At 68.2% G+C, this 55,908-nt stretch carries 57 protein-coding genes and 2 pseudogenes (2 of these 59 cut by a window edge); 27 read left to right on the top strand and 32 right to left on the bottom strand.

The window, feature by feature from the left end:
* The 5 genes in view from ACQR3U_RS04360 to ACQR3U_RS04340 are tightly spaced (at most 37 nt apart) and all read right to left on the bottom strand, a layout consistent with a single transcriptional unit that may run on beyond the window.
* On the bottom strand, positions 1-74 hold the start of the coding sequence (locus tag ACQR3U_RS04360; RefSeq protein ID WP_064852821.1) for a type I polyketide synthase. It extends 2,923 nt beyond the left edge of the window; only the first 74 of its 2,997 coding nucleotides appear in the window; its start codon is at positions 72-74; its stop codon lies beyond the left edge, outside the window.
* A 5-nt stretch (positions 75-79) separates the two neighbouring features.
* Positions 80-343, bottom strand: a complete 264-nt coding sequence (locus ACQR3U_RS04355) for an acyl carrier protein (RefSeq protein ID WP_064852731.1) — start codon at positions 341-343, stop codon at positions 80-82.
* 37 nt (positions 344-380) lie between these two features.
* Positions 381-2,006: an acyl-CoA dehydrogenase gene (locus ACQR3U_RS04350; protein ID WP_197483266.1), complete on the bottom strand. Its 1,626-nt coding sequence runs from the start codon at positions 2,004-2,006 to the stop codon at positions 381-383.
* Complete coding sequence (locus tag ACQR3U_RS04345) at positions 2,003-3,775, bottom strand: acyl-CoA dehydrogenase family protein (protein WP_083543555.1); 1,773 nt, start codon at positions 3,773-3,775, stop codon at positions 2,003-2,005. Before ACQR3U_RS04345 ends, ACQR3U_RS04350 begins: the two co-directional genes overlap by 4 nt.
* Entirely contained in the window at positions 3,772-5,523 is a 1,752-nt protein-coding gene (locus ACQR3U_RS04340; protein WP_064852732.1) for a fatty acyl-AMP ligase, read from the bottom strand. The genes ACQR3U_RS04345 and ACQR3U_RS04340 overlap by 4 nt, the downstream gene beginning before the upstream one ends.
* A 349-nt stretch (positions 5,524-5,872) precedes the next feature.
* On the opposite strand from ACQR3U_RS04340, the gene ACQR3U_RS04335 reads away from it, so the two are divergent.
* Positions 5,873-6,409: an SRPBCC domain-containing protein gene (locus tag ACQR3U_RS04335; RefSeq protein WP_071936310.1), complete on the top strand. Its 537-nt coding sequence runs from the start codon at positions 5,873-5,875 to the stop codon at positions 6,407-6,409.
* Positions 6,410-6,473: 64 nt separating this feature from the next.
* Here the strand turns inward: ACQR3U_RS04335 and ACQR3U_RS04330 are convergent, their stop codons facing one another.
* Together ACQR3U_RS04330 and ACQR3U_RS04325 are read right to left on the bottom strand one after the other, a co-directional pair.
* A complete protein-coding gene (locus tag ACQR3U_RS04330; protein ID WP_064852734.1) occupies positions 6,474-7,472 on the bottom strand; it encodes a ketoacyl-ACP synthase III family protein in 999 nt (332 codons plus the stop codon).
* Positions 7,469-8,785 (bottom strand): cytochrome P450, encoded by a 1,317-nt coding sequence (locus ACQR3U_RS04325; RefSeq protein WP_230809775.1) that lies wholly within the window; start codon positions 8,783-8,785, stop codon positions 7,469-7,471. Before ACQR3U_RS04325 ends, ACQR3U_RS04330 begins: the two co-directional genes overlap by 4 nt.
* Before the next feature lie 199 nt (positions 8,786-8,984).
* Between ACQR3U_RS04325 and ACQR3U_RS04320 the strand changes: the two genes are divergently transcribed.
* Positions 8,985-10,262: an FAD-dependent monooxygenase gene (locus ACQR3U_RS04320; RefSeq protein ID WP_064852735.1), complete on the top strand. Its 1,278-nt coding sequence runs from the start codon at positions 8,985-8,987 to the stop codon at positions 10,260-10,262.
* Between the two features lie 53 nt (positions 10,263-10,315).
* On the opposite strand, the gene ACQR3U_RS04315 is transcribed toward ACQR3U_RS04320, so the two are convergent.
* The 3 genes from ACQR3U_RS04315 to ACQR3U_RS04305 are packed head-to-tail and all read right to left on the bottom strand — an operon-like array spanning position 10,316 to position 12,115.
* A complete protein-coding gene (locus ACQR3U_RS04315; protein WP_064852736.1) occupies positions 10,316-10,996 on the bottom strand; it encodes a DUF2332 family protein in 681 nt (226 codons plus the stop codon).
* A 6-nt stretch (positions 10,997-11,002) separates the two neighbouring features.
* On the bottom strand, positions 11,003-11,212 hold the full coding sequence (locus ACQR3U_RS04310; RefSeq protein WP_060652022.1) for a hypothetical protein: 210 nt from the start codon (positions 11,210-11,212) through the stop codon (positions 11,003-11,005).
* Between the two features lie 12 nt (positions 11,213-11,224).
* Positions 11,225-12,115 (bottom strand): SPFH domain-containing protein, encoded by an 891-nt coding sequence (locus tag ACQR3U_RS04305; RefSeq protein ID WP_230809774.1) that lies wholly within the window; start codon positions 12,113-12,115, stop codon positions 11,225-11,227.
* 131 nt (positions 12,116-12,246) lie between these two features.
* On the opposite strand from ACQR3U_RS04305, the gene ACQR3U_RS04300 reads away from it, so the two are divergent.
* The 10 genes and pseudogenes from ACQR3U_RS04300 (at position 12,247) to ACQR3U_RS04255 (ending at position 21,445) form a co-directional block, all read left to right on the top strand.
* Positions 12,247-13,377, top strand: a complete 1,131-nt coding sequence (locus ACQR3U_RS04300) for an NAD(P)-binding domain-containing protein (RefSeq protein ID WP_230809822.1) — start codon at positions 12,247-12,249, stop codon at positions 13,375-13,377.
* Positions 13,374-14,447 carry a S1C family serine protease gene (locus ACQR3U_RS04295; protein WP_230809773.1) on the top strand — a complete coding sequence of 358 codons (1,074 nt, stop codon included), beginning with the start codon at positions 13,374-13,376 and terminating at the stop codon, positions 14,445-14,447. The genes ACQR3U_RS04300 and ACQR3U_RS04295 overlap by 4 nt, the downstream gene beginning before the upstream one ends.
* Before the next feature lie 42 nt (positions 14,448-14,489).
* Positions 14,490-14,780, top strand: a pseudogene (locus ACQR3U_RS04290) (MFS transporter); the annotation flags it as partial.
* A 68-nt stretch (positions 14,781-14,848) separates the two neighbouring features.
* The gene (locus ACQR3U_RS04285; RefSeq protein ID WP_230809772.1) at positions 14,849-16,486 is read left to right on the top strand and encodes an ABC-F family ATP-binding cassette domain-containing protein; all 1,638 of its coding nucleotides are present in this window, start codon (positions 14,849-14,851) and stop codon (positions 16,484-16,486) included.
* Positions 16,487-16,864, top strand: a complete 378-nt coding sequence (locus ACQR3U_RS04280) for an RNA-binding S4 domain-containing protein (RefSeq protein WP_006551630.1) — start codon at positions 16,487-16,489, stop codon at positions 16,862-16,864.
* Positions 16,865-16,933: 69 nt separating this feature from the next.
* Positions 16,934-17,206 carry a helix-turn-helix transcriptional regulator gene (locus tag ACQR3U_RS04275; RefSeq protein WP_033096769.1) on the top strand — a complete coding sequence of 91 codons (273 nt, stop codon included), beginning with the start codon at positions 16,934-16,936 and terminating at the stop codon, positions 17,204-17,206.
* A 1-nt stretch (position 17,207) separates the two neighbouring features.
* The gene (locus ACQR3U_RS04270) at positions 17,208-17,744 is read left to right on the top strand and encodes a hypothetical protein (RefSeq protein ID WP_006551632.1); all 537 of its coding nucleotides are present in this window, start codon (positions 17,208-17,210) and stop codon (positions 17,742-17,744) included.
* Positions 17,741-18,631, top strand: a complete 891-nt coding sequence (locus ACQR3U_RS04265) for an ABC transporter ATP-binding protein (RefSeq protein WP_006551633.1) — start codon at positions 17,741-17,743, stop codon at positions 18,629-18,631. The genes ACQR3U_RS04270 and ACQR3U_RS04265 overlap by 4 nt, the downstream gene beginning before the upstream one ends.
* Entirely contained in the window at positions 18,628-19,821 is a 1,194-nt protein-coding gene (locus ACQR3U_RS04260) for an ABC transporter permease (RefSeq protein WP_033096772.1), read from the top strand. Before ACQR3U_RS04265 ends, ACQR3U_RS04260 begins: the two co-directional genes overlap by 4 nt.
* A gap of 118 nt (positions 19,822-19,939) precedes the next feature.
* A complete protein-coding gene (locus tag ACQR3U_RS04255; RefSeq protein WP_230809771.1) occupies positions 19,940-21,445 on the top strand; it encodes an acetyl-CoA carboxylase carboxyltransferase subunit alpha/beta in 1,506 nt (501 codons plus the stop codon).
* A gap of 16 nt (positions 21,446-21,461) precedes the next feature.
* Here ACQR3U_RS04255 and ACQR3U_RS04250 read toward each other — a convergent pair whose 3' ends face one another.
* Positions 21,462-22,136: a GOLPH3/VPS74 family protein gene (locus ACQR3U_RS04250; RefSeq protein ID WP_230809770.1), complete on the bottom strand. Its 675-nt coding sequence runs from the start codon at positions 22,134-22,136 to the stop codon at positions 21,462-21,464.
* A gap of 130 nt (positions 22,137-22,266) precedes the next feature.
* On the opposite strand from ACQR3U_RS04250, the gene ACQR3U_RS04245 reads away from it, so the two are divergent.
* The gene (locus tag ACQR3U_RS04245) at positions 22,267-24,159 is read left to right on the top strand and encodes a propionyl-CoA synthetase (RefSeq protein WP_230809769.1); all 1,893 of its coding nucleotides are present in this window, start codon (positions 22,267-22,269) and stop codon (positions 24,157-24,159) included.
* Between the two features lie 85 nt (positions 24,160-24,244).
* Here the strand turns inward: ACQR3U_RS04245 and ACQR3U_RS04240 are convergent, their stop codons facing one another.
* The 3 genes from ACQR3U_RS04240 to ACQR3U_RS04230 are packed head-to-tail and all read right to left on the bottom strand — an operon-like array spanning position 24,245 to position 26,024.
* A complete protein-coding gene (locus ACQR3U_RS04240) occupies positions 24,245-24,487 on the bottom strand; it encodes a DUF3618 domain-containing protein (RefSeq protein WP_006551638.1) in 243 nt (80 codons plus the stop codon).
* Entirely contained in the window at positions 24,484-24,906 is a 423-nt protein-coding gene (locus tag ACQR3U_RS04235; protein ID WP_006551639.1) for a phage holin family protein, read from the bottom strand. Before ACQR3U_RS04235 ends, ACQR3U_RS04240 begins: the two co-directional genes overlap by 4 nt.
* Positions 24,903-26,024 carry a YihY/virulence factor BrkB family protein gene (locus tag ACQR3U_RS04230; protein ID WP_230809768.1) on the bottom strand — a complete coding sequence of 374 codons (1,122 nt, stop codon included), beginning with the start codon at positions 26,022-26,024 and terminating at the stop codon, positions 24,903-24,905. The genes ACQR3U_RS04235 and ACQR3U_RS04230 overlap by 4 nt, the downstream gene beginning before the upstream one ends.
* 98 nt (positions 26,025-26,122) lie before the next feature.
* Here ACQR3U_RS04230 and ACQR3U_RS04225 point away from each other — a divergent pair, with 98 nt between their 5' ends.
* From ACQR3U_RS04225 to ACQR3U_RS04210, 4 genes are read left to right on the top strand one after another with little or no spacing between them, the layout of a single operon-like run.
* A complete protein-coding gene (locus ACQR3U_RS04225) occupies positions 26,123-26,632 on the top strand; it encodes a flavin reductase family protein (RefSeq protein WP_230809767.1) in 510 nt (169 codons plus the stop codon).
* A 37-nt stretch (positions 26,633-26,669) separates the two neighbouring features.
* Entirely contained in the window at positions 26,670-27,446 is a 777-nt protein-coding gene (locus ACQR3U_RS04220) for a pyrimidine reductase family protein (protein WP_230809766.1), read from the top strand.
* A complete protein-coding gene (locus tag ACQR3U_RS04215) occupies positions 27,436-27,927 on the top strand; it encodes a CinA family protein (protein ID WP_006551643.1) in 492 nt (163 codons plus the stop codon). Before ACQR3U_RS04220 ends, ACQR3U_RS04215 begins: the two co-directional genes overlap by 11 nt.
* A 44-nt stretch (positions 27,928-27,971) precedes the next feature.
* On the top strand, positions 27,972-28,484 hold the full coding sequence (locus ACQR3U_RS04210) for a hypothetical protein (RefSeq protein WP_064060212.1): 513 nt from the start codon (positions 27,972-27,974) through the stop codon (positions 28,482-28,484).
* On the opposite strand, the gene ACQR3U_RS04205 is transcribed toward ACQR3U_RS04210, so the two are convergent.
* A complete protein-coding gene (locus ACQR3U_RS04205) occupies positions 28,467-30,266 on the bottom strand; it encodes an acyl-CoA dehydrogenase (protein ID WP_230809765.1) in 1,800 nt (599 codons plus the stop codon). The two genes, ACQR3U_RS04210 and ACQR3U_RS04205, sit on opposite strands and share 18 nt — an antisense overlap.
* A 153-nt stretch (positions 30,267-30,419) precedes the next feature.
* Here ACQR3U_RS04205 and ACQR3U_RS04200 point away from each other — a divergent pair, with 153 nt between their 5' ends.
* The gene (locus tag ACQR3U_RS04200; RefSeq protein WP_041803982.1) at positions 30,420-31,052 is read left to right on the top strand and encodes a TetR/AcrR family transcriptional regulator; all 633 of its coding nucleotides are present in this window, start codon (positions 30,420-30,422) and stop codon (positions 31,050-31,052) included.
* A gap of 70 nt (positions 31,053-31,122) precedes the next feature.
* Here ACQR3U_RS04200 and ACQR3U_RS04195 read toward each other — a convergent pair whose 3' ends face one another.
* The 4 genes and pseudogenes from ACQR3U_RS04195 to bla all read right to left on the bottom strand — a co-directional run bounded on the left by ACQR3U_RS04195 (position 31,123) and on the right by bla (position 34,443).
* Positions 31,123-31,488, bottom strand: a complete 366-nt coding sequence (locus tag ACQR3U_RS04195; protein ID WP_039958015.1) for an FKBP-type peptidyl-prolyl cis-trans isomerase — start codon at positions 31,486-31,488, stop codon at positions 31,123-31,125.
* Positions 31,489-31,494: 6 nt separating this feature from the next.
* Positions 31,495-31,845, bottom strand: a pseudogene (locus tag ACQR3U_RS04190) (FKBP-type peptidyl-prolyl cis-trans isomerase); the annotation flags it as partial.
* 50 nt (positions 31,846-31,895) lie between these two features.
* Positions 31,896-33,194 carry a citrate synthase gene (locus tag ACQR3U_RS04185; RefSeq protein WP_006551650.1) on the bottom strand — a complete coding sequence of 433 codons (1,299 nt, stop codon included), beginning with the start codon at positions 33,192-33,194 and terminating at the stop codon, positions 31,896-31,898.
* 271 nt (positions 33,195-33,465) lie between these two features.
* Entirely contained in the window at positions 33,466-34,443 is a 978-nt protein-coding gene (gene bla, locus ACQR3U_RS04180; RefSeq protein WP_230809764.1) for a class A beta-lactamase, read from the bottom strand.
* Between the two features lie 167 nt (positions 34,444-34,610).
* On the opposite strand from bla, the gene ACQR3U_RS04175 reads away from it, so the two are divergent.
* On the top strand, positions 34,611-35,486 hold the full coding sequence (locus ACQR3U_RS04175) for a LysR family transcriptional regulator (RefSeq protein WP_039587545.1): 876 nt from the start codon (positions 34,611-34,613) through the stop codon (positions 35,484-35,486).
* Positions 35,483-36,430 carry a serine hydrolase gene (locus tag ACQR3U_RS04170; RefSeq protein WP_019289918.1) on the top strand — a complete coding sequence of 316 codons (948 nt, stop codon included), beginning with the start codon at positions 35,483-35,485 and terminating at the stop codon, positions 36,428-36,430. Before ACQR3U_RS04175 ends, ACQR3U_RS04170 begins: the two co-directional genes overlap by 4 nt.
* Here ACQR3U_RS04170 and ACQR3U_RS04165 read toward each other — a convergent pair.
* Both ACQR3U_RS04165 and pdxH read right to left on the bottom strand, forming a co-directional pair.
* The gene (locus ACQR3U_RS04165) at positions 36,413-37,681 is read right to left on the bottom strand and encodes an MFS transporter (protein ID WP_006551656.1); all 1,269 of its coding nucleotides are present in this window, start codon (positions 37,679-37,681) and stop codon (positions 36,413-36,415) included. The genes ACQR3U_RS04170 and ACQR3U_RS04165 overlap by 18 nt on opposite strands.
* Positions 37,678-38,364: a pyridoxamine 5'-phosphate oxidase gene (pdxH, locus tag ACQR3U_RS04160; RefSeq protein ID WP_197481817.1), complete on the bottom strand. Its 687-nt coding sequence runs from the start codon at positions 38,362-38,364 to the stop codon at positions 37,678-37,680. The genes ACQR3U_RS04165 and pdxH overlap by 4 nt, the downstream gene beginning before the upstream one ends.
* 184 nt (positions 38,365-38,548) lie before the next feature.
* Here pdxH and ACQR3U_RS04155 point away from each other — a divergent pair, with 184 nt between their 5' ends.
* The 4 genes from ACQR3U_RS04155 (at position 38,549) to ACQR3U_RS04140 (ending at position 42,708) form a co-directional block, all read left to right on the top strand.
* Positions 38,549-39,676: a citrate synthase 2 gene (locus tag ACQR3U_RS04155; protein WP_019289920.1), complete on the top strand. Its 1,128-nt coding sequence runs from the start codon at positions 38,549-38,551 to the stop codon at positions 39,674-39,676.
* 104 nt (positions 39,677-39,780) lie between these two features.
* Complete coding sequence (gene serC / locus ACQR3U_RS04150) at positions 39,781-40,902, top strand: phosphoserine transaminase (protein WP_006551659.1); 1,122 nt, start codon at positions 39,781-39,783, stop codon at positions 40,900-40,902.
* A 220-nt stretch (positions 40,903-41,122) separates the two neighbouring features.
* The gene (sepH, locus tag ACQR3U_RS04145; RefSeq protein WP_197483268.1) at positions 41,123-41,992 is read left to right on the top strand and encodes a septation protein SepH; all 870 of its coding nucleotides are present in this window, start codon (positions 41,123-41,125) and stop codon (positions 41,990-41,992) included.
* Between the two features lie 14 nt (positions 41,993-42,006).
* Positions 42,007-42,708, top strand: a complete 702-nt coding sequence (locus ACQR3U_RS04140; protein ID WP_006551661.1) for a DUF6928 family protein — start codon at positions 42,007-42,009, stop codon at positions 42,706-42,708.
* On the opposite strand, the gene ACQR3U_RS04135 is transcribed toward ACQR3U_RS04140, so the two are convergent.
* From ACQR3U_RS04135 to ACQR3U_RS04100, 8 genes are all read right to left on the bottom strand, one after another.
* Positions 42,629-44,323 carry an alpha/beta hydrolase gene (locus ACQR3U_RS04135; protein ID WP_230809763.1) on the bottom strand — a complete coding sequence of 565 codons (1,695 nt, stop codon included), beginning with the start codon at positions 44,321-44,323 and terminating at the stop codon, positions 42,629-42,631. The two genes, ACQR3U_RS04140 and ACQR3U_RS04135, sit on opposite strands and share 80 nt — an antisense overlap.
* A gap of 127 nt (positions 44,324-44,450) precedes the next feature.
* Positions 44,451-44,876, bottom strand: a complete 426-nt coding sequence (locus ACQR3U_RS04130; RefSeq protein ID WP_019289924.1) for a DUF7144 family membrane protein — start codon at positions 44,874-44,876, stop codon at positions 44,451-44,453.
* A gap of 210 nt (positions 44,877-45,086) precedes the next feature.
* Entirely contained in the window at positions 45,087-45,503 is a 417-nt protein-coding gene (locus tag ACQR3U_RS04125; protein WP_019289925.1) for an SHOCT domain-containing protein, read from the bottom strand.
* Between the two features lie 312 nt (positions 45,504-45,815).
* Positions 45,816-46,241, bottom strand: a complete 426-nt coding sequence (locus tag ACQR3U_RS04120; protein WP_230809762.1) for a DUF7144 family membrane protein — start codon at positions 46,239-46,241, stop codon at positions 45,816-45,818.
* A gap of 100 nt (positions 46,242-46,341) precedes the next feature.
* On the bottom strand, positions 46,342-46,614 hold the full coding sequence (locus tag ACQR3U_RS04115) for a DUF2537 domain-containing protein (RefSeq protein WP_019289927.1): 273 nt from the start codon (positions 46,612-46,614) through the stop codon (positions 46,342-46,344).
* Complete coding sequence (locus ACQR3U_RS04110; protein ID WP_037217079.1) at positions 46,611-47,417, bottom strand: TrmH family RNA methyltransferase; 807 nt, start codon at positions 47,415-47,417, stop codon at positions 46,611-46,613. The genes ACQR3U_RS04115 and ACQR3U_RS04110 overlap by 4 nt, the downstream gene beginning before the upstream one ends.
* A 115-nt stretch (positions 47,418-47,532) precedes the next feature.
* Positions 47,533-47,964, bottom strand: coding sequence for a MarR family winged helix-turn-helix transcriptional regulator (locus ACQR3U_RS04105; RefSeq protein WP_230809761.1), 432 nt, complete (start codon positions 47,962-47,964; stop codon positions 47,533-47,535).
* Between the two features lie 44 nt (positions 47,965-48,008).
* The gene (locus ACQR3U_RS04100) at positions 48,009-49,478 is read right to left on the bottom strand and encodes an NCS2 family permease (RefSeq protein ID WP_033096781.1); all 1,470 of its coding nucleotides are present in this window, start codon (positions 49,476-49,478) and stop codon (positions 48,009-48,011) included.
* A gap of 80 nt (positions 49,479-49,558) precedes the next feature.
* Between ACQR3U_RS04100 and ACQR3U_RS04095 the strand changes: the two genes are divergently transcribed.
* The gene (locus ACQR3U_RS04095) at positions 49,559-49,810 is read left to right on the top strand and encodes a DUF2530 domain-containing protein (protein WP_230809760.1); all 252 of its coding nucleotides are present in this window, start codon (positions 49,559-49,561) and stop codon (positions 49,808-49,810) included.
* Between the two features lie 39 nt (positions 49,811-49,849).
* On the opposite strand, the gene ACQR3U_RS04090 is transcribed toward ACQR3U_RS04095, so the two are convergent.
* The 3 genes from ACQR3U_RS04090 to ACQR3U_RS04080 are packed head-to-tail and all read right to left on the bottom strand — an operon-like array spanning position 49,850 to position 54,145.
* Positions 49,850-50,389 carry a phosphatase PAP2 family protein gene (locus tag ACQR3U_RS04090; protein ID WP_019289931.1) on the bottom strand — a complete coding sequence of 180 codons (540 nt, stop codon included), beginning with the start codon at positions 50,387-50,389 and terminating at the stop codon, positions 49,850-49,852.
* Positions 50,386-53,196: a sacsin N-terminal ATP-binding-like domain-containing protein gene (locus tag ACQR3U_RS04085; RefSeq protein ID WP_039587557.1), complete on the bottom strand. Its 2,811-nt coding sequence runs from the start codon at positions 53,194-53,196 to the stop codon at positions 50,386-50,388. The genes ACQR3U_RS04090 and ACQR3U_RS04085 overlap by 4 nt, the downstream gene beginning before the upstream one ends.
* A gap of 1 nt (position 53,197) precedes the next feature.
* Entirely contained in the window at positions 53,198-54,145 is a 948-nt protein-coding gene (locus ACQR3U_RS04080) for a DUF3027 domain-containing protein (protein ID WP_230809759.1), read from the bottom strand.
* A gap of 135 nt (positions 54,146-54,280) precedes the next feature.
* On the opposite strand from ACQR3U_RS04080, the gene ACQR3U_RS04075 reads away from it, so the two are divergent.
* Positions 54,281-55,096, top strand: a complete 816-nt coding sequence (locus ACQR3U_RS04075; protein ID WP_006551674.1) for a glutaminyl-peptide cyclotransferase — start codon at positions 54,281-54,283, stop codon at positions 55,094-55,096.
* Positions 55,097-55,187: 91 nt separating this feature from the next.
* Positions 55,188-55,908, top strand: the beginning of a protein-coding gene (locus tag ACQR3U_RS04070) for an MFS transporter (RefSeq protein ID WP_006551675.1). 956 nt of this gene lie beyond the right edge of the window; 721 of the gene's 1,677 nt are visible here — the first part of the coding sequence; its start codon is at positions 55,188-55,190; its stop codon lies off the right edge, out of view.

The following is a 55,908-nucleotide window of genomic DNA, read 5'->3' as shown; positions in this document are numbered from 1 at the left end:
CGCCCGGAAGCCCCGGGGAATACACAGTCGATGCCGACCACACCGACCCGACGATGCCTCGAATGTGTGTCCATCGCGGTCACGATGCCGACGTCCGTGTGGTCTGTGTCTCGAGGAATCGGGCCATCGCGGCGATCGTCGGGTGGTCCCATGCCAGCGTCGGCTCGACCTCGATCTCGAAGGTGTCCTCGATCTCGCCGCAGAGGGTCAGCGCGTAGACGGAATCCAATCCGTACTCGGCCAGGGGTCGGTCGATGTCGATCGAATCGATGTGTCGGTCGAGGAATCCGGCCACCCGCGAGGAGAGCCAGTCGGCGATCTCGACGTGTCCGATGTTGTCCATTGTGTCCTCCGCTGATCGGTGGAGTCGGCTTCAGGTGTTACGGAAGGCGGCGAGCGACCGGCCTGGCGGCCAGGTCGAAAGCCCGGCCGTGTTCGGCACGTCCGAGGAGTTCGGTGAGCACGGTCCCGTCGTCCGGGGCCGGTATGCGCTGTCTGTACAGCCTGGCCACGAGGCGACGTTTCGCACGACGCGCCCACGCGTCCTTCCCGTCGGATGCGAGCGTCACCGCGCCCGCGGCGACGAGCAGCGCGTAGCGCTCGGTCAGGCGCAGAGCGGAAGGGGTGGTGGCGACTCCTGTCGCGGCAGGTCCCAGGGCCCGGGCGCCGTGAGAAAGCTCACCGAGCGCATGTGCGAGAGCTCGATCGATGTCGTCGACCGGATCGAGTCGTGCCCGCAAGCCGAGCAGCATCGGATCCGCCGATCGCCCGACGAGGGCCAACTCGTCGAACCTCACAGGGGGTAGGACATCTGCCGTGTCGGAATCAGGCAGATCCGCACCGTCCAATCTGGTGATCCGTGCCAGTTGTGAGAGGATCGTGAGTTGACAGCTGACGCCTCCGGCGTGTCCGATCGCCAGTGCGGGGATGTCACGGAAGTGCTTGCCGAACATCGCGTACGGTCCGCGGCGCAGATAGAAGCGTGCGCCGAGGAGCACCGACAGCGATCGCATGGTGTCCTCGAGCATGCGCGGGACGAGATACTTCGTCGCTGCGCACAGCGCTCCCGCCCCGGCAGGCGAAGTATGGAGGGCACGTGCCGTTTCGCGAACCATCGCCTCGGCGACGAGCAGATCGACGAAGGCGTCGCCCAGGACGGCGCGGGCATGTGGAAGTTCCACGAGCCGTCGGCCGTAGAGACACCGTTCCCGGGCGAACTTCAGTACGAGGAACAACGCTTCGTCGACGGGTCCCAGTGCAGCGCCCGCTGCGATGCATCGGCTCACCTGGAAGGAACGCAGTGCAATCTCGACCGCCGCCCCACGCGCACCGATGCGGTCGGTATCGAGGAGCGAGACTCCGCCGAAATCGACACCCCCGAGCCGGCAGCCCCTCAAGCCCAGCGTGCGGTAGCGCGTGGTCCGGTCGATCACCGGATCGTCCAGCGGCACGAGGAAGAGCGAGTGTGCACGCGGCCCCTCGACCCGATCGGTCCGAGCGAACACCACAGCGCTGTGTGCGCGCTCGATGTTGTTGATCAACTGCTTTCCACCTCGTAGGCGGAGGATGTCCTCGTCCTGGACGGCGGCGCATTCGTTGGACGTGAAGTCGTTGCCGTGATCGAGTTCGTGATATGCGACCGAAATCTTGTTCCCGGCGAGTACCGAATCAGCGATTTCTCTCTTCTGCCGCCCATCTCCGGCTGCGTAGACGTTGAGCGCCGCCATGAAGGTGGTGATTCCGTAGCCCAGTCCGAGAGCTGCGTCGCGCGCGAACACCGGCCGGAGCGTGTCGACGAGGGCCGGGACCGATTCGAACCTGCCACCCAGGTCCGCCGGAACGAAGTGTGCATCGAAACCGGCTCCGAGAAGAGCATTTTCGGCATCAACGAGTATCTCGTCCCGCTCGTCCGCTTCGACGATGCGGTGGGCACCGAGCGGATTGTCGATGTCGTAGGGATCGCCGAACAGCGATTCGATGTCGCTCGTGGGGTGGGCAATCGTCATGATGCCTCCGCATCCGTCGAGTTCGTGTTCACCCCGTGCCCCGACCCGCCGGGAAGCAGTGTGATCTTGTGTCCGAAGGCCGTCGCGTCCGCGAACACCATGACCGCCTCGTCGGTGAGGTGATCCGGCCTGTCCGTCGGCATGCCGAGTGCGTCCGCCACCGCATGCAGCGCGAGTCGCAACCACAACGCGTTCTGCCACAGCGGGTTGCCGTCCCCTGCCCGGGTATCGCAACCGTGCACCCATACCGCGACCGCTGCAGCGCCGGCGATGCACGCGGCAAGGCGTTCGGCCGCATCGAACGCCTCGACCGAGGTCTCCACCGAGGCGCGTGGCTGCGAATGCACCTGTGCGGTCAATCGGTCCAGCTCGGCGGCGAGTCCGGTGACACCGGTGCGCACTTCGTCGGCGACAGGGCCACTCAGCCCGCGGCCGGCAGAGCCGTCCGTTGCCACCCGGCGCAGGAATCGCAGCACCGACAGCCCGCGTTTCGGCAACAGGGACAGACGTTCCGGACGGAACTCGGGTAGCTCGGCGTTCGGATCGGCCGCGACCCGGAGGGCGTCGTCCTCGCCGGCACCGGCCTCACCTCTCCGCCCCAGCAGAACGGGGAACTGACTCACGAGAGTCGTGAGGTTGACGATGGTGTTGCCGTCGAACAACGAGACGATGCGGTGGTCACGTTCGATCTTCGAGAACGTCCCGTGGTCGGTGGAACCGACGACGAGCGATCGCGCCCCCACCAGACGGCGGACGGAAACCATCGAATTTTCGACGAGCGTCGGCACGAGGTACTTCGCGGCCGCGGCGATCGCGGAGTGCTCCTGCGGCAGCGCGTGGACACTGCGCGCAGCGAAGGTGGTGAAGGCCTCGGCCAGCACGTGGGCTGCCACTGCATCGGCGACGACCGCGCGGGCTGCGGGCAGCTCGAGGAGCGCACGTCCGTAGAGTTCCCTGCCCAGTACGAAACCACCCGCGATCGCCAGCGCATGGTCGGACGCCCCGAGTGAAAGATAGCAGCACATGGTGCGGGTGAGCTGCATGGCCGAGAGCACGATCTCGAGGCCGCGCCCCACACCGCCGACGATCGCGTCGGCGGGGACGGATGCCTGGTCGAAGCGGATCCCGCTGATGTCCGCGCCACGAATACCGTGAGTGAGTTCCTTCGGGAGGGTCTGCCAGCTGTCCGGGGTCAGCTCCGCCTTCTCGACCAGCACCAGGCTGTACGCTCTCGGCCCGGCATCGGACGACGTGCGTGCCAGGACGCAGAGTGCGGCGCCTCGCGTCGCATTGTTGATCAGCCATTTCTCCCCGGTGAGCCGGAAGCGGGTGACGGCGTCGACGTCCGTCGCTTCCGCGACGACCTCTCCGGCGAGGAGATCGCTGCCGTGGCCTCGCTCGGTCAGCGCCCAGGAGACCGCACCGCCCGCGCCCACGATCTCGGCCAGACGGGCCCGTTGGGCGGGAGAACCGGCGATCCACACACAGACCGCGCCGAGATAGGTCTTGCCGTGTGCCACCGCGAGGGTCACGTCGAACGACGCGACTTCGCGCATCAACCTGCCGGTGCGCTCGTAGTCGACGAGCTCACCGCCGTCGGCGACCGGAATGTAGTGGCGCTGCAGGCCGATCGCGTCGAACGCTGCGATGGTCCGCTCGGGGAAGGCATCCCGCGCGTCGAGAGTCTCGCATGCTGCCGGAGACAGTCCGTCGAGCACGGCGCGCAGCGCGACCTCGACGGGAACATCGTTCGACGACCGTGGACTCATGCGTTCACGCGCCCGAGTACCGATCCGATCGCGATCTCGTCGAATGCTCCGTCGAGGAATCGCGTCCGCATCTCTGCGCGGCGGATCTTGCCGCTCGTGGTGCGCGACACAGTTTTCCGTGGCGTCAGGATTATCGCGGCCACGGCGGCTCCGTGGTCGAGTCGAATCCGCTCGCGTATGCAGGACCGGACGTCGGCCCAGTTCGCGTCGCCGCCACCGTCTGCGACTTCCTGCACGACGACGATGCGACCGTCGTTCTCCCCCGTGCCGAACGCGGCTGCCAGTCCCCCGGCCAGGGCCGGGTGCGCTTCCCGCGACGAATGCTCGATGTCCTGGGGGTAGAGGTTGCGCCCGTTGACGATGATGACGTCCTTCGCGCGGCCCGTGACGTACAGCCGTCCGTCCACGAAGGCACCGAGATCACCTGTGCAGAGATAACCTCCCAGACCGTCCACGGTCCGCTCGAAGGTCTCGGCGGTGGCGGCAGCGTTGTTCCAGTATCCGGCAGCGACGCTTGCTCCTCTCACACGGATCTCCCCGATCCGGCCGTCGACCATTCGCGCCTCGGTCCGTGGATCGACGATCGCGACGTCGAGACCCTCCGCGCGGCCACAGCTCACGAGGCTTCTGAGACCATCTGCGACCGCTGGTACCACGCGGTTCTCCGCCAACGCATCCTCGTCCACCTCGAGGACATGGAACGGCTCCGGGTCGTCGGAGGTCACCATGAGCGTGCTCTCCGCCAACCCGTAACAGGGACACAGTGCTTCGACCGCGAGCCCGGCACCGGCGAAACGGTCCGCGAACGCGCGAAGCGTCTGGGCTCGGATCGGTTCCGACCCGTTGAGGACCGTCCGGATCTTGCTCAGATCGAGGTCGCGGATCTGCTCCTCGGTCACCCGCCGCACACACATGTCGAAAGCGAAATTCGGTGCGACCGTGCCGGCCGCACGGAAATCGCTGAGCATCTTCAACCACAGATGGGGACGCTTCAGGAAGGTCGCGGGTGACATGTGCACGCCGCGGTGACCGCCGAACAGCGGGTACAGGATCTGCCCGATCAGACCCATGTCGTGGAAGTGAGGCAGCCAGCCGGCCACCGTCGAGCTGTCGGGCAGACGGCTGGCCCGGTCGATCACGGCAAGGTTGTGGGCCAGGTTGCGACGGGTGACCATCACACCTTTGGGGTCGCTCGTGGAACCGGAGGTGTACTGGAGGAAGGCGATGGCGTCCGGGGAATGGAAGGGCTGGGCATGGGACGGGGATCCCAACGTTTCGTCGGGCACGGCGGTCTCGATCACTCCCACCGACGGGCAGTTGTCGGACATCGACTCGCCGAGCCATCCTTCGACCACAGGAGCGAGATCCGTAGTGGTGATGATCTCGGAGACTCCAGCGTCCGTCACGATGCGGGCGAGCCGGCTCATCCCCTTCTCGTCAGTAGGGAGCGGTGCCGGAACCGCGATCATTCCCGCGTAGAGACATCCGAGGAAGGCGTTGAGGAAGCCGAGCCCGGGGGCCGTCAGGATCAGCACACGATCGCGCGGGTCGTGTCGGGCGAGCAGGTCCGATCCGGTCGCCGACGCCGTGCGATGCAGTTGCGACCAGGTCCGCGTCTGTTCCTCGATCACATGTCCGCGATCGTCGACGTACTCCACGGCGATCGCGTCGGGACGCGTGGTCGCGAAGTACTCCAGCCGCGCGACGAGATCCGGTGTCGTCGGTGCGGCCGCGTGAGTGTCGGGCATATCTCTCCCACCAATCCGGTCATCGATCGAGACGGGGCGCAGCGCTGGCGAAGACCCTGTTCGCGCAACCCCTACGGAACCGAAACTGTACTTCTCGCAGCTTTTTTCGAACTTCGCTGCCGCTAAAGAACCGCCATATGACGGGGCGCACAGTCGGTGCGGCGAATGCACGGGTCACCGTTGCCGTAATGCAGCGTTCTGTCCATGTCGCCGTAACCGACTGCATGTAGCCTCGACGACTCCTGCCCTCGGTGATCGCACCGCGCAGGCGGCCGGATCCGGCGGCCCGACAATCACGGGCAGGTACCTCGGAACAGAAAGGGCACGACATATGACGGCCGGTTCCCTCATGACCACCCGACGGGGGCGCGTACTCAAATGGGTCGGGATAACACTCGCAGTAGTCTTCGTTCCGCTCGCGGTCTACGCGGCATGGGCGTCCACCAAGGAATACACGCTCGTCGCACGCACCGAGATCGACGGTACGGCCGACGAGGTGTGGGCCGTGCTCACCGACCGTGAGTCGTATCCGTCGTGGAATCCGTTCATCGTGTCCTCGGTGGGCGAGCTCGCAGTCGACGGCACGATCACCAACGTCCTCGTCGGAGCCGGCGGCGGAGAATCCACCTTCACGCCGAAGCTCCTCACCGTCGATCCAGGCGAAGAGCTGCGATGGAAGGGAACCGTGGGCGTTCCGGGAATCTTCGACGGCGAGCACTACTTCAGGATCGAGGACACCGGCAACGGCCGCGTCGTGCTCGAGCACGGTGAGATCTTCTCGGGGATCGCGGTACCGCCGATGATGGGTTACCTGCGCGACGACACCTATCCTCAGTTCGTTCTCATGAACGAGGCTCTGGCCGAGCAGGTTTCACTACGGCGCTAGAAGTCGGCGGCACACAGGTGCGGCCCGGACGGAATGTCCGGGCCGCAACCGTTCGTTCCTCTTCTCAACCTCGGAATTCGAGGACCGCAGATGTGCACGTGAAGCCTGCACCGCCCCCGACGAGCAGGATCCGGTCCCCCGGCTCGAGACCGCCCTCGGCGCACATGCGCTCGAGGCCCACGAATTGGTCTCCGGCCCCCAGATGCCCCATCTGCCTGGCGAACCGCCAGTTCGTACGATTGATGTCGACAGGTATGAGAGCCTGAAGTTGCCAGTCCAGCTTGGTTTTCCCCACCGCAGGGACGATCACCCGAGTCATATCGCCGATCTCCGATTCGGCGTCCGCCAGGGCCCGGCCGACGGAAGTCGTCACCGCGTCGACGAGTCTGCCTGCCGCCGCACGCATCCCACCCGTCGAGATGAAGTAGTCGAAGCGCGCACCGATGTCGATCGTCGTCGTGCTCGGACACGTCGCGAACTGCGGTCCGCGCACCACCTTCTCGAGATCGTTGGCTGCTTCCGTGTGCGTCGAGACGAGTTCGAACTTCCCACCGGTCGACGACAGCACCACAGCACCTGCACCGTCCCCGTAGACGACACCGGATTCGGTTCGCCACCGGTCGACGGGGCCACCATCGAAGCGGTCGGCCGTCGTGAGCAGGATGTGGCCGTTCACAGAGGGCAACAGAGCGGCGGCGAGTTCGAGCCCACTCAGTCCGACATTGCACTGCTGTTGCAGGTCGAAGGCACGTGCACCCGGACGGGCGGCGTGCGCTGCCACGTAGGAGGCCGCGGGCCACATGTCGACACCCTGGAACCAGATACCGCTGTGGAAGACGATGTCGATGTCGTTCGAATCGATCCCGGCATCGGTGACAGCCTTCCCGGCGGCCTCGACTGCCATCTGCGGCGGGACCAGCTCGCGCTCGATGCTCGCACCCTCGAAACCGTCGGCCTCACGCGATTCCTCGCTGTAGAGCCCCTGGTCGACCGCAGAGGAGGTCGTCACGGAGCTCGGCACGTACGCTCCGACACCGGCGACGAACGTGTTGTTCCATTTCATGGGGCTTCTCCTGAAGTCGAACGGGTGGATTCCGATAGCGGTCGGGAGGGCACTGCTCGGGCAGCATCGGCATCCCAGGTCACCGGAAGAGACGACACGCCGTTGACGAGCAGCCCTTCCGGTCGGGGCACGTCGGCCGCGGGGATCGCGAGCGCCAGTCCGGGAAGACGACGCAGGATCTCGTTGAAGGACACCCGAAGCTCGGCGCGGGCAAGCGCCGCGCCGATGCAGAAGTGCGGACCGTGGCTGAAGGACAGATGCGGGACGTCCTTTCTTTCCAGATCGAGGTGTTCCGCTCCGGGATATCGATTCTCATCGCGGTTCGCTGCGATGAGGCTCGGCAGAACAGCACTTCCCGCAGGGATCCTCACGCCCGAGAGTTCCACATCCTCCGCCGCGATCCGGAGCAACCCTTCCGTTCCCGGACCGAACAAGCGGAGGAGTTCCTCGACCGCGGTGTCGACGATTTCGGGTCGGGAACGGAGCAGTTCCGCAGCGGCAGGATCCAACATGAGCGCGAACACACCGTTGGCGATCATGTTGACGGTGGTCTCGTGTCCGGCGACCAGGAGACTGACCCCGAGGAAGGTCAGTTCAAGTTCCGAGATCGCACCTTTCGCGTCGTTCTGCACGACCAGGTCGCTGAGGATGTCGTCCTGCGGGTTTGCACGCTTGCTCGCGATGAGCTCGGTGAGGTAGACGAACAACGCCCCCTGCGCTTGTTGAACTTGCTCTGCGGTGTATTCCGCGGTTGTGGTGGCGAGGAATGCGCGCGACCATGCTCCGAACTGTTCCCGATCGCTCATCGGCACACCGAGCAGTTCGCAGATTACCTGGACGGGCAGTCGACTTGCGAACATCTCGACGAGATCCGCGGTCGGACCGGCTTCGATCATCTCGTCGAGGTACTGCTCGACGAGACCGGTGACGTGCGGCTCGAGTACGGCGACGCGGCGGGAGGTGAACGTCCCCGAAATCATCTTGCGTACCCGGTTGTGGTCGGGAGGGTCCATATTGAGGAGGGTCGGGAAGTTCTGCGGGGCCGGCCCGAGGCGAGGCGCTCCTTCGGCCAGGGTGGCGGCACGTGAGAAGCGGGGATCGGACAGAACCGTCCTCACGTCGTCGTATCGCGTGACGAGGTAGGCGCGATCACCCGACGGCATCTGCACCCGTCCGACCGCCTCATGTTCCTGGATCTCGCGGTATTCACGCGCGACACCCATCGCCGACGGGCGATCGAACGGATAGCTGTACGGACATCGCCCCGTATGCTCGCTCGTGTCGCCGGTCGATTCTGCTGCTGTCGAAGTCACTGGTTCCCTTTCCTGCATGCTGCGGCGATCGGAACTCGACGGTAGAGAGAGACAGTCTGTGGGACAACCGGATTCAGCAATACTTTAGGAATTCCCACAGCGGTTCGAAACGGTCGCTTCAGACGCGTGCCCCCCAGGAGTTTCGGGCGTATTCCTAGGCTTCTCACCGAACGTGTCGATCACACCGAAAGAGCAGCCGATGACGGAAATCTCCGAACGCCCCGAGCAGTACGACGTGGTCGTCGCCGGTGCAGGTCCGGCCGGAATGATGACAGGATTGTGCCTGGCGCTCCAAGGCGTCGCGGTTGCGGTTCTCGAGACAGCTCCCTCTGCCGCCCGCACGTTCCGTGGTGAGTCGATCTCCCCCGACTCGGTGACCGCGCTCCGGCGCCTCGGGGTACTCGATCAGCTGCCGGCCGATCGCACGATGCCGGTGTCGGGCATACGAATTGTCGATGCCGGCCAGGAGGTACTCACCGTCCGCTTCTCCGAACTCGCAGACGCTGAGGAGAGCCCTCTGGAGATCCCGCAGGATTCGCTACTCGACGCCATCGACGCTGCCGCTGCACGGTTTCCGTCATTTCGGCTGATTCGAGGCGCATCGGTTCAGGAGCTGATTCGTCGCGGACCACGCATCGTGGGGGTGCGCTACCGGATCGGAGAGGACGAGAACACGATCACCGCACGGGTGGTGGTCGCCGCGGACGGACGGTACGGCAAGCTGGGTGCTGCGGCCGGCCTCGTATCCCGTAAGCAGCCGATGCGCCGGGATTTCTTGTGGTTCAAGGTGGACCCACCTGCGGGATGGGATCTGACCCGCTACCAGGTCCACCTCGCCGACGACGCCCACGTGATGTGCATACCGACAGTTCCGGGGATCCTCCGGCTCGGCGTGAACATCCCTCCCGGAGGCCTGAGCAGGATCCGCAAGGCCGGTCTGCCGTCCTTGTACAGCAGCGTCGCCCGGATAGTCCCGGACCTCGGCGAGGCAACAGAACACTCCGTCCGAACGTGGCGTGATACGTCGATGCTCGAGATCTTCAGCAGCCGATGCCCCCGATGGAGCATCCCCGGCCTGGTCCTCGTCGGCGACGCGGCGCACACCCTCACACCGGTCCTGGCCCAGGGGGTCAATCACGCGATTCTCGATGCGGTCGTTCTGGGGGATCAGCTCGGGCCGGCACTCCGCGCCGAGGAGTCCGACATCTTCGTCGACGAGCGGTGCAGAATCTTCCAGGAACTGCGCGAACCCCACGTGGATCAGGCACGAGCACTGCAGTTCCGGCAGGAGAGTGCGTTCGCGCAGTCCGGCGCATTACCCACACTTGCCCGGCGTTCGCTGTACCGCACGATCGACCGGCTACCCGTCACGAAGAATGCCATCTGGGGTCGCTTGTACTACAGCCTGGCCGGCGGCCGAAATCCCGCCGCAGAGGCCTTGGACCGCCTGGTCGCGCGGATACCGCAAACGGTGTGACGCCGCACCGCCGAACGGCGTTCGCGGCATACGAATCGGCGGCACCACAAGAATCAGGGGAACCAATCGAGCATCCGTCCCCGCGACCAGCAGCGGCCGACTGCATCCACGTGCTGCTCGGATCCGCGGTACACGGCCACGCCCACGATGCTGTGGCCGGAGGCCGGACGGTCACCGAGCGTCGGGACCGACGGTGCGGCGCCGACCCCCTCGGCCGACACCCACGCGACCGTCCGTCCCGCGGCCGCCTCGCGAAGACTGTCGACGAACGACGGGCGCCGCGGAATTGCCAGGCGCGACAACGCCCAGGTCGTCGTCACGACGGGCAGAGCACCCTCGGGTACCGCCGCGATCCCCTCGGGCAGCAGTTCCACGACGTCGCCGCAGAACCGGACGGGCGGATCCTCGGCGAGCAGGGCGTCCTCGACGTCGGGCCGGCGCCGCGTCACGGCGACGCGCGCGACCACCGGAGGCATCGCCCGGTCGGGAACCGTCCCGCCGTGGACGATCGAACAGCTCTCCTGCACAGGAGAATCCGGGTCACCCAGGAACACCCCGTCGCTGTAGGTAATGCCCACGCGGTCGACGCACAGGTTCAGCGCCGCGGGGCGCCCCACGTCGATCAGGCCGATCGCGGTCGCCCCCGCGCGGTGGGCCGCTTCGGCGATCGCCGGGTGGAGCACTGCGTAGCGTCCCGCCTCGTCGACGGCGGCCCTCCTCGGAGGATCTGCCATGTCAGCTCACTCCTCGTCGTCGGCATCGGCGCGCGGACGACCGGGCCCGCGTATGCGCCCCACCTCGCGCGGCATCCGGCCGGCCTCGGTGAGGGCCCGCCGGAGCAGGAACTCGATCTGGGCGTTGGTGCTGCGCAACTCGTCGGCAGCCCACCGCGCGAGCGCGTCGTGGACTGCCGGGTCGAGGCGCAGCAGCACCTTCTTACGTTCGGCCATGCCGCATGATCCCTACTGGTACAGCGATCCCGTGTTGAGGACGGGCTGAGCACTCTGGTCTCCACACAACACGACGAGGAGATTCGAGACCATCGCGGCCTTGCGTTCCTCGTCGAGCTCGACGGTGTGCTCGGCCTCGAGGCGGGCCAGGGCGGTGCCGACCATCGAGACGGCGCCTTTGACGATCTGCTCGCGGGCGGCGATGACGGCGCCGGCCTGCTGACGTCGCAGCATCGCCTGGGCGATCTCGGGTGCGTAGGCGAGCTGGTTGATGCGGGTCTCGATGACGCGGATACCGGCGGACTGCACGCGGTCGTGGACCTCGGCCGAGAGCTTGGTGGTGATCTCGTCGGCATTCTGACGCAGCGACATCACTTCCGGCGCAGCGTCGTATGGGTACGAACCGGCGATGTGGCGGACCGCGGCCTCGGTTTGCACGGCGACGAACTCCTCGAAGTCGTCGACGTCGAAGACGGCGCGCGCGGTGTCCTCGACCTGCCACACGATGACCGCCGAGATCTCGATGGGGTTGCCGTCGGCGTCGTTGACCTTGGCTCTGCCCGTCTCGTGGTTGCGGATGCGGGTGGAGATCTTGCGGCGGGTGTTGAGCGGGTTCATCCAGCGCAGACCGGGTTCGCGCAGGGTGCCGGTGTACGAGCTGCCGAGGAGTTGGAGGACACGGGCCTCGTTCGGTTCGACGAGGACGAGTCCGGCGAGCGGCACGAGGGCGAGCACCACGATGACGGCGCCGGCGACGATCAGCGGAACGGTGACATCCACTGCTCCCCAGCCGATCAGACCGGTGCCGACGGCGATTGCGACCAGAGCGGCGATCAGTACCGACCAGCCGTTGGACGAGGCACCCGGCCGCTCGACGGTCACGGGCGACTGCACGACATCCATGTTCCTACCTCCCAGGATCAAAGCGATATTAAAATGATATCACATTTCTACGGCTGCGGACAGCGTTCCCTCCGCGCACCGGCCGCGATCGCGGCATGATGAAGGACAACGACCCGAGAGGGAGGCTCGCGATGCTCGCCGACGAGGCACTCGATGCGGCCGAGGTACAGACCGCCGATGCGGCGCCGGTCGACATCGTCGTGATCGGCGCCGGGCAGGCCGGCCTGTCGACCGCCTACTTCCTCACCCGCTTCGGAGTCGCACCCGAAACAGGATTCGTCGTCCTCGACCGCTCGTTCGGCCCCGGCGGGGCATGGCAGGACCGCTGGCCATCACTGACACTGAGCACCGTCAACGGCGTCCACGACCTGCCCGGCCTCGCGTTCGCGGACGTCGTCGACACCTCCGCGGGCGAGGTTCCGGCAGCCTCTGCAGTACCGCAGTACTACGCCGCCTACGAGAAGGAGTTCGACCTTCCCGTCCACCGCCCCACCACCGTGCGGGTCGTGTGCGACCGCGGCGAGCGACTGCGGGTCGAGACCGAATTGGCCGTCTACGCGGCACGCGGCATCATCAACGCGACCGGCACCTGGGAGCGCCCCTTCGTCCCCTGGTATCCCGGCGCCGCGCGGTTCACCGGACGGCAGCTGCACACCAAGGACTACCGAACGGCCGAGGAGTTCACCGGGCAGCACGTGCTCGTCGTCGGCGGCGGCATCTCCGCGGTCCAGCTCCTCGACGAGATCTCCCGCGTCACCGAGACCACCTGGGTGACGCGACGCGAACCTGCTTGGAGCGAGGAACCTTTCACGGCCGAGCGCGGTCACGCCGCCGTCGCTCTCGTGGAGGATCGGGTACGACGCGGACTGCCACCCGGATCGGTCGTCTCCGTCACCGCGCTCCCGCTCACCCCGGCGCTTCGGGCCGCGCGCGAACGCGGCGCGCTGGAGCGGTCCCCGATGTTCTCCGAGATCACCGAGACCGGCGTCCGCTGGAGCGACGGCCGGACACTCGACGTCGATGTCATCCTGTGGTGCACCGGATTCCGGAGTTCCCTCGACCATCTCGCACCGCTGTCGTTGCGCAACGCCGGTGGCGGCATCACGATGGACGGCCGGCTCGCGACCCGCGTCGCGAAGGATCCGCGCATCCATCTCGTCGGCTACGGCCCGTCGGCGTCCACGATCGGAGCGAACCGCGCCGGTCGCGCCGCGGCCCGGGAACTGGTCGACCATCTCACCGGCGAGGTGCCGCAGCAGTGAGCGGGCGGGGCGGATCGGTGCTGCTGGTCGCGCTCGCGACCACCGCCAGTCTCGTCGCATCGGCACCGGCCCTGGTCGACGTCGCACTCCCTCCCCCACCGCCGGCGCCGGTCGCTCCTTCCCCGACACCGCTGACCGCCGACGAACTCACCGCGCGCACCCTGCCGGTCGTCGTGACGATCGACGCGAGCGCGGGATGGACGGGCATGACGGGCACCGGGATCGTGATCACCCCCGACGGCACGGTCGTCACGAACCATCATGTGGTGAGCGGAGCCACCGACATCAGCGCGGTCAGCGGCGCGAACGGCCTGATCTACGACGCCGAGGTCCTCGGCTACGACCGCGAGCGCGACCTCGCGGTCCTGCGACTCGGCACCGCGAGCGACCTTCCGGCCGCCGCGATCGCCGAGGACCTGCCGCCGGTGGGCAGCCGGGTCACGGCCTTCGGGAACTCCCAGGGCGGTGGGGTCGTCGTGGCGACACCCGGCACCATCGTCGAGTTCGACCGCAACGTGGTGGTGCGCGACGCCACGGACGGTTCGCGGCACCGCCTCACCGGGATGATCCGCACCGACGCCCCGATCCGGCCGGGTGATTCCGGCGGGCCGCTCGTCGACGAGTACGGAACGGTCGTGGGGATCAACACCGCGGGTGCGGTGCAGCGGAACATCGACACCTCGCCCGATACGACCCCCGAGGCGTACGCCGTGCCCATCACCGAGGCGATCACCGTCGTCGAGCAGGTGCGGACGGGAGTGAGCGAAGGGTCGGTGCACGTGGGCCCGACGCCCCGGCTGGGCGCGAGCGTCACCACCGCCCGCAAGGACGGGCAGGATCTCGGGGCCGAGGTGCTGTGGGTGTCCTACGACAGTCCCGCCTATCACGCCGGTCTCGACGCCGGCGACGTCGTGGTGTCGTTCGACGGGGAGCGCGTCTCGTCGACCGGAGAACTCGAGGAACGTCTGCTCCGTCACCGTCCCGGCGACGTCGTGTCGATCGAGTGGACCACCGAGAACGACGAAAGACGTTCCGCAGACATCGTTCTCGAAGTCGGACCCGCACGCTGACGGCGACGCTCACGGAAAAATCGGTTGATCGGTCACCCGGGGGTGTGGGGAACGCTGCTGCAACGGCGGGTGCCCGCGCACCTGCTCGGTCGGGTCTCGAGTCTCGACTTCTTCGTCTCGATCGTGTTCATGCCGCTGTCCATGGTCGTGGCCGGGCCGCTGGCCCTCACGGTCGGGCTCGCGCCGACCTTCGCGATCGCCGGGTTGGTGCCGGCCGTCGCCGCGGTGATCGTGATCGTCGCGGCCCGGACGCGGCGCGACGAGATCGACAATCCACTCGACGCCGTCCCGGTGGGCGACGATGGGATCGTGCCCGCGGAGTGCGGTGGCTGAGGGGCCGCTCGTGGCCGGTACCGACCCGCGCCGGACCTCGGATTCGTCGCACCCGGGATACTCGGAGCGTGAGCGCAACACTTCGTATCAACGGCCTGTCGGCCTCCCGCGGGGAACGTGTCCTGTTCGACGGACTCGATCTCACCGTCGCACCCGGCGATGTGATCGGCCTCGTGGGGGCCAACGGCGCCGGGAAATCGACGCTGCTCACGACCCTCGCAGGGATCGGTGACGCCGATGTCACCGGCTCGGTGGTCCTCAGCCCGCCCGACGCCACCATCGGCTATCTCGCCCAGGAGCCCGAACGGGTGCCGGGCGAGACGATCCTCGGTTTCCTCGCACGTCGCACGGGTGTCGCGGCGGCAGAACACGTCATGAACGCCGCTGCCGAGCGACTCGGCGACTCCGACGAGGACGAGTACACCCCGGCGCTCGAACGGTGGCTGGCGCTCGGCGGGGCCGACCTCGCCGAGCGTGCCGAAAAGGTGATCGCCGACCTCGGCCTGGAAGCGGGCCTCGACGCTCCGATGACGGCGCTCTCCGGTGGCCAGGCCGCCCGCGCCGGGCTGGCGGCACTGCTGCTGTCGCGCTACGACGTGCTCCTGCTCGACGAACCGACGAACGACCTGGATCTGGCCGGCCTCGAACGACTCGAACGCTTCGTGGACGAGACACGCACGGCATTGGTGGTCGTCAGCCACGACCGCGAATTCCTCGCGCGCACGGTGACGGGCATCGTCGAACTCGATCCCGTGCAGCAGCAGATCTCGGTCTACGAGGGCGGGTACGAGGCGTATCTCGTCGAGCGCGAGGTGGCGCGCCGACACGCGCGCGAACAGTACGAGGAGTTCGCCGACACCAAGTCGCAGCTCGAGGAACGCGCCCGGATGCAACGCAACTGGCTCGAACACGGCGTCCGCAACGCGCGCCGCAAGTCCAAGGACAACGACAAGATCGGACGCAAGCACCGCGCGGAGGCCACCGAGAAGCAGGCGGCGAAGGCGCGTCAGACGCAGCGGCGCATCGAGCGGCTCGACGTCGTCGAGGAGCCGCGCAAGGAATGGGAACTGCGCATGTGCATCGCCGCCGCCCCGCGCAGCGGCACGGTGGTCGCGACCCTCGGCGAGGCCGTCGTCCAGCGGGGCGACTTCGTCCTCGGGCCGATCACCACGCAGGTCGAGTGGGGCGACCGCATCGTCGTCACCGGCCCGAACGGCGCCGGGAAGTCTACGCTGCTCCGGTTGCTGCTCGGCACGATCGAACCGGATACCGGTCGCGCGTCGCTGGGGTCGGGTGTTCTCGTCGGCGAGATCGATCAGGCCCGCAGCCTGTTCGAGGGGGACGAACCGCTGGTCGAGGCGTTCGGGCGCAACGTGCCCGACTGGCCGGACGCCGACGTGCGGACCCTGCTGGCGAAGTTCGCCCTCAAAGGGCACCACGTCCTGCGGACGGCGTCGTCGCTGTCGCCGGGCGAACGCACCCGCGCGGGACTCGCACTGCTGCAGGCACGCGGCGTCAATCTGCTGGTGCTCGACGAACCCACCAACCACCTGGATCTGCCGGCGATCGAGCAACTCGAGCAGGCCGTCGACAGTTTCGAGGGAACCCTACTGCTGATCACGCACGATCGCCGCATGCTGGAGACCACACGGACGACACGTCGATGGATGCTCGACGACGGGAAGCTGAGCGAGGAGTTGATGTAGATGGGTGGAAGCGTGCGCGTGGACAGCTGGACGTGGTCGGTCCGGCTGTTCAAGACCCGGTCCGCCGCGGCGAGCGCGTGCCGCGCCGGGCACGTCCGCGTCGACGGTGTGACGGCCAAGCCGTCGACGCCGGTGACGATCGGAGCCGAGGTCCGCGTACGCGCGCACGGAACGGAGAAGATCGTCGAGGTCACCCAGCTCGTGAACAAGCGCGTGGGTGCACCGATCGCCGCGACCGCCTACATCGATCACAGTCCCCCGCCTCCACCGAAGGAGATCCTCGCGGCGCTCCCCCGCCGCGACCGCGGGGCGGGCCGTCCGACGAAGAAGGAACGCCGCGAACTCGACCGTCTCCGCGGTTTCGCCGACGACGACTGACAACACTACGACATATCGATCCATCCTCACCCATTGACAAAGCGTTGGGTTTTCACAACACTTTGTTCCATGAGTCCGGTACGTCGTGGGGAAGCTCTCCCCATCTACAACCGCATCCGCGTCCTGCGCGCGGAGCGTGGCATGAGCCGCGCACAACTGGCCGCGCTCATCGATGTGAACCCGCAGACCGTCGGAGCACTCGAACGCGGCGACCACTATCCGAGCCTCGATCTCGCCTTCCGCATCTGCGATGTCTTCGGACTACCGGTCGAAGCCGTCTTCTCCCGTACCGAGTTCACGCCGTTGTCGACCGAGCTGTACAAGCCCCGGAAGGAGGCCTGAGATGACCACAGAATCCCTGCTCGATCGCTACGAGGAGTACCGCACCCGCAGGTTCCTGAAGAACGAGGAGATCACCGGGGGGTGGATGCCGAACTGGCGTACCCGCCGTCGCCGCCGCATCCTCGCCGTCGCCGTCATGGTGCTGATCGCGCTGATGTTCGTCGCGTCGATCGCGTCGTACTTCACGATGGCGGCGGCGATCGCCTGGCTGCCGGTGACGCTGGTGTTCCTGCCCACTTGGACGTGTCTGCAGATCGTGTCGGGAAGGCAGTCCGATGCACCCCGTCGCGCCCTCGATGAACGCGAGATCGCCGAGCGCAACAGCGCCCGCTCGATCGGTCTGTCCGTGGCGCAGGGCCTGCTGATGATCCCGATCTTCGCGTTGCTGTGGAGCCCGGCGATCGACTCGATCGACCATCGAGCACTCGCCTATTCCGCAGGCGGATTCGCTCTCGCCTCGATACTGTTCAGCGGTTGCCTGCCCGCCGTTCTGCTCGCCTGGACCCGCCCCGACGACGATCCGGAGGACCTGCTGTGACACTGACGATCGACAATCTCTCGAAGCGCTACGGCGACACGGTCGCTCTCGACGGCGTGAGTTTCGAAGTCCGCCCCGGCGAATTGTTCGGTTTCGTCGGCAGCAACGGCGCCGGCAAGACCACCACTATGCGGATCACCCTCGGCGTCCTGGCCGCCGACTCCGGCGAGGTCCGCATCGACGGGAAGCCGGTCGACCTCGAGATGCGCCGCAACATCGGGTACATGCCCGAGGAACGCGGCCTGTATCCGAAGATGAAGGTCGGCAAGCAACTGTCCTATCTCGCTCGGCTGCACGGCCTTTCGAAGTCGGAGGCGTCGGAGGCGGTGCAACGGTGGACCGAACGGCTCGGCATCGCAGAACGTCTCGGCGACACCGTCGACGCCCTATCGCTCGGCAACCAGCAGCGCGTGCAGCTCGCCGCGGCTCTCGTGCACGACCCGAAGGTCCTCGTCCTCGACGAGCCGTTCTCCGGCCTCGACCCGGTAGCCGTCGACGTCATGAGCGACGTCCTGCTCGAGAAGGCGAAAGATGGCGTGCCGGTGGTGTTCTCGAGCCACCAGCTCGACCTCGTCCAGCGCCTGTGCGACCGCGTGGGCATCATCGGCGCAGGTCGGATGCGCGCCGTGGGCACCGTCGACGACCTGCGGTCCAAGGGCGACGCGCTCCTCGTCGTCCACGCGCCGCAGGCACCCCGAGGCTGGGCGCACGGTCTGCCGGGCGTCACGCACGCCGAGTACGAGGACGAGCGCACCGTGCTCACCGTCACCCCCGGCGCCGACGACCAGCTGATCCTCAAGGCGGCCCTGGCCACCGGCCCGGTCCACGAGTTCTCGCTCCGACGCCCATCCCTGACCGAGCTGTTCCGAGAGGTGGTTTCCGCATGAGCGCCCCGTTGAGCAACGCCCGCGCGGTCGGTCTCGTCGCGTCGCGCGAGTTCGTCACGCAGGTTCAGAAGAAGAGCTTCCTGATCAGCAACGCGATCATCCTCGTCGCGATCGTCGTCGGTATCGTCGCCACCTCGATCCTGTCCGGCGGCGACGACGACCGGCCCACCGTCGGAGTCGTGGGGGCGCCCGCGCTGCAGACGACGATCGAGTCGCTCGGCGAGACCGTCGGCACTCCGCTCGAGGTCTCCGACGTTCCCGACGCCGCCACCGCCCGTGAGCAGGTGTCCTCCGGCGATCTCGACGTCGCGCTCGTCCCCGGCGACGGCGCATCCGTCACAGCGATCACCGAATCGGAACTCGACACCGACGTCCGCGCGGTCGTCGAGGCCGCTGTCGTGCAGCAGGCCCAGGTCGCCGCGCTGACCGACCGCGGCGTCGATCCCGCCGCGGTCGCGGCCGACGTCTCGGCGGCGACCGTGACCGTCGACGCCATCGACCCGCCGGACCCCGAACAGGGACAACGCATCATCCTCTCGATCATCGCGGTGATCCTGCTGTACATGCAGATCCTGATGTTCGGCATGTACGTCGCGATGGGTGTCGTCGAGGAGAAGTCCTCGCGTGTCGTCGAACTGCTGCTGTCCACGCTGCGTCCCCTGCAACTGCTGTGGGGCAAGATCCTCGGCATCGGCGCGGTCGGGCTCCTGCAACTCACCGCCTACGGCGCGGTCGGTGTCGGCACGGCGCTCGCCACCGACACCCTCACGATCACCGGCACCGCCCTCGGCGTGCTCGCCGGCACCCTCGGCTGGTTCGTCCTCGGCTTCGCGTTCTTCGCCGTCCTCTACGCGGCGGCGGGGTCGATGGTGTCGCGGCAGGAGGACGTCAATTCCACCTCGGGTCCGCTGGTGATGCTGATTCTCGCGATGTTCTTCGCGGCGTTCTCGTCGGTCGATGACCCCGAGGCCGGATGGAGCACCACGCTGAGCTGGATCCCGCCGTTCTCCGCGATCCTCATGCCGCTGCGCATCGCGGCGGGCGTGGCCACGCCGGTGCAGATCGTCGGCACCATCGTGCTGATGGTCGCCGCGATCGCGATGCTCAGTGTGATCGCCGCGCGCATCTACCAGCGGTCGATCCTGCGCATCGGCCGGACGGTCACGTGGAAGGAAGCGCTCGGCCGATAGCCGATCCCACAACGAGGGGGAGGATATATGCGGTGTGTCGCAAGAACACGCACATGTCCTCCCCCTCGTTCGCGCCGGTATAGGTTGACCGCGACGGACGAGGACAGGTGGAGGCGACGTGGCCGGTAGCAGGATCTCGGCGCAGGAGTTCATCGACAAGGTGCTCGACCCGGGAAGCTTCGTCTCCTGGGACGTTCCGCCGATCGATGTCGGGGCCGGCGAGAAGTACCTCGCCGATCTGGACAGGGCCGCCGAGAAGTCCGGGGTCGACGAATCCGTGCTCACCGGTTCGGGCACCGTCCACGGCCGCCGGGTCGCTCTGATCGTGTGCGAATTCTCCTTCCTCGCAGGCTCGATCGGTGTCGCCGCCGCCGAACGCATCGTCACCGCCGTCGAACGCGCGACCGCCGAGGGACTGCCCCTGCTCGCGTCGCCCACCTCGGGTGGCACCCGCATGCAGGAGGGCACCCTCGCCTTCGTGCAGATGGTGAAGATCGCCGCCGCCGTCGCTGCGCACAAGGCCGCACATCTCGGTTATCTCGTGTACCTGCGCAATCCGACGACGGGCGGGGTGTTCGCGTCGTGGGGGTCGCTCGGGCACGTCACTGCCGCCGAACCGGGCGCGCTCGTCGGGTTCCTCGGTCCGCGCGTCTACAAGGCGCTCTACCAGGAGAACTTCCCCGAGGACGTCCAGACCGCGGAGAACCTGTACCGCAAGGGCGTGATCGACGGGGTCGTGCCCCTCGGCGGTGTGCGTCAGGTCGTGCACCGGCTGCTGCGCGTACTCGTCGAGGGCAACCGGCCCGAGGTGACGTCGAGTCCGGCGATCACCACCGTCGACGACGTGCCCGACATCCCGGCCTGGCATTCGGTAATGCTCAGCCGACGGCCCGAACGGCCCGGTATCCGGCAGTTGCTGCGTCACGCCGCCTCCGCGCAGGTCCCCCTGTCCGGGACCGGTGAGGGCGAATCCGATCGCACCGTCCTGCTCTCCCTCGCCCGGTTCCGCGGCGTGTCGTGTGTGATGTTCGGCCAGGACCGTGCGGGACAGTCACCCGAACGCACGATGGGGCCGGGAGCACTGCGCGAGGCCCGCCGCGCGATGCGTCTCGCCGACGAACTGCGCCTGCCGCTCGTGCTCGTCATCGACACCCTCGGCGCGTCGCTGTCGAAGGAGGCAGAGGAACGCGGGCTCGCACCCGAGATCGCCCGCTGCCTCGCCGATCTCGTCACTCTGCCCACCCCGACGGTGTCGGTGCTGCTCGGTCAGGGAACCGGAGGCGGCGCGCTCGCCCTGCTGCCCGCCGACCGCGTGTTGTGCGCGCAGCACGGCTGGCTCGCCCCGCTCCCGCCCGAAGGCGCGAGTGCAATCGTGCACCGCGACACCACCCACGCACCGGCCATGGCGCAGGATCAGGGGATCCGCTCCCGCGATCTGCTGCGCAACGGTGTCGTCGACGCGGTCGTCCCCGAGCATCCGGACGCCACCGAGGAACCCGTCTCGTTCGTCAAGCGGATCGGTGCCGCGGTGGCCCGCGAACTCGCGATCCTCACCGAGGAACCCGCGGAGGACCGCTACCGGCGACGGATCGAGCGGTACCGCAAGCTCGGCGTGCACTCCTGACCCGGCGCGATCCGGATCAGCTCGAACCCGCGACCGCTCCGCCGGCTATGAGGGCGGTCGTCATCGCCGCGTTGACGGACGCGACGGCGTCGCGCACCGCCTCGGCCGCCCACTCGCCTTGCGCGATCTCCTTCGCCCGTTTCTTCACCGCCCGCTTGTCGGCGTCCGGGAACACCTTCGGCGCCGCATCCGCCGCCGACAGCAGCGCGATCAGCGCCGCGGTGCGTGGCTCCGGGGTCAGGCCGTCGATCAACGCCGTGCGGATCAGGTCGCGGACGCGCTGCTCGTGGGTGGAATCGATCGCGGGCCACTTCTTCGTCGGGAACACGCCGAGGATCCTCCCGCGCTCCTCCGAGACCCAGCCCTGCTCGACGACCCGCGCGAGAAGCTTCTCCTGCAGGTCCTTCTGCAGTTTCTCGATGGCCGACGTCGGCTTCAGCGGCCTGCCCGAGCCGAGACGCTCGACTGCCTCGGCAAGGATCGGATCGGCGGGTCGTGCCTCGGTGCGTATCGCGATCCGCCCCTTCTTCACCTGCTCCCCATCGGTGTCGACCGCCACCACGTCGTCGAGGGCGAGTTCGAGGAGCACCGCACCCGCGAGAACGCGGGGCAGTTTCACTCCGTCGACGAGAGCCTTTCCCGATTCGTCGTCCAGAAGCAGGAGCAGCAGGTCTTCCGCGATCGAGGTCATGCGGCTCAGGGTAGGCACTTCGTCCGTTCGTCGCCTGGTCGTGTCCGTCCGACGCAGACCTGCAGCCACCCCCTTGCAGGTCACATAGAGTGGTTCGGGCCACAACCGCCGTCGAGGAAGGACACGAACGATGGGCTCGTACGAGGAGGCGTTCCGTCGGAGCACCGAAGATCCGGAGGGATTCTGGCTCGAGGCCGCCCGCGCGGTCGAGTGGGAGAGCGCGCCGACGCGAGCTCTCGACGACTCGGCGGCACCGTCGTACAAGTGGTTCCCGGACGGCACCCTGAACACCAGCGTCAACGCACTCGACCGGCACGTGGACGCCGGCAACGGCGACCGCCCGGCCCTGATCTGGGATTCGGCGATGGTTCCGGCCAAGCGCACCTACACCTACGCCGAACTGCTCGACGAGGTCGCGAAGTTCGCCGGTGTGCTGCGCGACCAGGGTGTCGCCGCCGGCGACCGCGTCATCGTCTACATGCCGATGATCCCCGAGGCCGCCATCGCCATGCTCGCCTGCGCCCGCATCGGGGCAGTGCACTCGGTGGTGTTCGGCGGGTTCGCCGCGAAGGAACTCGCGACCCGCATCGACGACGCCACGCCGGTCGTGCTCGTCACCGCCTCCGGTGGTCTCGAACCCGGCCGCACCGTCGAGTACCTGCCGATCGTCGAGCAGGCGATCGGCCTGTCGCCGACCCCGCCGCACACCGTGATCGTGAAGAACCGCGATCAGATCCCCGGATCGGCGGCCGACTACCAGACGTCCTCGGCGGCGTGGTTCGACTGGGACGAGCTGTGCGCCGACGCGTCCCCTGCGGAGCCCGTGACGGTCGCGGCGACCGACCCGCTCTACATCCTCTACACCTCCGGCACCACCGGGAAGCCCAAGGGCGTGGTCCGCGACAACGGTGGGCACGCCGTGGCCCTGACGTGGTCGATGCGCAACATCTACGACATCGATCCGGGCGACGTGTGGTGGACCGCGTCCGATGTGGGCTGGGTGGTCGGCCACTCCTACATCGTCTACGGCCCGTTGCTGGTCGGAGCAACGACGGTGATGTACGAGGGCAAGCCCGTCGGCACCCCCGATGCGGGTGCGTTCTGGCGGATCATCGCCGAGAACGGCGTCAAGGCACTGTTCACCGCTCCCACGGCGATTCGCGCTGTGCGCAAGGCGGATCCGAACGCCGAGGAACTGAAGAAGTACCCCATCGACTCGCTGCAGACGCTCTTCGCCGCCGGTGAGCGCCTCGACCCCGACACCTACCACTGGGCGACGAAGGTGCTCGGCCGCCCGGTGGTCGACCACTGGTGGCAGACCGAGACGGGCTGGGCGATCGCGGCAAATCTGCGCGGGCTCGAGGCGATGCCGCTCAAGGCCGGCTCCCCCACCGTCCCCGTGCCGGGCTACCGGGTCGAGATCGTCGACGGAGAGGGCAAGCCCGTCGATCCGAACACCGAGGGCAACATCGTCATCCGCCTGCCGTTGCCGCCGGGCACACTGGCCGGCCTGTGGCAGGACGACGACCGGTACCGCCGGTCGTACCTCGACACCTTCCCCGGTTACTACCTCACCGGCGACTCGGGCTATATCGACGAGGACGGCTACGTCTTCGTCCTCGGCCGGTCCGACGACGTGATCAACGTTGCCGGGCACCGGCTCTCGACCGGCAGCATGGAGGCCGTGGTGGCCTCGCATCCCGCTGTCGCCGAATGCGCCGTGGTGGGCATCCGCGACGAATTGAAGGGCCAGCGCCCCTCGGGTTACGTGGTGCTCAAGGCCGGTGTGGAGATCGAGCCCGAGACCCTGCGTCAGGAACTCGTCACGATGGTCCGCGACCAGATCGGTGCGGTCGCGACCTTCCGCGACGTGACCGTGGTCCAGGCCCTGCCGAAGACGCGCTCCGGCAAGATCCTCCGCAAGACCATGCGGCAGATTGCCGACCACGAGGAGTACACCGTGCCGTCGACGATCGAGGACCCGGCCGTGCTCGACGCGCTGAAGGAACAGCTCGGCGGCTGACGGCACGCCCCGCTGAGCCTGCACACAGCAGCGGACGGATACTCGGTGCAGAACACGAGTATCCGTCCGCTCGAGTACGCCTACGTCACTTCTTCCGTCTGCGCCTCACAAGCACCAGCACGAGCACGGCCGCGATGACCCCGCCGGCCACCGCGATCAGATCGGGCCGGTTGCGGACTTCCTGGGCCCGTTCGGCCGCGGACTGCTTGACCCGGGTGGGCACGTCGAGTCTGTCGGTGAGTTCGCCGACGGTCGCGGCGAGTTCGGCCCGCTGACGTTCGATGTCGGCCACCTCGTCCGGACGACCACCGTTGTCGGATGCGGTCACTTCGTTGCTCCCTTCGCGGCGTCGATGTCGGCGCGGACACTGGCGACCGTGCGTTCCGGCACGGGCGGTGCGGCGTTCTTCGCCTTCGAGGCACCGACCGCGGCGAGGATGCCACCGACCGCGAGCACCACGAGCGCGACGATGAGGGCCGCGAGCCACGGTTCGACGGCGGTGGCGAGGCCGAGTACGGCCGTCGCAATCAGGGTCGCCAGACCGAGGAACAACAGGATCGCTCCCGCACCCGAGATCCCCACGCCCACACCGATGCGGGTGCCTTTGGACTTGACTTCCTCGAGCGCGTGCGAGACCTCGGTCCGCACGAGGGTCGAGACCTGTTCGGTGAGCCGCTCGGTGAGTTCGACAGTGGACAGGTTCTTCGGTTGCTCGGCTACGGGGCGCGCATTGCCGGGTGTCGTCATCGCGGATTCCTTTCCGTCGTGGGCCCGGTAGGGCCCACGGGGTCGGCCGCCTCTCCGGAGGAGCCGTCGGCGCTGTGGGCTTCGCGCAGCTTCCGCCCGTGCTCGACGAGTTCCTCCAGCTTGGCGGCGTTCTTCTCGCTCGCGCGCGAATCACGTTCGGGCAGTTGCAATGTCTTCTCGGCAGGCATACCGGCCTGCAGCTGGCGGCCACGTTCCATCTCGGCGTCGAACTCGGCACCGAACAACAGGGCCAGATTGGTGATCCACAACCACAACAGGAAGATCACCGCACCGGCGAGTGAGCCGTAGGTCTTGTTGTAGCTGCCGAAATTCGAGACGTAGAAGGCGAATGCCACCGAAGCCACGATCCACACGACGATCGCGATGAGCGATCCGAGGCTGACCCAGCGGAACTTCGGCTGGGACACGTTGGGCGTCGCGTAGTACAGCACCGCGACGATCATGACCACCAGCGCAAGCATCACGGGCCACTTGACGATGTTCCACACCGTCACGGCGGTGTCGCCGAGGCCGATGACGTCGCCGATCGTGCGTGCGACCGGGCCGCTGATCACGAGCATCAGGGCGGTCGTCCCGGCGGCCACCAGGGCCACAGCGGTGATCAGCAGCATCAGCGGACGCAGCTTCCAGACGGGCCGGCCCTCTTCGATCTCGTAGATCCGGTTCATGGCGCGGCCGAAGGCGCCGACATATCCCGAGGCCGACCACAGCGCGCCGAGAATACCGACGATCAGGGCGAATCCGGCTGTCGGTGCGGACACGAGCTGTTCGATCGGTCCTCGCAGGGTGTCGACGGCGGAGGACGGGCCGAGGTCCTCGACCATGCCGAGCACGGTGTCGACCGTCGTCTGCCCCTGGCCGAACACGCCGAGCAACGAGACCACGACGAGCAGCGCAGGGAACAGCGACAGGACGGCGTAGTACGTCAGTGCGGCTGCGAGATCGGTGCACTGGTCCCGACTGAACTCCCGAATCGTCCTGCGCAGCACATATTTCCACGACGGCGTGGACAGATCGGTCGGTGAGTCGGGTTTGCGCGGGTCATCGGGGGCGAGGGTGGCACCCAACGATCCATCACCTCTGTGCTCGGCGTCCATACTGCGGCGGGTACCCCCGTCACACACCGATCAAACTCACAGTCGCACCGCGGCCGAACCCACCGCCGGAGCGGTGTCACGGCCGTACGATTCGGCTCATGGCCGACACCCCACTCGAAGGATCCGCCGACGGTTTCGCGGGCATCGCCTCGCAGCTCGACTACCCGATGTTCATCGTCACCGCATTCGACGGCGAGGAACGCAGCGGTTGCCTGATCGGTTTCGCGACCCAGTCCGCGATCGATCCGGCCCGCTTCCTGGTGGCGCTGTCGAACAAGAACCGGACCTACCGGGTGGCGTCGAAGGCGAAGCACCTCGCCGTGCACGTCCTGACCCCGGCAGACCGCGAACCGGCAGCGCTGTTCGGCGAGCACACCGGCGACGACATCGACAGGTTCGACCGCTGCTCGTGGCACGAGGGACCCCACGCACTACCCGTGCTGGACGGCCCGCGCGCGTGGTTCGTCGGCCGGATCCTCGAGACCTTCACGACCGGCGACCACGGCGGTTTCCTCCTCGAACCCGAAGGCGGTGAGCTCCGTGGCGACCTGGACCGCCTCATGACCTTCAAGTCCGTGGGTGATCTCGACGCCGGGCACGGCGCGTGACGTGCATCCGGCGGGCGGGAGTGGTCTGATCGGCGTCATGCGACGACTCGACGGCACCGATGCGACGCAGCACGTGGACGACACGGCGCTGCGCGCTCTCTACGCCTATCCCGACGACCTGTCCCGGCCGTGGATGCGGATCAACTTCGTGTCCTCCCTCGACGGAGCCGTGGCGGTCGAGGGACGATCGGGCGCCCTCGGCTCGCCCGCCGACAAGAAGGTCTTCGGGCTGCTGCGCGAACTCGCCGATGTGATCCTCGTGGGCGCAGGCACCGTGCGGGCCGAGAACTACGGCGGCGCGAGGACCAGCGAGGCCCTGCGCGTGCGCCGCGAGGAGGCCGGACTCGCTCCGATACCGCCGGTCGCGGTGGTGACCGCCTCGTGCGACCTGCCGCCCGACCTGCGTCTGTTCACCGACACGACGATCCCGCCCGTGGTCTTCACGACCGCACGGGCCCCCGAGACCGCCCGGCGCGCGGTGGAGGCCGCCGGAGGCGACGTCCGCGTCATCGCCGACGCACTGATCGACGGCCCCTCCCTGCTCGCGGCGATCGGCGAGGCGGGATGGCTCCGGGTGCTGTGCGAGGGCGGACCGAATCTGTTCGGCCGCATGATCGAGGACGGCGTCGTCGACGAGCTGTGCCTGACCTGGGCTCCGGTCCTGGCCGCCGGCAGCGCCGCGCGTATCGCGCATTCGCCGACGGCCGCTCTGACACCCCTGCAACGTGCGCACCTGGTGTGCGACGACGACGGCACCCTGCTCACCCGCTGGGTGCGACCCGATGCTCTGGAAGGAGACACGCATGGCCGATGACGACGTGGTGGAGGGGACGGACACCTCCGACGAGTTGATCGAGCAGCTGGCACAGCTCGCCTCCGACAAGGAGCTGACGCTCGGCTGCGCGGAGTCGCTCACCGCGGGCACGCTCGCAGCCCGCCTGGGTGCCGCGAAGGGCAGCTCCGACTGGTTCCGCGGCGGCATCGTCGCGTACTCGCGCGAGGTCAAGTACGGCCTGCTCGAGGTTCCGGAGGGCCCCGTCGTGTCCGAGAGCGCGGCCCGCACGATGGCGGAGAGCACCTCCCGCCTCCTGGGCGCGGATATCGTCGTCGCCGTGAGCGGAGCCGGTGGGCCCGACCCGCAGGACGGCCGCCCGCCGGGCACGGTGTGCTTCGCGACGACCGGTCCGGACGGCACCCGCAGCGAGGAGCAGCGCTTCGACGGTGATCCCCAGGACGTGCTCGCGAGGACGGTGCGTCACGCCCTGTCGTTGCTCGTCGAGCGCGCATCCGCCTGAAAATCGGATGCGATCTTCCACCCGCGGGGCCTAACGTCACGAACATGCGCGTCGTCTTCACGAAGGGTCCCGGGATCGGGTACGAGATCGCGGTGCACCGCGACATCGGTCCGGAGCTCGCTCCGCGCAACGGCCCGGGCGGTCACCCCTATCTCCCCCACGACCTCGTGCACCTGCTGGTCGAGAACGAGGCGGGTATCGAACTCGGGGTCTTCGGGCAGTTGGCCGCGGGCGACAACGGCATGTTCTGGCCCGTCGACAATGCGGAGCGGACCAGAGCGGGTCGGCGTCGGCGCTCGAAGAAGCATGCGATGCCGCCGCGCGCGGAGGCCGACATGATCAGGTCGGAGACACTGGCGCGCATCGCCGTTCCCGTCTGGGAGGCGCGACGCGGCCTGGCGTCGGGCCTTCCGGCATATGTGTCCGCGCACGATATCACCCCGGTGGTCGACCGGATCGTCGACACCTTCGACGACTACGCCGACCGGTGGCATGCGCTACCGGTCGGCGGGTCGGTGACGGTCATCTGGAAGGTGTCGTTACAGAACCGACGGTGACACGTCGAGGGTCGTGCGGTCGAGGCTTGCGAGCAGATCGAACTGCGGACCGGTCCTGGGCAGTTCGAAACGGAAGAAATACCGTGCGGCGGCGCGCTTCCCGTCGAAGAAGTCGCCCTCGCGGTCGCCCACCGCGAGAAGCTGCTCGAGCCACATCCACGCCACCACCACGTGCCCGACGGCTTCGAGGTAGACCGACGAGTTGGCCAGGGCCACAGCGGGATCGCCGGTGGACCACAGCGTCGCGGTCGTCTCCGCGACGCGCGCCACGGCCGCGCCCAACTGCTGGGCGTAGGCGGCGGCGTCGCCCCCGGCCTGCGTCGCCCGCGCGATCGTCTCGCCCACCGCTTCGCCGAGCAGCGCGAGAGCGGCACCGCCCTGCATGATCACCTTGCGGCCGAGTAGGTCGAGGCCCTGGATGCCGTGCGTGCCTTCGTGAATGGGGTTGAGTCGGTTGTCGCGGTAGAACTGCTCGACGGCGAACTCGCGGGTGTAGCCGTAGCCGCCGAGCACCTGGATCGCGAGGCTGTTGGCTTCGAGGCACCACTGCGACGGCCAGGACTTCGCGATGGGCGTGAGCAGGTCCAGCAGCAGACCGGCGCGGGTGCGCTCGTCGTCGCTCTCGGCGGTGCGCTGCACGTCGACGAGCTTCGAGCAGTACAACCCCAGCGCGAGAGCTCCTTCGACATAGGACTTCTGCGCCAACAACATTCGTCGCACATCGGCGTGTTCGACGAGCGGCACCTGCGGCGAGGCCGGATCCTTGGCGCCGAGCGGCCGGCCCTGCGTGCGGGTACGGGCGTAGTCGAGCGACTGCAGGTACCCGGCGTAGCCGAGGGAGGTGGCGAGGAAGCCGACGCCGATCCGGGCCTCGTTCATCATGTGGAACATGTACGACAGGCCCTCGTGCGGCTCACCGAGCAGGTAGCCGACCGCACCGGCCTCGCCGCCGGGGGTGTGGACGCCCTCGCCGAAGTTGAGCAGGGTGTTGGTGGTGCCGCGGTTGCCCATCTTGTGGTTGAGGCCGACGAGCGCGACGTCGTTGCGTTCGCCGAGCGTGCCGTCGGCCTCGACGAGGAATTTCGGGACGATGAACAGCGAGATGCCCTTCACCCCGTCCGGCCCGCCGGGGATCTTGGCGAGGACGAGGTGGACGATGTTCTCGGTGAGTTCGTGGTCGCCGCCGGAGATCCACATCTTGGTGCCGGTTAGCCGGTAGGTGCCGTCGGCGGCGGGCACGGCCCTGGTGGTGATGTCGGCGAGCGACGAACCGGCCTGCGGTTCGGACAGGCACATGGTGCCGAAGAAGCGGCCCTCGAGCATCGGCGGCACGAACGTCTCGATCTGCTCGTCGCTGCCGTGGGTGACCAGCAGGTTCGCGTTGGCTGCGGTGAGGAAGGGATACGCCGAGGTGCCGGCGTTCGCGGCCTGGAACCACGCCATCGAGGCACGTTGCACGGCGACCGGCAGTTGCATGCCGCCGTGCTCCTCGTCGAACCCGCCGGCGAGTAGTCCCGCCTTGCAGAACAGGTCGAGCGCGTCCTTGACCTCGGGGATGATCTCGACGCGACCGTCCTCGCCGATGCGAGGCTCCTGAGCGTCGCCCTTCTTGTTGTGGGTAGCGAAGTGCTTGGTGGCGATGTCGGCGCTCAGGTCGAGTACGGCGTCGAAGGTCTCCCGTGAATGCTCGGCGAAGCGGTCGCGAGCGGTGAGGGACTCGATGTCGAGCCAGTCGTACAGGAGGAAGTCCAGGTCGCGGCGGGACAGGACTGGAGAAGGCATCGAGGATCCTTTCGGGCGACTCGGATATCGGCCGTAGCAGGAGCGAACTCAGCAGGAACGAACTCAGCAGAACGAACTAAGCGCTCACTCAGTAGACCAACGACGGTGCATGATGTCAACGACGCCTTCTCCGCGACCCGCAGGACGGACCCCGTGACCGACACACCCGAGCAGACCCCCGACGCCTCTCTTGTCGCAGCGCTCCCGAGCGGTGGATCCGAGGTCGCGCGCCGGCTGGTCGCCTCCGCGGTGGAGTCCTTCGCACGCCGCGGCTACCACGCGACCACCACCCGAGACATCTCCGTCGGCGCAGGATTGAGCCCCGCAGCGCTCTATGTGCACTTCCCGTCCAAGGAGGCCGTGCTCTTCGAGGCCGGCCGCAACGGGCACCTCCACGTCCTCGAGGAGGTCGAGAGCGCCGCCACGAGTTCCACCGACCCGATCGAGCGGATCCGCGCCATCGTCGACCGTTTCGTGCGGATCCACGCCGTGCACCACACCACCTGCCGGGTCGCGCAGTACGAACTGCATGCGCTGTCGGAGGAGCACTACCGCGAGATCGCGGAGATCCGCAGGCGCACCGACGCGGTGGTCCGTGAGGTCATCTCCTCGGGGGTCGACATCGGCGCGTTCCGGGTCGGCGACGTGCCCACCGCAGCACTGGCGATCCTGTCGCTGGGGATCGACGTCGCCCGCTGGTACCGGCCCGGCCGCGTGGACGTCGACGATCTGGCCCGCAACTACGTCGGCCTCGCATTGTCGATGCTCGGGGCGCCCCGTAGCTGAACGAAGACGAGGCCCGCAACCCCGGTGGTCTCACCGGTGTTGCGGGCCTCGGATGTCGTTGCGGGTCCGGCTATCCGACGCCGAGCAGATCGATTACGAAGACCAGCGTCTTGCCTCCGAGCGGATGCCCGGAACCGGCCGGTCCGTACGCGAGCTGCGGGGGCACCGTGAGCTTGCGGCGTCCACCGACGCGCATGCCCGGAATGCCTTCCTGCCAGCCCGGGATCAGTCGTCCGAGCGGGAAGCGGACGGAGTCGCCGCGAGCGAACGACGAGTCGAACACATCGTTGGTGTCGTACTCCACGCCGTGGTAGTGCACGTCGACCACGCCGCCGGGCTGCGCTTCGTCGCCGTCACCGATGGTGATGTCCTCGATGACGAGATCGGCGGGCGCCGGGCCGGTCGCCGGCTCGACCGTCGGAACCTCCGGCGGCACCTGCACGGCGAGCAGGTCGATGATGAACACGAGCGTCTTGCCCGACAGGCGATGGCCCGACCCGGCGGGACCGTAGGCGAGCTCCGGCGGGATGGTCAGCTGGCGACGGCCGCCGACCTTCATACCCGGGATGCCCTCCTGCCAGCCGGCGATCAGACCGGACAGCGGGAAGGTGATGGACTCACCACGGCTCCACGACGAGTCGAACTCTTCACCGGTATCGAACTCGACCCCGACGTAGTGGACTTCGACCTTCGATCCGGGCTCCGCTTCGGCACCTTCGCCGACCACCAGGTCCTTGATGACCAACTGGGTGGGGGCGGGACCCTCCTGGAACTCGATTTCAGGCTTTGTCATGCGTGTCTCCTCGTCGGGATTCGGTCGATCTTTCCGGTCGCTCCGAGGGTTCAGCGCTCCTCGAGGGACGTGTACGGGCGCTCGGTGTAACCGGTGTAGATCTGACGCGGACGGCCGATCTTCAGGGTCGGGTCCGAGTGCATCTCACGCCAGTGCGCGATCCAGCCGGGCAGGCGACCCAGGGCGAACAGCACGGTGAACATGCGGTCCGGGAAGCCCATCGCACGGTAGATCAGGCCCGTGTAGAAGTCGACGTTCGGGTACAGCTTGCGCTCGATGAAGTAGTCGTCCGTGAGGGCGGCCTCTTCGAGCTTCATGGCGATCTCGAGCAGTTCGTCGCCCGCACCGAGCTTCTTGAGGATGCGGTCGGCGGTCTTCTTGACGATCGCGGCCCGCGGGTCGTAGTTGCGGTAGACGCGGTGCCCGAAGCCCATGAGCTTCACGCCGTCTTCCTTGTTCTTGACCTTGCGGACGAAGTCCTTGACGTCGCCGTCGGACTTGTGGATGCCGTCGAGCATCTCGAGCACGGCCTGGTTGGCGCCGCCGTGCAGCGGGCCCCACAGTGCGTTGATGCCGCCCGAGATGGACGTGAAGAGATTGGCGTCCGAGGAACCGACGAGGCGCACCGTCGACGTCGAGCAGTTCTGCTCGTGATCGGCGTGCAGGATGAGCAGCATGTCGAGCGCCTGAGCGATCTCGGGATCGATCTCGTAGGGCTCGGCCGGGAAGCCGAAGGTCATGCGCAGGAAGTTCTCGACCAGCGACAGCGAGTTGTCGGGGTAGAGGAAGGGCTGACCGACCGACTTCTTGTAGGCGTAGGCCGCGATGGTCGGCAGCTTGGCGAGCAGACGGATCGTCGACAGCTCGACCTGCTCGGAGTCGTCCGGATCGAGGGAGTCGGGGTAGTACGCCGACAGGGCGTTGACCGCGCTCGACACGACGGGCATCGGGTGCGCGTTGCGCGGGAAGCCGTCGAAGAACCGCTTGAGATCCTCGTGCAGGAGGGTGTGGCGGCGGATCTTGTCGGTGAAGACCTCGAGCTGCTCCGCAGTCGGCAGCTCACCGTAGATCAGCAGGTAGCTGACCTCGATGAACGTCGACTTCTCGGCGAGCTGCTCGATCGGGTATCCGCGGTACCGCAGAATGCCCTTCTCGCCGTCGATGTACGTGATCGCCGACTTCGTGGAGGCGGTGTTGACGAAACCCGGGTCGAGGGTGGTGTACCCGGTCGCCGCGAGGAGCTTGCCCAGCTCGATACCGTCATTGCCTTCCGTCGCCTTGGCGATCGACATCGTGTGTTCGCCACCGGGGTAGCTGAGGGTGGGGTTGGTGTCATTCTCAGCGGGCACGAAGGATCCCTCTCAAGCTCAGACCTACGAGAAACTTCCGGACATTCACGTAGAACCTAGCCGTAGCGCGGGGTATGCGCTGCGGCAGGGTCCGCCGAAAGTCCCCGATCGGTATGTCGTCCATGTGGGTTCCGAACGCTCGCCCGCACCCTCCGCGACTGCGCCGCAAGGCCGGCACACGCCGATAACCTGCGGCAATACTACCCAGGTCTCACCGAGGTCGTTACGCGGGGATCTGCGCGTATCCGGCGCCCCACGCCGGCCACTGTACTCACGGCACAGCGAAGAGTGCGTCGACCAGCACGGCGGTGGTCTCCGCGACGGGCGCGCCCTCGAGGGGTGCGTCGGGGTCGCCGGTGGTCGAGTCCGACAGGATCGCCAGCAGCAGCGGTTGCCCGTCCGGCGACCACACCACCCCGGCGTCGTTCACCGTCCCGTGATTGCCCCCGCCCGTCTTGTCCGCCGACGTCCATCCCGGCGGCAATCCCCCGCGGATCCGGGTGTCCGAGGTGGTGGTGGCGCGCATCCAGCCGAGCAGTGTCCGCTGTTGCGGCGCGGGCAACCCCGCGCCGAGGAGCACCTCCCGGAAGCCGCGAGCGAGTCCGGCAGCGGTGGTGGTGTCGCGCTGGTCGCCCCGTGCCGCCTCGTTGAGTTCGGGTTCCCAGCGGTCGAGCCGGGTGGTCTCGTCCCCGACGGAACGGGCGAAGGCGGTGACGGCCCCGGGTCCGCCGATCCGTTGGAGCATCAGGTTTCCGGCAGTGTTGTCGCTGCGGGTGAGCGCGGCCTCGCACAGCCGGTCGATCGGCAGTACGCGCCCCTGATGTTCCGAGGTCACCGGCGAATTCACGACGATGTCCTCCGGGTCGATCGGGAGGGTCTCGTCGAGACGGAGGGATCCTTCCGCCTCGAGTCGCAGGATCGCGGCGGCGGCGTAAACCTTGAACGGAGAACAGATCGCGAACCGTTCGTCGGCCCGATAGGTGTGGACGCGCCCGGTCACCGGCGACTGCGCGACCACACCGAGCCGCACGGCGTAGCGGTCCTCGATCTCCCGGAGACGCTCGTCGACACCGGCGGCGAGCAGATGTGTGCCGGGTACCGAATCGGCCGTCGTCGACGGCCCCCTGGCGATCGGACCGTCCGGCGACCCGCAGGCCGCCGCCGCGGCGACGGAGGACAGGGCGAGGGCGGAGTGGAGAAAACCCCTGCGCGACAATCCTTTCCGGAGCAGTGAATCGGTGGAAGTCATGCCGACAGGACACCACCGACGGGAGTCGCCCCGCCAATACCCACCCGCCGTCCGCACGAGTCGGAAGAACTATCGCCGCTGTTGGAGGCGGGGACGACGGACGGGATCCGGCCGCGCGACAGGCCGGGTCGGTGAATCGTCCGCCCGTGCTGATTGAATCCCCTGCCATGGACCTGATCCGCCACCTCCGGTTCTTCGTCACCGTCGCGGAGGAAGGACACTTCGGCCGGGCTGCGGCGGTGCTCGACATGACGCAACCTCCTCTGTCACAAGGACTTCGGAAACTCGAGCAGCATCTCGGTTCCGAACTCGTGCATCGCACCAGGCAGGGAGCGGTCCTCACGCCCGCCGGAGCGGAGCTGCTCCCCCGCGCTCGTCTCCTCATCGACGACGCCGATCGTTTCCTCGCCGAGGCCGGGCGCGTCGCCCGCGCCCGGGGTCTTCTGCACTGGGGTGCCACCCGCGTACTACCCGATCGCCTGGTCACCCTGTGCGTCACCGTTCTGAGCAGACGCGGTGAGGCGACGGTGGCGACGCGTTCCGCGAGCACGGTCGAACTCGTCGACGCCGTCCGCTCGGGCATGTGCGATCTCGCCGTCGTCGAGCATCCGGCTCTGACCGAAGGACTCGAGGCCGGCCCGGTGGTCAAACTCCGGCGATGGCTGGTCGTGCCGGCCGACCACCGCAGCGCCCGCTCCGACCGGCCCCGTCTGCCGATGCTCTCCGACCTGACGTTCGCCGCGCCGCCGCGGACGGGGAACCCGGCGGCCTTCGACGCGGCGCAGGATCTGCTGCGCGAACGCGGACTCGATGTCGAGACCACCCCGGCGGCGGACGACCGCGCGGTGCTCGCCGCCGTGGCCGCCGGTACCCACTTCGGGATGTCGACCTCACCGCCCGGCTCGGTGCCCGGCGTGGCCTGGCTGGACTGGGCTCCGTCCGCGCTGGCCCTGCGGGTGCGCATCGTGCGACGTGCCGACGCCGACGTCGGTGCGCACGTCGACGCCCTCGACCGCGTGCTGTTCAAGGAACGCGTCCGGTGAAAGGCGGGGAACGGCGAGACACGGCGGTCGACCGGATCCGCGCGGTGTTCGCGGATGCCGGGTGCACGGGATGGCTGCACGCCCGCCGGTGTTCGGATCCACGTGCGGCGACGCTGTCGGTGCGCGGGGACGAACGCGTGGTCCTCGCGTCGGTGTACAAACTTCCGCTGTTCCTAGCGTTCTGCGCGGAGGTGGACGCCGGCCGACTCGACGCATCCGGGCAGCTGCGGATCGTGCCGTCGGACTGCACCCCCGGCCCGACCGGGATCGCGAGCTTCCGGGATCCGGTGACGATGAGCCGACGCGACGTGGCCGCATCGATGATGACGGTGTCGGACAACGCGGCGGCCGATGTGCTGCTCGGCGAGATCGGCACGACCACCGTCGAGGAACTCCTCGCGCGCCTCGGACTCACGCGGACCCGGATCATCGGTGGCACGGCGGACGTCTATCAGCGCCTCGTCGAGGAGACGGACACCCGCACCACCGTCGAGGCGTTCCGGGCGCTCACCGACATCGACGCGGCCTGGACGGTCTCGGCGTACGACCCGGCCTACACGAGCGCGACCATCCCGGAGGAGATGACCCGGCTGCTCGAGGCCGTGTGGTCGGGCTCGGTGCTCTCGCCCGAGAGCACCGCCTTCGCGCAGCAGGTGATGCGCGCCCAGGTCTGGCCGCACCGCATCGCGTCGGGCTTCCCGCATCGCGGGGTCGCGATCGCCGGCAAGACCGGCACGATCGGCATCATCCGCAACGAGGTGGCGGTCGTCGAGTTCCCCGGCGAGTATCCGATCGCCGTCGCGGTGTTCACCCGCGCCGCCCGCGCGGATCCCGTACTGCCGGTCGTCGATGCAGCGATCGGTGAGGCCGCGCGCATCGCCGTCACGGAGTTGCGTGCTCCCTTGCCGTGCGACTCCGCAGGCGCGTCATCCGAGAGTGCGTGAGACCCGGTAGCGCACGAAGGCCGGGAAGGCGACGACGCACACGAGCGTGCCGACGATGACGAGGACGCCGCCACCGGCAGCCGCGACGGCCGTGCCTGCAGCCGCTGCGGCGGCGCCGTGGAGCACGTCGCCGATGCGCGGTCCGCCCGCGACGACGACGATGAACACGCCCTGCAAGCGGCCACGCATCTCGTCGGTGGCGACGGTCTGCAGCATCGTCGAGCGGAAGGCCGCGGACACCATGTCGACCGCCCCGCCGAACGCCAGGAAGAACAGGGCGACCCACAGCAGCAGACCGCTGCCGTCGGGCTCGGCCCACCACACCGCGACACCGAAGCCGACCATCGCCACGCCCCACAGGACGATGCACACGATCACGGCGAGACCCTGGCGCTGCACCCGCGGCAGCCATCCGGAGAAGACGCCGCCGATCACCGCGCCGACCGACATGGCCGCGAACAGCAGACCGAGGGCGAAGCCGCCCTGCGCCGGATCGCCGAACGACTCGTGGGCGATCTGCGGGAACAGGGCGCGCGGCATCCCGAACACCATGGCGACGATGTCGACGACGAACGACGCCAGCAGGATCTTCTGGCCCGACAGGTACCGGAAACCGTCGAAGACCGCGCGCAATCCGGCCTTGGTGACCTCACCGAGCGGCGGGATCGCCGGGAGTCGGACCACCGCCCACAGCGTGGCGAGCAGGAAGATCGCGTCCAGCAGGTAGAGGGTGGACAGACCCACGACGGGAATGAGAGCGCCGGCGAACAACGGACCGGCGATCGCCCCGAACTGCACGACCGTCATGTTCAGCGAGGTGGCCGCCGCGATCTGCCCGACCGGCAGCAACCGCGGGATCACCGCCGCCCGGGTGGGCTGGTTGACGGCGAAGAACGCCTGCTGCACCGAGAAGAGACAGAGCAGTACCCACACGTTGTTCAGACCGATCGCGGCCTGCGCCCACAACAACAGCGACGTGACACCGAGACCGGTGGAGGTGACGATGAGTAGTTTCCGGCGGTCCATCGCATCGGCGAGCGCTCCACCCCACAGGCCGAACACCACGAGCGGCACGAGCCCGAACACGCCGGTCAACCCCACATAAGCGGAGTTCCGGGTGATCTCGTAGATCTGCTGGGGTACGGCGACGACCGCCATCTGCGCACCGATGACGGTGACGATCCCGGCCCACCACAGCCGGGCGTAGTCCTTGTTGCGCAGCGGTGTGGTGTCGGCGAGCAGGCGCCTCACGGTTGCAGACGCTCGGCGATCCAGCGACCGTCCACCAGGCGGGTCCGGATCCGGTTGTGCAACCGGTTGGGCCGGCCCTGCCAGAACTCGACGGACTCGGGCACGATGCGAAATCCACCCCAGAACGGCGGCACCGGGATGTCGTCGTCGACCTCGTAGCGCTCGGCGGCCTCGACGAGGGCGTGCTCGAGATCGGCGCGTTCGGCCACGGGACGCGACTGCTGCGACGCCCATGCGCCCAGGCGGGATCCGCGCGGCCGCGTCTGCCAGTACGCGAGGGTCTCCTCGTCTGGCACGCGCACGACCGGTCCGCGGACGGTCACCTGCCGGTAGACCGGTAGCCAGAGGAAGGTCGCCGACGCGTAGGGGTGCCCGGCCAGATGGCGGCCCTTGTCGGACTCGAAGTTGGTGAAGAAGGTCAGGCCGTCGGCGTCGATCTTCTTGCACAGCACGGTGCGGGTCGCCGGGTGGCCGCGCTCGTCGACGGTCGCGAGCACCATCGCGTTCGGCTCGGGCACCGCGGTGGCGACCGCGTTCGCAAACCACGTACGCACCAGCGGAAGCCAGCCCTCGGCGACATCGCCGGGGGTGAGATCGCGGTCGGCCGAGGACTCGTCGGTCGGCCCGGACGGGCTGTAGTCGACACGCATACGCGCGAGGTCGTCACCCTCGGGGCGCGGCAACGGGAAATCGGACGGCACGAACGACGACGGTACTCCCGGCATCCGGGCAGCGACGCTCGGACCACGGGCGCTACAGTTTTCCCGACGACCCGAGTGGGGCGCCGATCACACCTGACGGTGACCTCATTCCACCGGCAGCGCGGCTCGGACCGGGCCGTGCTCGAACGAGGAGAGCCCAACCGTCATGGCAGCGCGCGCGTCAGTTCCCGAGGATTTCGTCGCAGGACTCGAAGGCGTGGTCGCCTTCACGAGCGACATCGCCGAGCCCGACAAGGACGGTGGCGCACTGCGCTATCGCGGCGTCGACATCGAAGAGCTCGTCGAGAAGGGAGTGACCTTCGGCGACGTGTGGGCCCTGCTCGTCGACGGCGAGTTCGGTCGCGGCCTGTACCCGGCCGAGCCGTTCCCCCTGCCGATCCACACCGGCGACGTGCGTGTCGACGTCCAGGCCGGTCTGGCGATGCTCGCACCCATCTGGGGCTTCCGTCCGCTGCTCGACATCGACGACGCCACGGCCCGCGACAATCTCGCCCGCGCCGCGGTGATGGCCCTGTCCTATGTGGCGCAGTCCGCCCGCGGCATCTACCAGCCCGCCGTGCCGCAGCAGCGCATCGACGAGGCGAGCACCGTCACCGAGCGCTTCATGGTGCGGTGGAAGGGCGACCCGGATCCCAAGCACGTCGAGGCGATCGACGCCTACTGGGTCTCGGCGGCCGAGCACGGCATGAACGCCTCGACGTTCACTGCCCGGGTCATCGCCTCGACCGGCGCGGACGCGGCCGCCTCGCTTTCCGGCGCGGTCGGCGCGATGTCCGGCCCGCTGCACGGCGGTGCCCCGGCCCGCGTGCTGCCGATGATCGAGGAGACCGAACGCACCGGCGATCCGCGCGGTCTGGTCAAGGGCATCCTCGACCGCAAGGAGAAGCTCATGGGCTTCGGTCACCGCGTCTACCGCGCCGAGGACCCCCGCGCCCGGGTGCTGCGCAGCACCGCCCAGCGACTCGACGCTCCGCGCTTCGAGGCGGCGGCCGCGCTCGAGCAGGCCGCCCTCACCGAGCTGCGCGAGCGTCGTCCCGACCGGGCGATCGAGACCAACGTCGAGTTCTGGGCTGCGGTGATCCTCGATTTCGCCGAGGTCCCCGCCGCGATGATGCCCGCGATGTTCACCTGCGGACGGACCGCCGGCTGGTGCGCCCACATCCTCGAGCAGAAGCGTCTGGGCAAGCTCGTGCGTCCCGCGGCGATCTACACCGGCCCCGATCCCCGCCCTGCCTCCGAGGTCACGGGCTGGGATTCGATCACGCATCGCTGATGCCTCTTCCTCGGCCGGGCCGACCAGCGCCCGGCGGAGGCTCCGAGGGGGCGGTCTAGACTGCCTGTGCACCATGTCCCTCGACTCTTAGGACACGCATTCCGATGGCAGACGCGTCACCGATCATTCCCGCCGACCTCAAGCCCGCAGACGGCCGCTTCGGCTGCGGCCCGTCCAAGGTTCGTCCCGAGCAGCTGCAGTCGCTGGTCGATGTCGGCGCTTCGGTGTTCGGCACCAGCCACCGGCAGAAGCCGGTCAAGGACGTCGTCGCCCGTGTCCGCTCGGGTCTGCGCGACCTGTTCTCCCTGCCCGAGGGCTACGAGGTCGTCCTCGGCAACGGCGGCACCACCGCCTTCTGGGACGCTGCGGCCTTCGGTCTGATCCGGGAGCGCTCGCAGCACTTCACCTACGGCGAGTTCTCGTCGAAGTTCGCGACGGTCGCGAAGAAGAACCCGTTCATCGGCGATCCGATCGTCGTGGGTTCGGAGCCGGGCTCGGCTCCGGAGATCGTCGCCGACGCATCGGCCGACCTCATCGGCTGGGCGCACAACGAGACCTCCACGGGTGTCGCGGTTCCGGTGCAGCGTCCCGCCGGTTCCGACAACACCCTGATCGCGATCGACGCGACCTCGGGTGCCGGCGGCCTGCCGGTGAACATCTCCGACACCGACGTGTACTACTTCGCCCCGCAGAAGTGCTTCGCCGCCGACGGTGGCCTGTGGATCGCGCTGATGAGCCCGGCCGCGCTCGAGCGTGTCGCCGAGATCAAGGAATCGGGTCGCTTCACCCCCGAGTTCCTGTCGCTGCCGATCGCCGTCGACAACAGCAGCAAGGACCAGACCTACAACACCCCGGCACTGGCCACCCTGCTGATGTTCGCGAACCAGATCGAGTGGCTCAACGGCAACGGCGGTCTCGACTGGGCCGTGGCGCGCACGAAGGATTCGTCCTCGCGCCTGTACGAGTGGGCCGAGGCCTCCGAGTACGCGACGCCGTTCGTCGCCGATCCGTCGCTGCGTTCGCAGGTCGTCGGCACCGTCGACTTCGCCGACTCCGTCGACGCGGCGAAAGTCGCGAAGATCCTGCGGGCCAACGGCATCGTCGACACCGAGCCGTACCGCAAGCTCGGCCGCAACCAGCTGCGCATCGGTATGTTCCCGGCCATCGATCCCGAGGACGTCACGCAGCTGACCAAGTGCATCGACTGGGTCGTCTCCCAGCTCTGAGTACGCCGCACAGCGGGGCCGGGTCCGATGTCGGATCCGGCCCCGTTGTTGTCATAGTCTCAACCTCGCATCGAGACATTTCGGCGAACCCTGGACGATAACGCGCCGCGTCGGATTTCTTGCGATGTCGCTCGGCGTGGCGCGGCGTGTCCGGCCACGAAAAATATCCAGGTCGGTTACAGTCGGGCGGGTCAATCGCGATCGGCGCGAGGAGGTCAAGGTGCGAGAGCTTCGAGTGGTCGGTCTCGAGCCCGATGCTAAGCATGTGGTGCTCGCCGATCCCACGACGGGGGACAAGTTCCGCATTCCCGTCGACGACACCCTGCGCGCGGCCGCTCGCGGAGATCTGGCCCGTCTCGGCCAGATCCAGATCGAGACGACCAGCCAGCTCCGCCCTCGCGAGATCCAGGCCCGCATCCGCGGCGGCGCCTCGGTCGAACAGGTGGCCGACGAGGCCGGCGTCCCGGTCGCCAAGGTCGAACGGTTCGCCTATCCCGTCCTGCTCGAGCGGTCCCGGGCCGCCGACATGGCCAAGAAAGGCCATCCCGTCCGCCCCGACGGTCCCGCCGTCGAGACCCTCCACGAGATCGTCACGCAGGCCTTCCGTGCTCGCGGGCACAGCCTCGACGAAGCCGAGTGGGACGCCTGGCGCGACGACGAGGGCTTCTGGGTCGCGCAGTTGCGGTGGCACGCCGGTCGTTCCACGAACCGCGCGCACTGGCGCTACCAGCCCGACGCTCACGGCGGCACGATCACCGCGCTCGACGACATTGCCGCCGATCTCGTCGATCCCGATTGCGGCCGTCCCCTGCGCTACCTGACCCCGGTCTACTCGGCGCGCGACGTCGACGATTCCACTGAGGTGGAGAACGCCGACCATCACGCCCCGATCGCGCTGGAGGCTCCCGCTTCCGACGAACCGGCTCCGGAGCCGGTCGCCGACGAGGAGACCACCGTCGCCGTCACGGTGCCCGACGACGCCGATGCATCGCGCGCGTCGCAGGCTCCCGCGAAGGACAAGCGCGGCAAGCCCGCGCTCCCCTCGTGGGACGACGTGCTGCTCGGTGTGCGCAGTAACGGACGCGTCTGAGGAAGTCGTCGACGATGTCGGCGACAGTGTCGACGCTCTGGTACGTCGACGCACCCGATCCAGTAGCGGTGCTGCGCGAGTTCTCTCCGGACCGCGATGCGGCGCGAGCACTTCTGTCGCGTCTGTTCCCGGAGTTCCAGGTCGATCCCGGCGCGCGGGTACCGCTCGCCGACGCCGGGGGCACCGGCGAGGACGATGGCGCCGAACAGTTCCGGGTCGGTAGCTATCCCGGTGTGACGGTGGTGTCGAGCCCCCGATTCGCACTACGCCACCCCTCGGAGCTGCCCACGATGTGGTTGCGCACGCCCGCCGCCGAACGCACGTGCCTGCTGGCATCCGATCCGGCCGGTGCGTGGGGATCGTTCGCCGTGTGGGAGTGCGGCCGGCTGCGCCGCGGCTTCGGAGCGAACACCGTCGAGTTCTTCGAGGACCAGGGAATCCCGTTCGTATGGGAGCGGCCGTTCTGGGCGGGCGAGCATCCGCTCCGCTGGCCGCCGAACGTACCCCCTCCCCCGGAGTCCCTGCCCTTCCACCCTCGCAAGCTCGTCGAGGAGGCCCACGGGGCGTGGCTCGGGTTCCGCTATGTCGGGCGCCGCGACGACGAACTCGACCCGCGGAACATCGACACCTGGAGTTTCACGCTGCGCACCCCGGTCCCGCAGATCTCCGTCCCCGCACCGAAGACCTCCTGGTGGCGGCGACTCGCGGCGCACTGACGTGCCGTCGAGCGACGCTCCCGGTCGGACTCGTCACTCCTCTGCTCCGACAATGAATTTCACCTCGTCGATGTCGTCGGGTGTGATCTCCGGGGATTGCAGGACGAGCCCAGGCGTCGACGTACTCGGTGCTGTACTTGTGGCCGTGCCCGGCCGGGACACCCGTGGAGAAGGGCAGATCGGCCGTGACCTGCCAGAAGGTCACGAACGGGATCCACACCATGTCCTCGAGCACGTCGCGGCCGGGGGCTTCGCCGATCCAGTCCGGCTCACTCGTGATCAGGTGCGGACTCCACCAGACGATCGGGTCCGACGGGTGCATCAGATACAGCACCCGACTCCCCTCCCACGGCTCGTCCGTCGGCGGGATCTCCGCCTGTGGGTCGTTCGTGAACCGCACCGTGCGGCCGTCCCGGAAGACCGGTTCGATCTCGGGGCTGCCGGCCTCCCGGCGATCGCTGAACTCCCGGAAGAGGACGTTGAAGTTCGGAGGTCCGGCGAAGACCGTGCCCGACGTGCGATTGCGCAGGTCGTACTCGCCGCTGAAGGCGGTCTCCCCGCCGAACGAACCGAGGCTCTCCCCAGCCACGAGCAGTCGGGGGCGGGCGTCCTGGGGAAGCTTCGACCAGACGTCGTAGACCGCGTCGAACAGGTCGCGTCCGGCTTCCCGCGCCTTCGACTGATCGACGAGATAGGAGATCCACGAGGGCAGATAGGAGTACTGGATCGCGACCGTCGCGACGTCGCCGCCGGTGAGGTACTCGACGGAGTCCACCAGGGCCGGGTCCACCCAGCCGCTCCCCGTCGTCGTCACGACGACCAGGTTGCTCCGCTCGAATCCTCCTGCCCGGGTGAGGTCCTCGACAGCGAGGGACGCGCGATCCTCGGTGTCGCCCGCCGATGCCAGGCCGGCGTAGATCCGGATCGGTTCGAGGGCAGGACCTTCGGTGAACTCACCGAGTTGTTCGGTGGTCGGCCCCTGCCCGACGAAGATCCGCCGCTGCCACCCGAGAGAATCCCACGGAACGACCGAATCCGGTCCACCGGAGCGGAGTGCGGTCGTCGGTTGCTGCACACCTTCCTCGGTTCTCGTGTCCCGCGCCGAGAACGCCGCATTGGCGGCGTCGATGAAGCCGGCGAGGAGCACTCCGGAGACGATTGCGTACACGAGTCCCGCGACGAGAACCCACCCCACGACGTTCGCGGCCCGCTGCCCGATCCACCGGTCGAGTGTCCGTGCCGCCCAGTGGTACAGGGCGCGGATACCACGTCCGATCGCCAGCAGCACAGCGAACATCACGACCGCGACGAGCGGGGAGAGAACCGCAAGTGCCAGGTTGTACTCGGAAACCCCCATCAGAGTACGGATCTCGTGCTGCCAGTACTGGCCGAGCCCGAAGAAGACCGCGAAGAGGACCGCCCCGCAGGCGCCGAAGATCCACCACGACGCAGCCTTGGGAGACCGAGGAGGCCGGTCGGCGAAGGCGCGCCGCACGAACGCGAGGAGCACGCCGAGGCCGTATCCGATCGCGGCAGTGATCCCGCAGATCATCCCCTGCAGGATCCCGCCGCGCGGAAGCAACGACGGGGTGAACGACAGGCACGCGAAAAGCACTGCACCCCAACACCCGGGAAGTGTGAGGTGCAGTGCCCACCGCCGTGCCCGCGATCGGGGAACTTCGGTCGCGACGTTCGCGCCCGGATCACCCCGGACGTTGCGGCCGTTTTCTTGCACGGTCGCGTCAGTAGTAGTCGGAGCGTGGCTGCCAGGTCGAGATCGCCCAGATCACGACCGCGTCCAACGCGATGATCAGGATCGACCACCACGGGTAGTACGGCAACCACAGGAAGTTCGCGATGATCGACAACGCGGCGATGATGATGGCCGTGACGCGAGCCCACGTGGCACCGCTCATCAACGCGAGACCGGCGACCAGCATCACGACACCGAGGACGATGTGAATCCATCCCCACGTGGTGAAGTCGAACTTGAACGTGTATTCCACGCCCCGCACGAACACTTCGTCCTCGGCCACCGCAGCGATGCCCTGGAAGATCTGGACGATGCCGACAGTTGCCAGGATGATCGCTGCTCCGATCGAGGTGCCTGCGGCGATGCCCTGTTTGACACTGACCCCGCCCCGGTCGGGGCGTACATCCTGTGACATGACAATCCTCTCGTGTAAGAAGGAGACATCGACCGTGCGCCGATCCTCGCGAGGAACGGTCACGGTCCGATTCTCAGGAACAAGGGTGCCTGCGGGTTATTCTGCCACCCTTACACTTTCGACCGCCGGCTCCTCGACGCGACGAGGCGTCGAACGCACGAGCCGACCACGGGAGGACTCCGTCCGCAGCGCCCTCCCCGCGACGACGATTCACGCGATGGGCACGCCGTCACGTCCGGTCGTGGCGTTGCCGAGCGCCTGCGCCTTGAGGTGTTCGTACTCCGCGGGCGTGATCGCACCGGAGTCGAGCAGGGCCTTGGCATCGGCGATCTGTTGAGCCGGGGATTTCCCGACCGCCACGGTCCGGATGTATTCGTCGGTGGCCTGCTTCGCCTCGGCCTGGGCCTGTTGTGCCCGCAGAGCCATTCCCCGACCGCGAACGATCAGGTAGACCAGCGCTGTCAGGTACGGAAGGAGCACCAGACCGATGACCCACATCGCTTTGACCCAACCGGACACGGAGTGATCCCGGAAGAGGTCGACGATGATTTGGAACAGGACGATCAGGTATGCCACGAAGGCGAATACGACGACGGTGTACCACACGTAGTCCCAGAATGAATCCATAGCCGAACCTCCTCGGCCGAACCGATGGCGGGACGATGCCCCCATGAAACCACCGGAGAATGAAGATCTCGAATCCTGCTTCCCCCTGCGGTGTGCCGCTACGGCACTGCCACTACTCGCGGCCCCCGGTCCACTCATCGATACCGGCGTCGAATCGTGACGACTGTCCGATTCGGGCTTCGGCAGGTCCATCTTCAGTCATGACGACCTCCGTCCCTCTGATCGGGGAGGGCCGGATATGCCATACGCCCGTTCATGGGTGGAGGACATCGGTTTGCGCAATCGGCGCGATTCGGTACCGGCTCGAGTCGGTCAGGAGTACACCGCGCGGGGGTTCCAGGTCGCGATCGCCCAGATGACCACTACATCGAGGGTGATGATCGCAAGCGCCCACCCTGGGTAGTAGGGAAGCCACATGAAATTCACCAGGATCGACAGCGCGGCGATGACCATTGCGGAGACGCGCGCCCATGTCGCCCCGGAAATCAACGCGATGCCCACGATCACCATTACGACACCGACAACGATGTGGACCCACCCCCACGTGGTGAGATCGAACGTGAACAGATACTCCTGGCCGGCGACGAAGACTTCGTCCTCGGCGACCGCAGCGATTCCCTGCAACAGTTGCAGAGCACCGATCAAGGTCATGATGATTGCGGCACCGACCGACGTTCCCGCGGCGAGACCCTGCTTGACCGACATTTCCTCCCGCTCGGCATGCACATTGCGTGACATGATGCTCCTTCCGGATGACCCGACATCTCGAGTGTGCGCTTCGTCGGAATTCTCCAATGGAGGTTGGGGTTTTCCGCCGGCAATCGCACCCAGAACTCGTTCAGGACACGAGCAGCGCGAGCCAGCCGAACGGCACACCGGCCAGGAAACCGGCGGCGAGCCAGCGCAGTACCTGCACCCGGAGCCACGACCACACGGTCGGCGCGACTCCCGCGACCGTCACGACATTGACGACGACGGCGAGGGCCGGATGGATCCGGCCGAGCACCTGCCCGCAGGCGACGACGGTGATGACGGTGGCGACGAAGGATAAAGCCGTCAGCGTGAGCCCCGTCGCCCAGGGAGTGGGCGCGGGACCGCGAGCCTGGCTCATCGCGGAAGCCGCACCCGCTCGTAGAACGCCATCGCAGCCGCGGTGGCCACGTTCAGCGAATCCGTGCCGACAGCCATGGGAATCCGGGCACGCACGTCGGTCGCCCGCATCGCATGTTCGGTCAGGCCCGGCCCCTCGGCGCCGAGCAGGAGCGCGACTTTTTCCCCCGTCATCGCTTCGGCGAGCGGGATCGCCCGTGGGTCCGGGGTCAGGGAGATCAGTTGGAATCCTCTGCTGCGCAACAGATCCAGGTCGTACGGCCACCGGTCGACGTGCGCGAAGGGGACCCGGAGGACGTGCCCCATCGACACGCGCACCGCACGCCGGTACAGAGGGTCGGCGCATCCTTTCCCGAAGAGCACACCGTCGACGCCGAGTCCGGCGGCGTTGCGGAACATCGAGCCGACGTTCTCGTGGTCGTTGACCCCTTCGAGCACCGCGACCGTGGTCGCCTTGTCGAGGACGTCGTCGAGCGAGAGCGGTTCGGGCCGGTGCGCGACGGCGAGCACCCCGCGATTGAGGTGGAAGCCGACGACCTCCGCCATGGTCGCCGCATCGGTGCGGTAGAACGGCACGTCGACGTCACGCAGGTCGTCGGCGAGTTCGTCCAGCCGCCGACTCACCCCGAGCAGGCTCGTCGCAGCGAACCGGGAGTCGAGCATGCGCTGGACCACCAGCACACCCTCTGCGATCACCAGACCCTTGCCACCGGGAAGGTCGGGCCGACGGTCCGCGGAGTTGAGATCGCGGAAGTCGTCCACCCGGGGGTCGGAAGGATCGTCGATGTCGATGACGTGAACCACCGGGTCATTCTCCCAGCGGCCCTGCACCCTCCCGCACCGGGTCGGTCGTCACGACCGCGGTGCGGTCAGTCGTCATCGACCGCGGTGCGGTCAGTCGTCATCGACCGCGGTGCGGTCAGTCGTCTTCAGCGACGAGCGCCGTGAGGATTCCGACGGCGTCGCGCAATGTGGCGAGCGAGTCGGGATCGAGTTTGTCGAGCCGTTCGGTCAGCCACACTTCGCGTGCCTGCGCCTCGTCGGCGAGCAATTCCCTCCCGGCTTCGGACAGCGTCACGATGATCTGTCGTCCGTCCGTCGGGTGCGGCGTCCGCTCGACGAGACCGAGTTCGTGCAGAGACGCGATGACCCTGGTCATCGAGGGTGGTTGGACGCGTTCGCGCGCTGCCAGTGCCCCCGGGGTCATCGCACCTTCCTGCGCGAGGGTGGCCATTGCCGAGATCTGGGTCAGAGAAACTCGGGAATCGGTGCGTCTCCCCCGCAGATGACGCGTCAGACGCACAACGACGAGTGAGAGGTCACCGGCGAGTGCGCGTGTATCCGAGATCATGGCGTGCAGAATACGTCACATCGCCCGAAACACGCGTCGGCTGCCTAGGTGAGCAGTTCCGTGAGCGGATCGACCGAGAAGTACAGGGCGAACAGCACTGCGACGATCCACATCAGCGGATGGATGGTGCGGATTTTGCCGCTCGCGGCGTGCAGGATCACCCAGGTGATGAAGCCGACGCCGATGCCGTTGGCGATCGAGTAGGTGAACGGCATGACCATGATGGTCAGGAAGGCCGGCAGCGCCACAGCGAACACCGAGAAGTCGATGTCGCGGACCTGGCCGATCATCAGGGCACCGACCACGACGAGAGCCGGAGCGGCCGCTTCGATCGGGACCACCTCGTACAGCGGGGTCAGGAACATCGCGAGCAGGAACATCACACCGGTGACCACGTTGGCCAGGCCCGTGCGGGCTCCTTCCGCGATACCCGAGGCCGATTCGACGAACACCGTGTTCGACGAGGCGGAAGCGCCCCCACCGACGATGGCGCCGGTGCCCTCGACGACGAGGGCCTTGCCGATGCCGGGCAGGGTGCCGTTCTTGTCGGCCAGGCCGGCTTCCTTGCCGAGGCCGGTCATGGTGCCCATGGCGTCGAAGAAGTTCGCGAGGACGAGCGTGAACACGAGCAGGGTCGCGGCGATCACGCCGATGCGGGTGAACGCGCCGAACAGGTCGACGTTGCCGACGAGGCTCAGGTTCGGGATGCCGAAGAAGGAGTCGGGGGCGTCGGGGGTGCTGAGGTTCCAGCCCTTGGGGTTGGTGCCCAGCGACGGGCCGACGTCGGCGATGGCCTCGATGATCATCGACAGGATCGTCGTGGCGACGATGCCGATCAGCAGTCCGCCGCGCACCTTGCGTGCGACGAGCACACCCATGAGCAGCACACCGACGACGAAGACGAAGGTCGGCCACGACGCGATGGAGCCGTCGATGCCCAGGCCGACAGGGACGGTGGTGCCGGCGGCGTCGGGGATGCGGCGGACGAAGCCGGCGTCGACGAGGCCGATCATGGCGATGAAGGCGCCGATACCGGCAGCGATGGCGGCCTTGAGTTCTGCCGGGATCGCGTTGAAGACCGCGGTGCGGAAACCGGTCAGGGCCAGCACGACGATGATGATGCCGTCGATGACCACCAGGCCCATCGCTTCGGGCCAAGTGACCTGCGGCGCGATGGTCACCGCCAGCAGGCTGTTGATGCCGAGGCCGGCGGCGATGGCGAACGGATAGTTGGCGACCACACCGAAGACGATGCTCATGAAGCCGGCGACCAGCGCGGTGACGGCGGCGACCTGGTTGATGGGCAGGATGTTGCCCATCACGTCGATCTTCGCGCTCGCGTCCTCGGCGGAGAAGCTACCGAGGATCAGCGGGTTGAGGACCACGATGTACGACATCGCGAAGAACGTGACGATGCCGCCACGCACCTCTCGGGACACGGTGGAACCGCGTTCGGTGATCTTGAAATAGGTGTCCAGGAAGGACGTTCGCTTGGAGTCGGTGCCTACGGCCATGTCCACAAATCCGCTCGTCGAGTACGGGGCGTCGCAACGGGAACCGATTATTGCAGCGCGAAGGAACTAATCTGCAAACCGTGGAACCCGCCCAGCTCGTCGCAGCCCGCATCCGACGCCTCGCCGACCCTCGCCCCGCGCTTGCCGTGGGAACCGGTCTGTGGGTGGTGGCAACCGTCGTCGTGGCGGTGGTGGGCGGCGAACTCCGGGACGATGTGCTTCCGGTCTGCGTGGCGGGAATCGTGGTGGGGGTGCTGGGAACTGCGCTCTTCCTGTTGCAGCGTCGCGCCGCCCGACGCGGTGACCGGGGTGCCCAGGCGGGGCTGGACTGACCCTCGCCCACGGCCGTCCGCGACAAGCCCACAGCGGTGTCAGCGACGGATCCGCACCCGAGTGATCAACCACACCCACAGCAGGGCCCATGTGATCCCGAAGATCCAGCCTGCGACGACATCGGTGAACCAGTGCGCCGCGAGGTAGACGCGAGAGAGCCCGATCACGAGGGTGTAACCGGCGAGCGCGATCGTCGCGGCGGTCCGGCGGCGATCGCCGCGCGGCCACGTGCGCACGACGACCGCGACGAGCACCGTGGCCAGAACTGCGCTGGTCATCGCGTGTCCGGACGGGAACGACTCGGTGCGCAGGGCCAGGAGCCGTTCGGGTTCCGGTGGCCGGACACGGCCGAACAGATTTTTGAGCAACACCATCAACGGCCAGCCCGTGAGGACCGCTCCGGCGACGAGGACGGCGTCGGACAGACGATCGGCCCGCACCAGCAGCAGCGTCGTCGCCGCGGCGATCAGGCTCGTCGCGACTCCCCCGCCCGTGTGGGTGAGTGCGGTCACCGCGGTGGTCAGCCACGGCTCGCGGAGCGACACCATCCAGTCGAGCACCGCGGCATCGAGCGTCACGGTTCGGTTCTCACGTCCGGAGCCGTGAGCGCGGTGAGTGCCGCGGCCAGGCCGATCGGTGTGCTGTGGACGGTGCCGGCCGCGTCGACCCACCACGGGACCTCGACCTCACCGGTCAGGGCTCCGGAGCAGCGGAGGACGAGTCGGTCGTGCAGCGCGAGTACGCCGCGCGGAAGCGGCACCCCGGCGACGATTCCGGCCAGGACCGCGGCCGGTTCGCGCTCCCACGTCGAACTCCTCCCCTGCTCGACGGGTTCGGCGTCGACCACCGCGGACGCCACGGCGATGTCGAGCACGTCCGCGAGCGCGTGGGCGGTTCCCCTGCCGCCGGTGACGAGGCGGTCGTGCGGGATCGCGGCCGCGAACCACGGACGGTCGGGTACGAGAGCGTCGGCTGCGTCGACGACGACACCCGACAGGCTGCGCACCCCGTCGGGCAGAGTGACCGACTCGGGATCGAGACCACCCGACGAGAACGCCGCGGCGAGCGCGTCGTGCGCGGCGACGATCGCGGCCGGCCCCGGCGACCTGCTGTCGTCCGCGAGCCGGTCGAGCAGTGTCTGTGCCAGTTCGATGTCGTCGATCCGCGTTCCGGCGAGGGCGCTGCGGAAGGCCGATGCGTCGGGGTGGGTACAGGGATCGAGCAGACCTTCGAAGAGGGTGTCGTCGGCGAACCGGTAGTGGCCCAGAGGCCGGCCGTCGAGCGACGCGCGGGTGCGCAGATACCACGCCGTATATCCGGCGGGGTCGGCGATCGCTTCGGCCGTCGCGGGCTCGGCGGCCAGCAGGGTCAACGCCCGCGACCAGCGGCGATCGTCGACGAGATCGAGGTCGCGCACCGCGACGAGCACCTCGGGATCGTCGTCGAGCCGCTCCCACCACAGGTGTTCGTCGGGCAGATCGTGGTCGGGGCCGGTCGGCAGTTCCGCACGCAGGACCGTGAATCCCCAGCCCACACCGATCGCCCGCAGGGCGTCGGCCCCGTACCGGTCGACGACGGACGGGTCGACGGTGCCGAAGGGCGCGTCCTCGACGAGTACTTCTGCGAGTGGTGCACCGGGAAGCAGGAGTTCGTCGGCGGGGACGAGGTCGCCGTGGGTGTCGGGTAGCAGCAGTGCCCCGAGTTCGCGGGGCACGGCCGCGGGCGACACGAGCGGCACCAGTCGCAGCACGACGTCGGCGAGCTCACCGGCCGGGAGGTCGCCCTCCGGGTGGAGGTCGTCGGGATCGGTGTCCTCGACGGCCGCGACGAGCGCCGGGTCGGCGAGCAGGTCCTCGACCGTCACGGTGCCGGCTCCGAGCCGGGCGAGCAGCGGATGCGCGGCGTCGGGATGGACGAGACGCACCCACGGCATGGACACCGGGCCGATATCCTGCAGTTGCGTTGCGAGAACGGCCGTACGCGGGCCGGTCACGGTCCGTCCGTCCGACAGCGGAACCGGCAGCGATGCGAGTTCCTCGGCCGCGACCGCGTCGACGACGAGCGGAGTGAGCGCCTCGTACAGGCGGTTCCACCACTTCGGATCGCGTTCGTGCCCGGAGAGCAGTTCGGCCAGTCGCGCGAGACCGAGCCGGTGCACGCCGACGGCGGACAGCGCGGACGCATGTCGCGGCCCGCACAACTCGGGGATCACGAGCCCCGGGACCACCTCGCCGAGGACGTCGGCGAGGTCGTCGGTGAGACCGGGAAGTGCGACGGCCCGGTCGGGCACCAGATCGGCGCTGCGGTCGGCGGCGGGAAGCCACGCGCCGGCCGCCAACTCGTCGAGGATCGCCTCGCGGATGCGTTCGTCGACCTCGCTGCGCGCGAAACCCGGCAGGGGCACGAGGTCGAGTCGCTGCTCGGCGGGCAGAGCCGCGACGAACCGCGCGTATCCGCGGGCGACGTTCTCGACGTGGGCTCCGGGAAGCACGCGCCTCCGGTCGGGTTGCATGGCGACGTCGGCGACGACGATCGCGGGAAGTGACAGCTCCTCGTCGGAGCGGGTGGGGGCACGCAGGACATCGCTGCGGACCGGGTCGACCCGCCCGTCGACGACGGGCACCAGCCATCGCGCCGACGCTCCGGTGAACTCCCACCAGGTGCGATCGCCGATCCGCACCTCCCACAGGCCGCTGTCGAGTTCGCGCCGGTGACGGGTGAATTCGTCGTCGGCGACGAGGACGGTGTGCAAGCCCGGGAGTTCGAGCAGGATGTCGTGGGCCTCGGATCGGAAGGCGTCGAGCAGTGCGACCGGATCCACGCCGGGGCGCAGGGTCAGCACGACCTCGGTGTCGCTGCCGGTCGCCGGCGGGGCCTCCGTCGGCCACACGAGGCGCAGCGCCGGGACACCCGACTCCGGCTCGGGCAGGTTCCGCTCGGCCAGCACCGCGCGGGTGCGCTCGGCCGAGAAGTGGAGCGAACCGGTGCGCGAACGCACCTCGATGTCGTCGGAGACCGACAGCACCGCCGTGAAGCCGACACCGAACCGCCCCACGGTGGATCCGGCGCCGGTCTTGTTCGACGAGCGCAGTGCGGTCAGCGCGTGGACACCGCCCTCGTGGAGCGGCTCACCGATGTTCGCGACGTGGAGACGGCCGTCGGCGAACCAGACACGCAGCTCACCCGGTACATCGGCACGCGCGGCGGCGTCGGCGGCGTTCTGGGCGAGCTCGGTCAACACGCGGTCGCGGTAACCCGCGCGGACATGATCGGCCTCGGTCGCCGCGTCCTCGCGCAGACGGGTGGGCGACGACGACCAGGCCGCGAGGATCCCTTCGCGTAACGCCGCGGTCCCGAACGGATCCGCGGGGTCCGGCCGGGTCACGTCAGTCGGTCTGTTCCGACTCGGACGGGGACGGCTCGGACGCTGACGACTCGAGGGCAGACGACTCGGGGGCAGACGACTCGGGGGCGAGCTCGTCCGTGTAATCGGTCGGCGTGGACTCGGTGCTCACGACCTCGGCGCTCACGACCTCGGCGCTCACGACCTCGGTGCTCACGACCTCGGTGGTCGCGGACTCCGCAGGCGCCGAGCCGGCCGGTCCGACCTCGACGACCTCCACTGCCGAATCGTCGAACGCCTCGTAGATCGGCGAACCGGCGCCGGTGGGCAGGGTCGTGTCGGAATGCGCGCCGCATCCGTACTCGGCGTGCACGACGTGACCGTCGGCGGCGAACTCGTTGCCGCAGACGCCGAAGGCCGCACGCAGCGATCCGGCCAGCGGAAGATAGAAACCACACAGGCGGCACGAGGACGGAGCGGCCTTCGCCATCTCCGAGTCGGGACCGTATTCGCTGTCGAACCAGCGCTGTGCTGCCTCGAGGCGACCTTCCAGACTCATGACCTGCTTGCGGCCCAGCCCGATCTCGAGGGCGGTCTCATCGACCTCGGGGTCGCCGGACAGCATGTAGCCGGGAACCAGGCGCACGTCGTCGGGAGCGGGAGCCAGCAGGTCGCCGGGACCCAGATCGCCGGGACGGATCCGCTCGCTCCACGGCACCCACGCGGGGGCGACGAGCGCGTCGGGACCGGGCAGGAGCACGAGTTCGCTCACAGTCACCCGATCCGAATCCGGGGCGGCGGCCACGACGACGGCCCACTGCCAACCGCGGTAACCCGGCAGCTCCGAGGCGAAACGATGGGTGGCCGAGCACTCGTCCTCGGGCGTCACGCCCAGATAGGCGCCGACTCCACCGTCTCCGAGTTCGTCGAGTGCGGCCCGAGCGAGGTCGACGGCGTCGGCGAGCACGGAACGCACCGCCGGATCGACCACGGGGTTCGTTCCTCGGGAAGTGGAAGCAGAGGCAACACTCACGACCCCCATTCTGCCTGACCTGTCTGCTCCGGCGCCTGCGGGTCGCGGAAGGTCGTACAGGCACCGCTCACACGCGAGGTGCAGGATGGGCGCGTGCCCCGTCTTCTCCTCTCGGCCGCGGTCGCGACGGTCGTCTGCGTCACCACCGCCGGATGCGGCGACGATCTCGTCGCCGAACCCGGTCCACCCGCCACCGAACTCGGTGTGGAAGTCGTCGCCACGCACCCCCACGATCCGGAGGCGTTCACCCAGGGCCTCGAGATCGACGAGGGCGAACTGCTCGAAGGCACCGGCCGGGCCGGGCGCTCGTGGGTGTCGGCCCGAGAGGTCGACCTCGACGGCGGGACCGTCACCCTCGCCGAGACCGAGCGCACCCGCGAACCCGTCCTCGACGACCTCTTCGGTGAGGGCATCACCGTGGTCGGCGACGAGGTGTGGCAGCTGACCTGGAAGGACGGCACGGCCGTCCTCCGCGATCGCGACACCCTGCTCGAGAAGCGCCGGGTCGACTACGACGGCGAGGGCTGGGGGCTGTGCGCGCAACCCGGCCGTCTGGTGATGAGCGACGGCTCGGCCGAGCTGATCTTCCGCGACCCCGTCACCTTCGACGAACTCGGGCGCGTCACCGTGCACCGGGACGGACGTGCCGTGTCGAAGCTCAACGAACTCGAGTGCGCCGAGGACGGCAGGGTCTGGGCGAACGTGTGGCAGACGGACGAGATCGTGCTGATCGATCCGGCCTCGGGCCGTGTGGAGGCCCGGGTCGACGCGGCTCCGCTGCGTGATCGGCTGCCCGCGGGAGCCGATGTGGACGTCCTCAACGGCATCGCACGGATCCCCGGGACCGATCGGTTCCTGGTGACGGGCAAGTACTGGCCGACGCTGTTCGAAGTGCGTTTCGTGGAGTGATCCGGGTGGCATACCGATCGCGGCACGCGTCACTCGGGCCACGTGCCGCCCTTGTGTTACAGCCGCTATCGCGTGGGGAAGAATCGAAGACGTGACCGAACCGGACGAGCGACCCGCCCCCGAGGGAGCGGACGGCCGTGTCCCGGGTTCGCAGCATCCGGGGTACAGCAACTATCCGCCTCCGCGCCGCGTCTCGGGCCGTCGCACTCCCCTGCCGCCCCTGCATCCCGTCGACCATCCGCGCCGACCGCCGGGTGCGTCGGCGGCCGGTCGGGCGGAGTCCTCGTCCGAGACCGACTCACCGCGCGCTCCGCGCATGCCGCGGAAACTGACGGTGACGCGGGTCGCGGCCCTGCGCAGCCGCGAACTCACCTCGAAGGGCATCGCGACCTTCCGCCGAGCGGCCACGGCCGACGGCGCCGACAAGTCGGGCCTGACGGCGCTCACCTACGCGACGATGGCGAACTTCGCCTCCGACGCGGCCATCGCCGTCGCGCTCGCGAACACCCTGTTCTTCTCGGCGGCCACCGGTGAGGACAGGACGAAGGTCGCGCTGTATCTGCTCATCACGATCGCGCCGTTCGCGATCATCGCCCCGCTCATCGGGCCGCTGCTCGACAGGTTGCAGCACGGTCGTCGCGTCGCGCTGGCGACGTCCTTCGCGCTGCGCACGGTGCTCGCGGTAGTGCTGGTGTTCAACTTCGACAGCTGGCTGTTGTATCCGGCGGCGCTCGGCATGATGGTGCTGAGCAAATCGTTCGCGGTGCTCAAATCCGCGGTGACACCCAGAGTCCTGCCACCGGAGATCGATC

The organism is Rhodococcus sp. IEGM1339, assembly GCF_050321925.1.
Taxonomy (GTDB): Bacteria; Actinomycetota; Actinomycetes; order Mycobacteriales; family Mycobacteriaceae; genus Rhodococcus; species Rhodococcus pyridinivorans.
The sequence above is the reverse complement of the archived record's forward strand: the minus strand, read 5'-3'. Positions and strand labels throughout refer to the sequence as shown.

What these genes read in the sequence shown, in the direction of transcription:
- ACQR3U_RS04355 (WP_064852731.1), bottom strand. Translation starts at nt 343, where the DNA reads ATGGACAACATCGGACACGTCGAGATCGCCGACTGGCTCTCCTCGCGG.
- ACQR3U_RS04350 (WP_197483266.1), bottom strand. Translation starts at nt 2,006, where the DNA reads ATGACGATTGCCCACCCCACGAGCGACATCGAATCGCTGTTCGGCGAT.
- ACQR3U_RS04345 (WP_083543555.1), bottom strand. Translation starts at nt 3,775, where the DNA reads ATGAGTCCACGGTCGTCGAACGATGTTCCCGTCGAGGTCGCGCTGCGC.
- ACQR3U_RS04340 (WP_064852732.1), bottom strand. Translation starts at nt 5,523, where the DNA reads ATGCCCGACACTCACGCGGCCGCACCGACGACACCGGATCTCGTCGCG.
- ACQR3U_RS04335 (WP_071936310.1), top strand. Translation starts at nt 5,873, where the DNA reads ATGACCACCCGACGGGGGCGCGTACTCAAATGGGTCGGGATAACACTC.
- ACQR3U_RS04330 (WP_064852734.1), bottom strand. Translation starts at nt 7,472, where the DNA reads ATGAAATGGAACAACACGTTCGTCGCCGGTGTCGGAGCGTACGTGCCG.
- ACQR3U_RS04320 (WP_064852735.1), top strand. Translation starts at nt 8,985, where the DNA reads ATGACGGAAATCTCCGAACGCCCCGAGCAGTACGACGTGGTCGTCGCC.
- ACQR3U_RS04315 (WP_064852736.1), bottom strand. Translation starts at nt 10,996, where the DNA reads ATGGCAGATCCTCCGAGGAGGGCCGCCGTCGACGAGGCGGGACGCTAC.
- ACQR3U_RS04310 (WP_060652022.1), bottom strand. Translation starts at nt 11,212, where the DNA reads ATGGCCGAACGTAAGAAGGTGCTGCTGCGCCTCGACCCGGCAGTCCAC.
- ACQR3U_RS04305 (WP_230809774.1), bottom strand. Translation starts at nt 12,115, where the DNA reads ATGGATGTCGTGCAGTCGCCCGTGACCGTCGAGCGGCCGGGTGCCTCG.
- ACQR3U_RS04300 (WP_230809822.1), top strand. Translation starts at nt 12,247, where the DNA reads ATGCTCGCCGACGAGGCACTCGATGCGGCCGAGGTACAGACCGCCGAT.
- ACQR3U_RS04280 (WP_006551630.1), top strand. Translation starts at nt 16,487, where the DNA reads ATGGGTGGAAGCGTGCGCGTGGACAGCTGGACGTGGTCGGTCCGGCTG.
- ACQR3U_RS04275 (WP_033096769.1), top strand. Translation starts at nt 16,934, where the DNA reads ATGAGTCCGGTACGTCGTGGGGAAGCTCTCCCCATCTACAACCGCATC.
- ACQR3U_RS04270 (WP_006551632.1), top strand. Translation starts at nt 17,208, where the DNA reads ATGACCACAGAATCCCTGCTCGATCGCTACGAGGAGTACCGCACCCGC.
- ACQR3U_RS04260 (WP_033096772.1), top strand. Translation starts at nt 18,628, where the DNA reads ATGAGCGCCCCGTTGAGCAACGCCCGCGCGGTCGGTCTCGTCGCGTCG.
- ACQR3U_RS04250 (WP_230809770.1), bottom strand. Translation starts at nt 22,136, where the DNA reads ATGACCTCGATCGCGGAAGACCTGCTGCTCCTGCTTCTGGACGACGAA.
- ACQR3U_RS04245 (WP_230809769.1), top strand. Translation starts at nt 22,267, where the DNA reads ATGGGCTCGTACGAGGAGGCGTTCCGTCGGAGCACCGAAGATCCGGAG.
- ACQR3U_RS04235 (WP_006551639.1), bottom strand. Translation starts at nt 24,906, where the DNA reads ATGACGACACCCGGCAATGCGCGCCCCGTAGCCGAGCAACCGAAGAAC.
- ACQR3U_RS04230 (WP_230809768.1), bottom strand. Translation starts at nt 26,024, where the DNA reads ATGGACGCCGAGCACAGAGGTGATGGATCGTTGGGTGCCACCCTCGCC.
- ACQR3U_RS04225 (WP_230809767.1), top strand. Translation starts at nt 26,123, where the DNA reads ATGGCCGACACCCCACTCGAAGGATCCGCCGACGGTTTCGCGGGCATC.
- ACQR3U_RS04220 (WP_230809766.1), top strand. Translation starts at nt 26,670, where the DNA reads ATGCGACGACTCGACGGCACCGATGCGACGCAGCACGTGGACGACACG.
- ACQR3U_RS04215 (WP_006551643.1), top strand. Translation starts at nt 27,436, where the DNA reads ATGGCCGATGACGACGTGGTGGAGGGGACGGACACCTCCGACGAGTTG.
- ACQR3U_RS04210 (WP_064060212.1), top strand. Translation starts at nt 27,972, where the DNA reads ATGCGCGTCGTCTTCACGAAGGGTCCCGGGATCGGGTACGAGATCGCG.
- ACQR3U_RS04205 (WP_230809765.1), bottom strand. Translation starts at nt 30,266, where the DNA reads ATGCCTTCTCCAGTCCTGTCCCGCCGCGACCTGGACTTCCTCCTGTAC.
- bla (WP_230809764.1), bottom strand. Translation starts at nt 34,443, where the DNA reads ATGACTTCCACCGATTCACTGCTCCGGAAAGGATTGTCGCGCAGGGGT.
- ACQR3U_RS04175 (WP_039587545.1), top strand. Translation starts at nt 34,611, where the DNA reads ATGGACCTGATCCGCCACCTCCGGTTCTTCGTCACCGTCGCGGAGGAA.
- ACQR3U_RS04155 (WP_019289920.1), top strand. Translation starts at nt 38,549, where the DNA reads ATGGCAGCGCGCGCGTCAGTTCCCGAGGATTTCGTCGCAGGACTCGAA.
- serC (WP_006551659.1), top strand. Translation starts at nt 39,781, where the DNA reads ATGGCAGACGCGTCACCGATCATTCCCGCCGACCTCAAGCCCGCAGAC.
- ACQR3U_RS04140 (WP_006551661.1), top strand. Translation starts at nt 42,007, where the DNA reads ATGTCGGCGACAGTGTCGACGCTCTGGTACGTCGACGCACCCGATCCA.
- ACQR3U_RS04130 (WP_019289924.1), bottom strand. Translation starts at nt 44,876, where the DNA reads ATGTCACAGGATGTACGCCCCGACCGGGGCGGGGTCAGTGTCAAACAG.
- ACQR3U_RS04125 (WP_019289925.1), bottom strand. Translation starts at nt 45,503, where the DNA reads ATGGATTCATTCTGGGACTACGTGTGGTACACCGTCGTCGTATTCGCC.
- ACQR3U_RS04120 (WP_230809762.1), bottom strand. Translation starts at nt 46,241, where the DNA reads ATGTCACGCAATGTGCATGCCGAGCGGGAGGAAATGTCGGTCAAGCAG.
- ACQR3U_RS04115 (WP_019289927.1), bottom strand. Translation starts at nt 46,614, where the DNA reads ATGAGCCAGGCTCGCGGTCCCGCGCCCACTCCCTGGGCGACGGGGCTC.
- ACQR3U_RS04105 (WP_230809761.1), bottom strand. Translation starts at nt 47,964, where the DNA reads ATGATCTCGGATACACGCGCACTCGCCGGTGACCTCTCACTCGTCGTT.
- ACQR3U_RS04100 (WP_033096781.1), bottom strand. Translation starts at nt 49,478, where the DNA reads ATGGCCGTAGGCACCGACTCCAAGCGAACGTCCTTCCTGGACACCTAT.